At 59.5% G+C, this 57,671-nt stretch carries 53 protein-coding genes, 1 tRNA gene and 1 pseudogene (2 of these 55 running past the window's edge); 26 read left to right on the top strand and 29 right to left on the bottom strand.

Annotated features, from left to right (window positions below; genetic code table 11):
* On the bottom strand, positions 1–173 hold the start of the coding sequence (locus M2368_RS03040; protein ID WP_332486837.1) for a DUF8185 domain-containing protein. Its footprint begins 487 nt before the window's first position; only the first 173 of its 660 coding nucleotides appear in the window; its start codon is at positions 171–173; the stop codon falls past the left edge of the window.
* 173 nt (positions 174–346) lie between these two features.
* Here M2368_RS03040 and M2368_RS03035 point away from each other — a divergent pair, with 173 nt between their 5' ends.
* Positions 347–1,240 carry an acyl-CoA thioesterase gene (locus M2368_RS03035; RefSeq protein WP_498723996.1) on the top strand — a complete coding sequence of 298 codons (894 nt, stop codon included), beginning with the start codon at positions 347–349 and terminating at the stop codon, positions 1,238–1,240.
* 31 nt (positions 1,241–1,271) lie between these two features.
* On the opposite strand, the gene M2368_RS03030 is transcribed toward M2368_RS03035, so the two are convergent.
* Both M2368_RS03030 and soxR read right to left on the bottom strand, forming a co-directional pair.
* Complete coding sequence (locus tag M2368_RS03030; RefSeq protein ID WP_498723995.1) at positions 1,272–3,008, bottom strand: MOSC domain-containing protein; 1,737 nt, start codon at positions 3,006–3,008, stop codon at positions 1,272–1,274.
* A gap of 109 nt (positions 3,009–3,117) precedes the next feature.
* Positions 3,118–3,624: a redox-sensitive transcriptional activator SoxR gene (gene soxR / locus M2368_RS03025; protein WP_498724186.1), complete on the bottom strand. Its 507-nt coding sequence runs from the start codon at positions 3,622–3,624 to the stop codon at positions 3,118–3,120.
* Between the two features lie 132 nt (positions 3,625–3,756).
* Between soxR and M2368_RS03020 the strand changes: the two genes are divergently transcribed.
* On the top strand, positions 3,757–4,263 hold the full coding sequence (locus tag M2368_RS03020; protein ID WP_498723994.1) for a flavin reductase family protein: 507 nt from the start codon (positions 3,757–3,759) through the stop codon (positions 4,261–4,263).
* Positions 4,264–4,331: 68 nt separating this feature from the next.
* Here M2368_RS03020 and ettA read toward each other — a convergent pair whose 3' ends face one another.
* The 3 genes from ettA to M2368_RS03005 all read right to left on the bottom strand — a co-directional run bounded on the left by ettA (position 4,332) and on the right by M2368_RS03005 (position 7,544).
* A complete protein-coding gene (gene ettA / locus M2368_RS03015) occupies positions 4,332–6,014 on the bottom strand; it encodes an energy-dependent translational throttle protein EttA (RefSeq protein ID WP_105661447.1) in 1,683 nt (560 codons plus the stop codon).
* A gap of 113 nt (positions 6,015–6,127) precedes the next feature.
* Positions 6,128–6,577 (bottom strand): single-stranded DNA-binding protein, encoded by a 450-nt coding sequence (locus tag M2368_RS03010; protein ID WP_400342453.1) that lies wholly within the window; start codon positions 6,575–6,577, stop codon positions 6,128–6,130.
* A 91-nt stretch (positions 6,578–6,668) separates the two neighbouring features.
* Positions 6,669–7,544 (bottom strand): CPBP family intramembrane glutamic endopeptidase, encoded by an 876-nt coding sequence (locus M2368_RS03005; RefSeq protein ID WP_498723993.1) that lies wholly within the window; start codon positions 7,542–7,544, stop codon positions 6,669–6,671.
* A gap of 126 nt (positions 7,545–7,670) precedes the next feature.
* Between M2368_RS03005 and M2368_RS03000 the strand changes: the two genes are divergently transcribed.
* Positions 7,671–7,744 (top strand) — tRNA-Arg (locus M2368_RS03000).
* A gap of 80 nt (positions 7,745–7,824) precedes the next feature.
* Here the strand turns inward: M2368_RS03000 and M2368_RS02995 are convergent.
* A complete protein-coding gene (locus tag M2368_RS02995; RefSeq protein WP_286134578.1) occupies positions 7,825–9,537 on the bottom strand; it encodes an FAD-binding dehydrogenase in 1,713 nt (570 codons plus the stop codon).
* A gap of 293 nt (positions 9,538–9,830) precedes the next feature.
* Between M2368_RS02995 and M2368_RS02990 the strand changes: the two genes are divergently transcribed.
* Positions 9,831–11,048 carry an MFS transporter gene (locus M2368_RS02990; protein WP_498723992.1) on the top strand — a complete coding sequence of 406 codons (1,218 nt, stop codon included), beginning with the start codon at positions 9,831–9,833 and terminating at the stop codon, positions 11,046–11,048.
* On the opposite strand, the gene M2368_RS02985 is transcribed toward M2368_RS02990, so the two are convergent.
* Entirely contained in the window at positions 11,045–11,491 is a 447-nt protein-coding gene (locus tag M2368_RS02985) for an Lrp/AsnC family transcriptional regulator (protein WP_105659214.1), read from the bottom strand. The genes M2368_RS02990 and M2368_RS02985 overlap by 4 nt on opposite strands.
* Before the next feature lie 154 nt (positions 11,492–11,645).
* Here M2368_RS02985 and M2368_RS02980 point away from each other — a divergent pair, with 154 nt between their 5' ends.
* The 6 genes from M2368_RS02980 (at position 11,646) to M2368_RS02955 (ending at position 17,033) form a co-directional block, all read left to right on the top strand.
* Positions 11,646–12,362 carry a LysE family translocator gene (locus M2368_RS02980; RefSeq protein WP_498723991.1) on the top strand — a complete coding sequence of 239 codons (717 nt, stop codon included), beginning with the start codon at positions 11,646–11,648 and terminating at the stop codon, positions 12,360–12,362.
* A 148-nt stretch (positions 12,363–12,510) separates the two neighbouring features.
* Positions 12,511–13,200, top strand: coding sequence for an energy-coupling factor ABC transporter ATP-binding protein (locus M2368_RS02975; protein WP_498723990.1), 690 nt, complete (start codon positions 12,511–12,513; stop codon positions 13,198–13,200).
* Entirely contained in the window at positions 13,197–13,802 is a 606-nt protein-coding gene (locus M2368_RS02970; protein ID WP_332498347.1) for an energy-coupling factor transporter transmembrane component T family protein, read from the top strand. Before M2368_RS02975 ends, M2368_RS02970 begins: the two co-directional genes overlap by 4 nt.
* A 45-nt stretch (positions 13,803–13,847) precedes the next feature.
* On the top strand, positions 13,848–14,429 hold the full coding sequence (locus tag M2368_RS02965) for a biotin transporter BioY (protein WP_332728176.1): 582 nt from the start codon (positions 13,848–13,850) through the stop codon (positions 14,427–14,429).
* Between the two features lie 4 nt (positions 14,430–14,433).
* Positions 14,434–15,873, top strand: a complete 1,440-nt coding sequence (locus tag M2368_RS02960) for a class I adenylate-forming enzyme family protein (protein WP_402734792.1) — start codon at positions 14,434–14,436, stop codon at positions 15,871–15,873.
* Positions 15,870–17,033, top strand: a complete 1,164-nt coding sequence (locus M2368_RS02955) for a thiolase family protein (protein ID WP_400342458.1) — start codon at positions 15,870–15,872, stop codon at positions 17,031–17,033. The genes M2368_RS02960 and M2368_RS02955 overlap by 4 nt, the downstream gene beginning before the upstream one ends.
* Positions 17,034–17,050: 17 nt before the next feature.
* Here M2368_RS02955 and M2368_RS02950 read toward each other — a convergent pair whose 3' ends face one another.
* The 6 genes from M2368_RS02950 to M2368_RS02925 all read right to left on the bottom strand — a co-directional run bounded on the left by M2368_RS02950 (position 17,051) and on the right by M2368_RS02925 (position 22,183).
* Complete coding sequence (locus M2368_RS02950; RefSeq protein WP_105656642.1) at positions 17,051–17,335, bottom strand: metal-sulfur cluster assembly factor; 285 nt, start codon at positions 17,333–17,335, stop codon at positions 17,051–17,053.
* Between the two features lie 147 nt (positions 17,336–17,482).
* Entirely contained in the window at positions 17,483–17,827 is a 345-nt protein-coding gene (locus tag M2368_RS02945) for a metal-sulfur cluster assembly factor (protein ID WP_133834193.1), read from the bottom strand.
* Between the two features lie 10 nt (positions 17,828–17,837).
* Complete coding sequence (sufC, locus tag M2368_RS02940) at positions 17,838–18,596, bottom strand: Fe-S cluster assembly ATPase SufC (RefSeq protein ID WP_105656644.1); 759 nt, start codon at positions 18,594–18,596, stop codon at positions 17,838–17,840.
* 61 nt (positions 18,597–18,657) lie between these two features.
* Positions 18,658–19,938, bottom strand: coding sequence for a Fe-S cluster assembly protein SufD (gene sufD, locus M2368_RS02935; protein ID WP_133834194.1), 1,281 nt, complete (start codon positions 19,936–19,938; stop codon positions 18,658–18,660).
* 2 nt (positions 19,939–19,940) lie between these two features.
* Positions 19,941–21,401, bottom strand: coding sequence for a Fe-S cluster assembly protein SufB (sufB, locus tag M2368_RS02930; protein ID WP_133834195.1), 1,461 nt, complete (start codon positions 21,399–21,401; stop codon positions 19,941–19,943).
* Positions 21,398–22,183 (bottom strand): helix-turn-helix transcriptional regulator, encoded by a 786-nt coding sequence (locus tag M2368_RS02925; RefSeq protein ID WP_105656647.1) that lies wholly within the window; start codon positions 22,181–22,183, stop codon positions 21,398–21,400. The genes sufB and M2368_RS02925 overlap by 4 nt, the downstream gene beginning before the upstream one ends.
* Positions 22,184–22,373: 190 nt before the next feature.
* Between M2368_RS02925 and M2368_RS02920 the strand changes: the two genes are divergently transcribed.
* From M2368_RS02920 to M2368_RS02910, 3 genes are read left to right on the top strand one after another with little or no spacing between them, the layout of a single operon-like run.
* Entirely contained in the window at positions 22,374–23,327 is a 954-nt protein-coding gene (locus M2368_RS02920) for an ABC transporter ATP-binding protein (protein WP_133834196.1), read from the top strand.
* On the top strand, positions 23,324–24,088 hold the full coding sequence (locus M2368_RS02915) for an ABC transporter permease (protein ID WP_105656649.1): 765 nt from the start codon (positions 23,324–23,326) through the stop codon (positions 24,086–24,088). The genes M2368_RS02920 and M2368_RS02915 overlap by 4 nt, the downstream gene beginning before the upstream one ends.
* A 32-nt stretch (positions 24,089–24,120) precedes the next feature.
* Entirely contained in the window at positions 24,121–25,059 is a 939-nt protein-coding gene (locus tag M2368_RS02910; RefSeq protein ID WP_105656845.1) for a COX15/CtaA family protein, read from the top strand.
* 61 nt (positions 25,060–25,120) lie between these two features.
* On the opposite strand, the gene M2368_RS02905 is transcribed toward M2368_RS02910, so the two are convergent.
* The 3 genes from M2368_RS02905 to M2368_RS02895 all read right to left on the bottom strand — a co-directional run bounded on the left by M2368_RS02905 (position 25,121) and on the right by M2368_RS02895 (position 27,572).
* Positions 25,121–26,077: a DUF1700 domain-containing protein gene (locus M2368_RS02905; RefSeq protein WP_332727184.1), complete on the bottom strand. Its 957-nt coding sequence runs from the start codon at positions 26,075–26,077 to the stop codon at positions 25,121–25,123.
* Positions 26,061–26,411: a PadR family transcriptional regulator gene (locus tag M2368_RS02900; RefSeq protein WP_105656651.1), complete on the bottom strand. Its 351-nt coding sequence runs from the start codon at positions 26,409–26,411 to the stop codon at positions 26,061–26,063. Before M2368_RS02900 ends, M2368_RS02905 begins: the two co-directional genes overlap by 17 nt.
* Positions 26,412–26,624: 213 nt before the next feature.
* Positions 26,625–27,572 carry a heme o synthase gene (locus M2368_RS02895; RefSeq protein WP_498724185.1) on the bottom strand — a complete coding sequence of 316 codons (948 nt, stop codon included), beginning with the start codon at positions 27,570–27,572 and terminating at the stop codon, positions 26,625–26,627.
* An 808-nt stretch (positions 27,573–28,380) separates the two neighbouring features.
* Between M2368_RS02895 and tkt the strand changes: the two genes are divergently transcribed.
* The 9 genes from tkt to M2368_RS02850 all read left to right on the top strand — a co-directional run bounded on the left by tkt (position 28,381) and on the right by M2368_RS02850 (position 39,740).
* Positions 28,381–30,495, top strand: a complete 2,115-nt coding sequence (tkt, locus tag M2368_RS02890) for a transketolase (protein ID WP_332594700.1) — start codon at positions 28,381–28,383, stop codon at positions 30,493–30,495.
* Between the two features lie 18 nt (positions 30,496–30,513).
* The gene (gene tal, locus M2368_RS02885) at positions 30,514–31,617 is read left to right on the top strand and encodes a transaldolase (protein WP_105656655.1); all 1,104 of its coding nucleotides are present in this window, start codon (positions 30,514–30,516) and stop codon (positions 31,615–31,617) included.
* Positions 31,618–33,192 carry a phosphoglucose isomerase-related protein gene (locus M2368_RS02880; RefSeq protein WP_133834202.1) on the top strand — a complete coding sequence of 525 codons (1,575 nt, stop codon included), beginning with the start codon at positions 31,618–31,620 and terminating at the stop codon, positions 33,190–33,192.
* Between the two features lie 6 nt (positions 33,193–33,198).
* Entirely contained in the window at positions 33,199–34,719 is a 1,521-nt protein-coding gene (zwf, locus tag M2368_RS02875; protein WP_105656657.1) for a glucose-6-phosphate dehydrogenase, read from the top strand.
* Entirely contained in the window at positions 34,716–35,657 is a 942-nt protein-coding gene (locus M2368_RS02870; protein WP_105656658.1) for a glucose-6-phosphate dehydrogenase assembly protein OpcA, read from the top strand. Before zwf ends, M2368_RS02870 begins: the two co-directional genes overlap by 4 nt.
* Entirely contained in the window at positions 35,647–36,387 is a 741-nt protein-coding gene (gene pgl / locus M2368_RS02865) for a 6-phosphogluconolactonase (protein ID WP_133834203.1), read from the top strand. Before M2368_RS02870 ends, pgl begins: the two co-directional genes overlap by 11 nt.
* A 91-nt stretch (positions 36,388–36,478) precedes the next feature.
* Entirely contained in the window at positions 36,479–37,462 is a 984-nt protein-coding gene (locus tag M2368_RS02860; protein ID WP_498723989.1) for an FAD-dependent oxidoreductase, read from the top strand.
* 228 nt (positions 37,463–37,690) lie between these two features.
* Positions 37,691–39,052 (top strand): TrkH family potassium uptake protein, encoded by a 1,362-nt coding sequence (locus M2368_RS02855; RefSeq protein WP_498723988.1) that lies wholly within the window; start codon positions 37,691–37,693, stop codon positions 39,050–39,052.
* A complete protein-coding gene (locus M2368_RS02850; RefSeq protein ID WP_181148794.1) occupies positions 39,045–39,740 on the top strand; it encodes a potassium channel family protein in 696 nt (231 codons plus the stop codon). Before M2368_RS02855 ends, M2368_RS02850 begins: the two co-directional genes overlap by 8 nt.
* Positions 39,741–39,806: 66 nt before the next feature.
* Here M2368_RS02850 and secG read toward each other — a convergent pair whose 3' ends face one another.
* The 12 genes from secG to uvrA form a co-directional block, all read right to left on the bottom strand.
* Positions 39,807–40,058 (bottom strand): preprotein translocase subunit SecG, encoded by a 252-nt coding sequence (gene secG / locus M2368_RS02845; protein ID WP_105656662.1) that lies wholly within the window; start codon positions 40,056–40,058, stop codon positions 39,807–39,809.
* Positions 40,059–40,080: 22 nt separating this feature from the next.
* The gene (gene tpiA, locus M2368_RS02840; protein WP_105656663.1) at positions 40,081–40,896 is read right to left on the bottom strand and encodes a triose-phosphate isomerase; all 816 of its coding nucleotides are present in this window, start codon (positions 40,894–40,896) and stop codon (positions 40,081–40,083) included.
* Positions 40,897–40,898: 2 nt separating this feature from the next.
* On the bottom strand, positions 40,899–42,128 hold the full coding sequence (locus tag M2368_RS02835; RefSeq protein ID WP_105656664.1) for a phosphoglycerate kinase: 1,230 nt from the start codon (positions 42,126–42,128) through the stop codon (positions 40,899–40,901).
* Positions 42,129–42,144: 16 nt separating this feature from the next.
* Positions 42,145–43,152 (bottom strand): type I glyceraldehyde-3-phosphate dehydrogenase, encoded by a 1,008-nt coding sequence (gene gap, locus M2368_RS02830; RefSeq protein ID WP_105656665.1) that lies wholly within the window; start codon positions 43,150–43,152, stop codon positions 42,145–42,147.
* Between the two features lie 184 nt (positions 43,153–43,336).
* Positions 43,337–43,966 (bottom strand): superoxide dismutase, encoded by a 630-nt coding sequence (locus M2368_RS02825; RefSeq protein WP_105656666.1) that lies wholly within the window; start codon positions 43,964–43,966, stop codon positions 43,337–43,339.
* Between the two features lie 60 nt (positions 43,967–44,026).
* Entirely contained in the window at positions 44,027–45,007 is a 981-nt protein-coding gene (gene whiA / locus M2368_RS02820) for a DNA-binding protein WhiA (RefSeq protein ID WP_105656667.1), read from the bottom strand.
* A 27-nt stretch (positions 45,008–45,034) separates the two neighbouring features.
* Positions 45,035–46,060, bottom strand: coding sequence for a gluconeogenesis factor YvcK family protein (locus M2368_RS02815; protein ID WP_105656668.1), 1,026 nt, complete (start codon positions 46,058–46,060; stop codon positions 45,035–45,037).
* Between the two features lie 5 nt (positions 46,061–46,065).
* Complete coding sequence (rapZ, locus tag M2368_RS02810; RefSeq protein ID WP_105656669.1) at positions 46,066–46,959, bottom strand: RNase adapter RapZ; 894 nt, start codon at positions 46,957–46,959, stop codon at positions 46,066–46,068.
* A 9-nt stretch (positions 46,960–46,968) separates the two neighbouring features.
* The gene (gene uvrC / locus M2368_RS02805) at positions 46,969–48,912 is read right to left on the bottom strand and encodes an excinuclease ABC subunit UvrC (RefSeq protein ID WP_498723987.1); all 1,944 of its coding nucleotides are present in this window, start codon (positions 48,910–48,912) and stop codon (positions 46,969–46,971) included.
* A gap of 3 nt (positions 48,913–48,915) precedes the next feature.
* Complete coding sequence (locus M2368_RS02800) at positions 48,916–49,587, bottom strand: lysophospholipid acyltransferase family protein (RefSeq protein WP_105656671.1); 672 nt, start codon at positions 49,585–49,587, stop codon at positions 48,916–48,918.
* On the bottom strand, positions 49,588–50,292 hold the full coding sequence (locus M2368_RS02795) for an HAD hydrolase-like protein (RefSeq protein ID WP_332498358.1): 705 nt from the start codon (positions 50,290–50,292) through the stop codon (positions 49,588–49,590). It lies immediately after the preceding gene.
* 86 nt (positions 50,293–50,378) lie between these two features.
* Positions 50,379–53,249 carry an excinuclease ABC subunit UvrA gene (gene uvrA, locus M2368_RS02790; RefSeq protein ID WP_498723986.1) on the bottom strand — a complete coding sequence of 957 codons (2,871 nt, stop codon included), beginning with the start codon at positions 53,247–53,249 and terminating at the stop codon, positions 50,379–50,381.
* A gap of 659 nt (positions 53,250–53,908) precedes the next feature.
* Here uvrA and M2368_RS02785 point away from each other — a divergent pair.
* The 4 genes and pseudogenes from M2368_RS02785 to trpS all read left to right on the top strand — a co-directional run.
* Positions 53,909–54,211 carry a hypothetical protein gene (locus M2368_RS02785; protein WP_498723985.1) on the top strand — a complete coding sequence of 101 codons (303 nt, stop codon included), beginning with the start codon at positions 53,909–53,911 and terminating at the stop codon, positions 54,209–54,211.
* Between the two features lie 664 nt (positions 54,212–54,875).
* A complete protein-coding gene (locus M2368_RS02780) occupies positions 54,876–55,349 on the top strand; it encodes a nuclear transport factor 2 family protein (RefSeq protein WP_402696320.1) in 474 nt (157 codons plus the stop codon).
* A gap of 262 nt (positions 55,350–55,611) precedes the next feature.
* Positions 55,612–56,550 carry a ketopantoate reductase family protein gene (locus M2368_RS02775; protein ID WP_402696058.1) on the top strand — a complete coding sequence of 313 codons (939 nt, stop codon included), beginning with the start codon at positions 55,612–55,614 and terminating at the stop codon, positions 56,548–56,550.
* Between the two features lie 300 nt (positions 56,551–56,850).
* A pseudogene (trpS, locus tag M2368_RS02770) lies at positions 56,851–57,671 on the top strand (tryptophan--tRNA ligase); it runs 220 nt beyond the window's last position.

Here is a 57,671-nt window from a genome sequence, read left to right as displayed (position 1 = left end):
TAGCCGCCTTGACCGAGGTCGGAAGGGACCAAAACAGGTACATAGACAGCCAAGGCCGTATTTCGAGCGACGAATTGGGCCGCATCATCTTCAATTGTTTTCGCCCGGCTAATAAAGTTCGCTAAGTCGCTTACTGAATTACTGTCGTCGAAAATCACCGCATCACTAGCCATATATTTATCGTCTCACGGAGCGGCAACTACGCGTGGCGACTTTGCTCATGGCGTGATGCTGCTCCGTGAAACGTATAGTTTTCCTATGAGCCCGAATCTCAACTGAAAATATTACTTTCGAGTAGCATTAAATTTGGTTTTGTTCCGCTATCGCATTCCAAGGAGCCCGCACAGTGACCGAAGACCTAGGCACCACCCAGATCCTGCTGGATCTGTTGAATCTGGATGGAGAAGACCAGGCGCGCACGGATGAGGATATCTTCATCGGCCATACCCCTGGGCAGACTCGACCTCGCGTCTTTGGCGGGCAGGTTCTGGCCCAATCGATCATGGCCGCCACGCGTACAGTTGAAGCGACCCGTACGATCCATTCCCTGCACGGTTACTTCCTGCGTCCGGGAGACCCGAACCAGAACATCACTTTCGGCGTACAGCGCCTGCGCGATGGCCGCTCATTTTCCGCACGTCGAGTGCACGCCTACCAAAATGGCGAACCGATCCTGTCAATGATCACCTCGTTCCAGGAACCGGCAAACGGCCTCGAACACCATGATCCAATGCCTGCCGGAATCCCGGATCCCGAGTCGCTTCCGACTACCGCAGATCTCGTGGGGCACCTGGACCATCCAGTGGCAAAGGAATGGGCTTTCGAACGGCCTTTCGACGTCCGGCATGTTTCGGAACCGATCTACCTTCCAGGAAATTCGGCCAAGCTTGCCGATAGTGCGGTTTGGCTGCGCACCACCTCGGCAATGCCCGATGAGCCCGCCCTGCACCGAGCTGCCTTGGCTTACGCGAGCGACTACATGCTTCTTGAGCCTGCCCTGCGAGCCCATGGAGTGCCATGGGTACATCGCGGCTTGAGCATCGCCAGCCTCGATCACGCAATGTGGTGGCACCGGGATTTCCGAGTCGATGAATGGCTGCTCTACGTACTTCATTCGCCATCGGCCTCGTCGGCCCGCGGACTTGGTGCGGGAAAGTTCTACAACAAGGCAGGCGACCTCGTCGCGACCGTCGCCCAGGAAGGCATGATCCGCTTGCCTGAGTTCGCAGAGGGGCACTAGCCCTCAATCGATAGCGCACCGCCCGCGTGGTTCATGCGTCCAGTTCAATATCGCCTGCTGGTACGGCCATACAGGCGAGGATCTGGCCCGGTGCTACGCGGGCGCTCGGCTCCAACGGGTAGGAAATCCTGCCCCTGAGCAGGCTAACGGCGCATTCGCCGCAAGAACCCGAGCGGCAAAGACTAGCCGGTTCAAGCCCTTGCTCTTCCAGCGCATCAAGCAGCACTCCATTCTCCGCACTCCAGGTGAAATTCTTTTCGCTCCCACGACAAGAGACTTCTGCGGGCGGATAGTTCTCAAAAAGGCGTTCCAGATCGGTCGCCGGTGATGCGAAGGTTTCGCTGTAAATCTGCGAAGCAGAAATTCCCGCTTGCTCGCACGCCTCGAATACCATCTTGGTGAACTCTTCAGGCCCGCACACCACCACCATGCTGCAACCGCGTAGTCGTGCTGCGATCGCAGCAGCCGCTGGCCGCCCCTCGGAGGTGTCGATGCGATCCAAGCTGATTGGCGCCTTCAGCCCGGCAGCCATCTGTTCCAGCCGGCAGTACAAGGCACTGGCTCCGCCACGTTCGACATGGATGAACCTCAGATCTTGGCTGCCATTCACCGCTGCAGCATCCCCGAGCAGCCCCAAAGCAGGAGTGATGCCAATTCCAGCGCTGACGATGGCAGTGCTGGAGCCTAGTACATTAGCCGAGGTCAGCACACCGTACGGCCCTGAGACAAGAAGTTGCTCGTCCTCCTGCAGCTGTGCTATTTTCGCTGAAGCTTCACCTTGGATGCGAACGGCGATACTAATGCCCCGGTCGCTCACCGAGGTGATGGTGTAATTTCTCCACAGCGGATCTGGCAAGTGAACCCTTAGATGCATGCCCGGTTCATACTCAGACTTAATCCATCCGTAAGGATCGTGAAGCAGCAGTTCGACTACTCCTGAGCCCAAGTCCTCGTTTCGAAGTATGGTCATGAACCGTGGAGAGATCTTCACTGGAACCAGTTCTTCGGCTTCTGTTGCTTCGTTTTCTATTTCAATTGAGGCGCCAGTCTCCAAGACCCCGGATTCCAGAACGGTTCCATAAATGCCACAGTGAACGTGGCCAAAGTGCGTTGCCAGCAAACGGGGTCCGTTGGTATCGACTTCGGTAGTATCCGGATTTACCGAGGTTGCTGAGCAACGGGCGATTGATTTGGTAATGGCAATACGGGTTTCGCCTATGCGCAGCACTTTGCCAATAAGCCCATATTCCGAGTATGCGGGCAGGCCTTCCACCACAAGGTTGCCTCGATACCGCCGGGGATCCAAGTGCACCCCGGATACTCGCGACAGCTCCGCAACCGTATTGGGGTTAATAATCGAAATGCCCGACAGTCGCGAATCGAACATTCCGTGCGGTGCAGACACCAATCTTCGCGGTTTTGGCCCCTGCGCCGGCAAGTGATTCGACAGATAGGCGCTGGCGGCATCCCTGCCATGCTGGCTACTGGCATCAAAGGTCAATGGTGCCGCACCTGTAGATGCTGGCGCGGTCATGGTGATAAGTGGAAAACTGGATTCAACTTGCCACTTTTGCAGGCTCTTGTTGTTCTTGAGAATAGTGAAGCTTAGGCAGCTCTGCCACTGCCCGTCTTGGTGCTCAATTGTGCCGTTTCCGAAGGCGACACAGCGATCGCCCTCTAGCCCGCTTCCCTTTTTGGCTGCGACCGAACTGACTGCTTCGCCTGGTAGCCCTTTAACAGGAAAGCGATATATTTGAGCAATTTTCATGATTACATTCTAGTAAGTGCCGAGTTCAGTACGGGAGTTCGAGGCGGCGCCAATCGAAGGCGCCAGAGGATATCGGAATTTCAAAACAGGTAATGTTCTGCCCCTCCGGCTACATGGACTGCTCCCCGGCATCTGCGGGTGCTTCCAATCGCCGCGCGCCCACACCTTCACGCGCCAATTGGTCTTCCGGATTCAGGAGGCTGCAGGCCTGCATCGACAGGCAGCCGCATCCAATGCATCCCATAAGCCGATCTTCTAATTCCTCGATGGCACGCCGCCTCGCTTCGAGTACTTTCTTCCATTCCTCTGTCGCGCGAAGCCAGTCTCTTTCCTCGGGGATTTTTCCCATCGGCACTGGTGCCAAAGCACGCTTGATGTCGCTGAGTGGGATGCCCAACTTACTGCCGACACTGATCAACGAGATACGACGCAGCAAGTGGCGAGGATAGCGTCGCTGATTCCCCGCTGTCCGCATGGAAGCGATCAGCCCAATATCTTCGTAATAATGCAGTGCAGATCTGGCCACACCAGTGCGTTCGCTAACCTGCCCGATGCTTAGCAGCTCACGCCCGGGAAAATCTTTTTCGGAATCCCCAGATTCCGCTGTGTGAAGCATCACCACCCCTTTCCTTGACCTCAAGTTTACTTGAGGTCTTAGGGTGGAAGTATTCAAAGTTGTTGGCAAAAGCTCGGGCTTTTGCATCAGTTACTGGAGTTTTATTCCAACTCCAGGCAAAGGAGCGGCTCAGTGAGCGAATTATCAGATGGATTCCGTGCAGCCTTCCGTCACCATCCTGCTGGAGTAGCAGTGATTACTGCAGCGGTCGACGGGGCATTCTACGGTTTAACTATCTCTTCCCTCGCTTCGCTTTCCATTGATCCCGTTGCCGTTTCGTTCTCGCTGGCCAAAGAATCCGGCGCTGCCGGCGCTGTGCTAGCAGCACCGAGTTTCGTGATCCATATGCTCGGCGAAGACCAGCACGAGCTGGCAAATAATTTCGCGCGCCCGGGTGCCCCACGATTTACCAGCGATCAACATTTCCGGGTCTTGCCCACCGGCGAGCCACATTTCATCGAGGCTCCCGTTGCTTTCCGCGCCAGTATCCACTCCTCCATCAGCGTTGGAGGCTCCCGCCTGATTGCTGCTGAAGTCCATGCGGTACTCTTCGGGCATGCGCAACAGCAACACCTGCTTTACCAGGATCGCGAGTATCTGAAATTGTCCGGATTGCGTGCCGATTCGACGACGAGCTAATTGAACGATGCCTCCTGCGGCATAAAAATAGCCGCCACAAATGTGGCGGCTATTTTCATGCCCGTGGATTAGTCGCGGGTCAGGCGACGGTGGGTAACACGGTGCGGCTTAGCCGCGTCGGCACCCAATCGTTCAACCTTGTTGCTCTCGTAAGAGTCGAAGTTGCCTTCGAACCAGTACCAGTTCGATGGGTTCTCCTCAGTGCCCTCGTACGACAAGATGTGGGTCGCGACTCGGTCCAGGAACCAACGGTCGTGGGAGACCACTACAGCGCAACCCGGGAACTCAAGCAGCGCGTTTTCCAACGACGACAGGGTTTCAACGTCCAAGTCGTTAGTAGGCTCATCGAGCAGCAACAGGTTGCCACCCTGCTTGAGGGTCAGTGCCAGGTTCAGACGGTTGCGCTCACCACCGGAGAGAACACCTGCCTTCTTCTGCTGGTCTGGGCCCTTGAACCCGAACGCCGAAACGTAGGCACGCGATGGCATCTCAACTTGACCGACGTTGATGTAATCGAGGCCGTCAGAAACGACCTCCCACAACGACTTCTCTGGGTCGATATTTTCGCGATTCTGGTCGACATAGGAAATCTTGACCGTGTCGCCGACCTTCAGGGTGCCACCGTCAAGCTCTTCCATGCCAACGATGGTCTTGAACAGGGTCGACTTGCCGACGCCGTTGGGACCAATGACACCCACGATGCCGTTGCGCGGTAGCGAGAAGGACAGACCATCGATCAATACACGATCGCCGAATCCCTTCTTCAAGTTTTCGGCTTCGATTACCAGCTGGCCCAGGCGCGGGCCTGGCGGAATCTGGATTTCTTCGAAGTCCAGCTTGCGGGTGCGCTCGGCTTCCGCAGCCATTTCCTCGTAGCGCGCCAGACGAGCCTTCGACTTAGTCTGACGGCCCTTGGCGTTCGAACGAACCCACTCGAGTTCTTCTGCCAGACGCTTAGCAAGCTTCTGGTCTTTCTTGCCCTGAACTTCCATGCGCTCGCGCTTCTTCTCCAGGTAAGTGGAGTAGTTGCCCTCGTATGGGTGCAGGCGACCGCGGTCAACTTCACAGATCCATTCGGCGACATGGTCCAGGAAGTAGCGGTCGTGGGTTACGGCCAGCACGGCGCCCGGGTAAGATGCCAGGTGCTGTTCCAGCCACAGTACGGACTCTGCGTCCAAGTGGTTAGTAGGCTCATCGAGCAGCAGCAAGTCCGGCTTCTGCAGGAGAAGCTTGCACAGTGCTACACGTCGACGTTCACCACCGGAGAGGTGGGTAACTTTCTCGTCGCCTGGTGGGCAGCGCAGCGCGTCCATTGCCTGTTCGAGCTGATTGTCGATGTCCCAAGCGTCGGCAGCGTCAATCGCTTCCTGCAGCTTGCCCATTTCTTCCAGGAGCGTGTCGAAGTCGGCACCGTCCTGTGCCATCTCTTCCGAGATTTCGTTGAAGCGAGTGATCTTTTCATAGATCTCGCCAACACCTTCCTGGACGTTGCCCAGGACGGTCTTTTCTTCATTCAGTGGGGGTTCCTGCAGCAGGATGCCTACCGAGTAGCCCGGTGAAAGACGCGCTTCACCGTTGGAGGGAGTATCGATCCCCGCCATGATCTTTAGGATCGTTGACTTACCAGCACCGTTGGGTCCCACGACGCCAATTTTGGCACCGGGGAAGAACGACATGCTGACATTGTCAAGGATGACTTTGTCGCCAACGGCCTTGCGAGCCTTGGTCATCGTGTAAATGAATTCCGCCATGTTCTTAAGGCTAGTCTGTTGCGGGGGTCATTTCCGAATCCACACACCACTATTTTGGGTTGGTGGTGCCCGGATTCACACGAAACCCTCAAACACCACCAGAACACGCGTCTTCAGGCCGCTTCCCCATCCTCGCTTTGCCAGCTCGCTTCAGTGTCGGACGAACGTGACGGGTGCTGCACACGCTCCATTTCGCCGGTATCTGTCCGTACACGGTTGAAGGAACTCGTTCCAAAACGCAGATCGTGACCAATTGAATAAGCCTCGATATCTGCGCTATTCCCTCGCGAGCCATCTGCTCGTTCGAATTCTCGGATCTGCAACTTTCCGAAAATCATTACATGGTCGCCTTGCCCCAGGGATTCCATGGAATTCTCTCCCAGGGTACGGAACGCCGAAACCGCATACCAATTGGTCGGCCCGTCGACCCACTGCCCTGTTTCAAGATCGCGTTTTCGCTCATGCGTCGCTACTCGGAATTTCAAGATGGAAACGCCCTTGGGCGTAATGCTGAGTTGAGGTTCCGTTCCGACAATTCCGCGGATTGTCACAAGATCGCTCATTGGACTGCCTCCTATTGGATACAAATGGCAGAAGCCTTTTCTGCCATTGAATCCGATGATGGCGCACCGCAAGATCCGGTCGGACGCAAAGTCAACGGCCTGTGGATAAATCTTTAGCCCATTGAGGTTTGAATGCGCCTTTCAATAGCATGGCGGCTATGACGATTCCTGGCAAGATCCAGCCGGACCAACCCATGATTGATGCTTTTGTTGCGTCCAAAGGAACTCCCATCACCATAAACAGTGAAACCAATCCCACGCTGGCGTTGAAGGCTCCATGCGCCAAAGCCGCTGGCCATACGGAATCACTGTAGGTACGCAACCAGCCAAGGAAGGCGCCAAATACGGTACACATGCCGCACATAGCCATGACTCCCCACGCGCCCGCAGCCATCGGATAGTTGTAGCCCAGAAGCACCAATGGTGCATGCCAGATCCCCCAGACGACGCCGGATACAAGAATTGATACAAGTTGCCCATAAGGCTGCAGGCGAATCCAAAGCCATCCCCGCCAACCAATCTCCTCTCCTAAAGCAAACAAGGAATTCATGAGGCCAGCGACAACTATCAACCCCGCCTGTCCGAGAAGGTAGATTGTCGGGCCTTCCTGGCCGGAGACAACGCGCAGTACGGTGAAATTCTGCAGATCACCAGGGAAGACCCCTAGCCATGTTCCGATGAAGGGCGCTTGAAGTATGAGCCCGAGCGGAATCACATAGGACAGCACCAGTGCGATGGCAAACTTCCCCGGACGCTTGATTGGCCAGAGCCCAACCTCGGAGCTGAAGCTCGTTAGCCGGCGTTCGACAATGGCAATCACTAGAGCAGCGATGGTCGGGGTAAACATCATTGCCATGGCGATTCCTGGAAGCTTGGCATCATTTATGCCTTCTCCCATCCAAAGCGGCAACGCTACGGCCCAAGCTAAAACCACGCTTAGCACACAGAAGCACACGATGCTCAACACGCTACCGATTCTCAATTTCGGCAACTTAACTACTCCTAATCAGATGATGATCTACATTCGCTTCTCCAGCCTATCGGCCTCAAGTCGTATTTTTGGTGATCAATGAGCTAAACTATTTTCGGTTATGCCTCCGTAGCTCAGCTGGATAGAGCAAGAGCCTTCTAATCTCTAGGTCGCCGGTTCGAATCCGGCCGGGGGTACGAAATAAACCGCCGTTCACTTGGTAATACAAGTGAACGGCGGTTTTCGCATCTATCCAGATCTAGGAATTTGACCAGTGTTAGGCCTCATTTCTAGCTTGAGGCCCTTTCCGGCCGAGCCTGTCAGCCAGCCCTCGTCCTATTTGCCGGCCACTAAATAAGCACCCGCCCAAGAAAGTTCCTTCCAGCGCGTTGTACCCATGCATCCCGCCGCCCCCGAATCCAGAAGCTTCACCGGCCGCATAAAGCCCGTCAAGAACTGTTCCGTCGTATTTGAGGACTCGCCCAGATAGGTCTGTCTGCAGTCCGCCTAATGACTTTCGCGTCAGAATGTGCAGCTTCACAGCTATCAATGGCCCCGCCGCAGGATCGAGTATCCTGTGCGGAGCAACTGCTCGGGTCAAACGGTCTCCGATGTACTTTCGGGCATTGCGGATAGATTGAATTTGGCGATCTTTGCTAAATGGATTTTCAGTTTGCGAATCACGAACCATTAATTGCTGGTGAAGCCGCATCGGATCAATATGTGCTTCCGGCGCGATTGCATTCATTTTCGTCACGAGCTCCTCGACGGTAGTCGCTGAAACGAAATCCGCACCTTTGTTCAAGAAATCCGTGACCGGCCCCGGAGCACCCTTGCCAAAGAACCGGTCCTTGATAACTCCGGCTTTATCCCGATTAGTCAGATCTGGATTTTGCTCCGACCCTGACAGCGCAAACTCCTTCTCGATAATTCGCTGATTCAGCACGAACCATGAATAGTCGTACTTTCGCGCAGTGGGATCGGTGCGCAGGTATTTCAACGTGCCCAAAGTGTCGTGCCCCGGAAGGCAAGGAGGACGAAGGCGGTTCCCTTCGGCATCGAACCACATCGGGCTTGGACCGGGCAAAATTCTAATTCCATGAGCGGGCCAAATTGGGTTCCAATTCTGGATTCCCTCTGTGTAATGCCACATTCGATCGCGGTTAACAAGACGCGCCCCCACCTCCTGCGAGAGTTCAATGCCGCTGCCGTCAACATAATTCGGAACGCCGGTAATCATGCGCCCCGGCGCGATGCCGAGCCTGTCGGGCCAGAGTTTCCGAACCAGGTCCTGATTTCCGCCTATTCCCCCGGTTGCAATCACCACTGCTTCAGCCGAAAACTCGAACTCCGAAACCACGTTTCTTGACGACTGTTGCCCGCGTGGAGCGTCATCAGGCGACAAGACCTCACCGCGAACGCCGGTAACTGAACCGTCAGTGGTCACCAATCCAGTAACCCTGTGGCGGTTGAGCAACTCGGCATGTCCCGTTTGCAGTCCGTCGAGCACCCTATTCACAAATGGCATCGATACCCCGGTGCCAGTTCCCCAGGCGATGTGAAATCTGGGTACAGAATTCCCATGCCCTTCGGCGCGACCATCGCCGCGCTCTGCCCAGCCCACAACTGGAGTCAGATCTATGCCTTTTTGCTTGATCCAGGACCGTTTTTCAGTAGCTGCGAACTCCACGTAGGCTTTGGCCCAACGTTGCGCCCACAGGTCCTCATCGTCCAACCGGTCAAATTGTGCACTATGCTGCCAATCCGACCAGGCAAGGTCAAAAGAATCACGAACTCCCAAGCGGCGCTGTTCAGGAGTATCAACGAGAAACAGTCCCCCAAAAGACCAGTAAGCCTGGCCGCCGAGATTACCCCTGTTTTCCTGATCCAGGATTCGGACTCTCAGTCCTGCATCAAGTGCCTCGGACGCTGCAACCAGCCCGGCCAATCCAGCACCCACGATGATCACTCCGCATTGTTCGGAACTCAACTTCACGATCCCACCTCTGCACGCAAGAAATTTACGAGTTTTCATCTCGAGCGTACTTCCCGGTGGGCAATGCCACCATACCCGTATTTTCCGCAAAGAAATCTGCTGACTAGCGAGAACTTTCGTTCTTCACCACCGTTTCTTTTCCTGGTCCGGCCGTCGAATCTGTGAATGTCATGATCGTGAGCCGTGCAGCGGCGCATAATCACGCAGAATCCCGACTGAACAGTAACTTATCCCCCTAATTTGAGATAAACTCTAGGAATTGTAGAAATCGAAAGGGACAGTGCCCGATGACCCAACTGGTCGCCCACCTCGCGCGACAGAGAATCACGGAACGCACCAGCATCAATCTAATATTCCTTCTTGCAGGATTATCTTTTGCGACTTGGGCAGGCCGCCTCTCCATTATCGACGCTGTTTTCGATTTCTCTGGCTTGAACCTCGGGTCGTTCTTGATTTGCAGCACCATCGGAACTTTGCTCGGAATCTCCCTTATTCCGTCGGTGAGCAAATTCGTTCCAACACGCCGCCTGTTGTGCTGTTTGCCCATCGGATTAGCAGCATGCTTGGTCGTACTGGGCATAGCTATTTCCATAACCGAGGAAGCCACTCTTGCCTACGTAGCCCTGTTCTTTTACGGGCTTACTTTTGGCTGTTTGGACATCATGATGAACGTCAGCGGCGCACAGGTTGAACGTCGCGTGGGCCGCAGCATCATGCCTTCCCTTCACGGGTTCTTCAGCCTGGGAACCCTAATTGGCGCCGGGGTGGCAACAGCAACCATTTCCTTGAATATCTCGAGCCTTTGGCACTTCTCGTTTGTCGCGGTCATCATTCTTCTTCTCGCTTACGTTGCCCATCGAGGTATTACCTGCTGGGAAAACGAAAATTTGGTTCCAATCAACAAGGATGTCCGCCAGAACCGAACTCAATCAACGCACAAAATGGGACTCTTGCTGCTGCTTGGCATAATGGTCGCCGGTTTAAGTTTCAGCGAGGGTGCGGCCAATGATTGGATTGCCGTTACTTCGGTTGACGGGCACGGTTTCAAGCATCAAATTGGCGCGCTCATGTTCACCTTGTTCGTCGCAGCAATGACGCTGGGACGCTTTGTCGGCGGTCGCCTTGTGGACCGCTTCGGCACGAAAAATACACTCCTGATCATGGGAATTATCGGCCTTCTCGGCGTCGGCTTGTTCATCACCGGCACAAGTCCCTCCCTAGTAGGCTTCGGTGCAGCATTGTGGGGCCTCGGTAGCTCGCTCGGCTTCCCCTTGGGCATGAGCATCGCTGCTTCCCGCGGAGAACGCCTGGGTCCAAAAGCGGTGAGCATCGTCAGTGCGTTTGGATATGGAGCAATGCTTGGCGGTCCGCCATTTATTGGTTTCGTCGTCGATACCTTGAAGTTGCCTCAGGCCTTATGGATTTGCGCGGTAGTTCTGATTATTTCGTTGTCCTTGACGCCGGCGGTAACCCGCAACCGGAAGCCGTCCGACAAGACGTCCTAGACGGGCAGAACCGCACGCTCCTTGATGTTTCGCATGACTATGGTGCTCGTCAATTTTTCCACGCCCGGTAGATCAACTAGGACCTCGTCGTATACACGCTGGTAATGCGGCAGATCCTTGGCAAAGACTCGCAATAGGAAGTCTGGCTCGCCGAAAAGGCGCTGCGCATCAACTATTAGCTCTTCCCTCTCTACTGCTAATTCAAAATGCTTAAGCTGCGCTCTGTCTTTCAACGTGACGAAAACCAGGGCCTCGAATCCCAGTCCAACCTTCTCCGGGTCAATCACCGCTTGGTAGCCGCTGATGACTCCCCTGCGCTCAAGATCTTTGATCCGGCGATGGCAGGGAGCCACCGATAGCCCAACTTTTGCAGCTACCGCGGTAGCGCTCATCCGTCCGTCATTCTGCAACTCGGCCAAGATCGCACGGTCTAGTTCATCCATGAAATCAGACTACAGCACAAATAATTTGCGCCATTTAACGCCAGAGCAATTTTTTCTTGCCGAAGGGCCGGGTATCCCCAAAGAATCGGCAAGCACATTTCACGATTTTTTCCTTACTGTTATCAGAGCACAGGTTTCTAGATTTGGAGAAGCAATGGATCACTCGCAGTTCACCGGGTTCCTCTTGGTATCGGTGACGTTGGCGTGCACGCCCGGCGCCGACTGGGCGTACATCATTTCCTCTGCACTGGGCAAAACCAGCTATCGCCCAGCCGTATGGGGATTGCTCTCGGGATACCTGGTTCATACTGCATTGCTGGTGTGCGGAATTGCGGCCCTGGTCGCGAGTTCCCCGTCACTTCCCCTCTGGCTCACGGCAGCCGGATCGGTCTATCTGCTGTGGCTAGGCATTGCGACCCTGCGTTCCTGCAGGAACGCCAGGTTCTTTGATGCCGATGCTCCATCTACCTCCGAAATTGAAGCACTCGATGGCGATTACCCTCGGAGCAATCCCGAACCTACCGATAGCACCGTCGCGCTGTTGGACAAGGTCCGGCATCGATCGCTACGCGGCCAATTCCTCAAGGGCCTGCTCACCAGCGGCACTAACCCCAAGGCACTACTGCTGTATGTGGCCCTCATCCCGCAGTACCTGGATTCATCCCTGGATCTTCCGCTCTCCCTGCAAACCGGCGCTCTTGGGCTTACTCATTTCGCGGTATCGATCCTCGTGTACTTCTCCGTTGCATTGGCTGCCAGGGTGCTGCTTCGCTCCCGGCCCATGGCGGCACGCATCGTAACCATGTGCTCCGGAACCATAATGATCCTCTTGGCCCTGGGCTTGGTCTACGAACAATTCTTCGTTGCATAAGAATTTATTGAACACTGATCAAGACAATTGAACGGTGATCAAGTATGCTCTTAATCGATGGCTCTTCGGTCATCTGTAACGCAAGCATGAATGGCTGTCCGATCATGGAGCCCGCCGTTCAAGCTACGAACCTTGCGCTGGAGCACTCGTGGAACTACCCCCAATTCGATTTGAGAATGTCACTGTCCGCTTTGAAGAGCGCGATGTCCTCAAAGATGTGCGCTTGACTCTCAACGAACAGCGCATCGGCATTATCGGGGCAAACGGTGCTGGGAAGAGTACGCTCTCCCGGCTCATCAATGGCCTCGTTTTGCCTACTGAAGGATCCGTGCACGTTGGCGACCTGAACACTCGGAATCATGCAAAGCAGATCCGCCGCGATGTGGGTTTTGTCTTCCAGAATCCAGCAAATCAAATCATCATGCCGCTGGTCTATGAAGACATTGCGTTCGGACTGAAGAATTTGCAAATTCCCAAAGCAGAGCGCCAATTGCGCGTGCAAGAGACACTGGCAGAGCTCAACATCTCGCATCTGGCAGATCGCGAAAGCCACACTCTTTCCGGCGGCGAGCAGCAAATGGTCGCACTCGCTTCCGTCCTTGCCATGCGGCCACGAACCATTGTTTTCGATGAACCCACTACGATGCTGGATCTGCGCAATCGACTTGCTTTCCAACGCGAAATTGCCAAGCTGGCACAACGTGCAATTGTGGTGACGCACGATTTAGAAATACTTGAAGATTTCGACCGCGTTCTCGTGGTCACCGACGGAGCTATCGAATTCGATGGCCGACCGGAAGAAGCAATCGCCCATTACCGCCAATGGAGCCACGCATGATCGCGTCCAAGAATACTTCGTATCTAGCGCGTGTTAAGCCGGGATGGAAATTCGGGACATTGCTGGTTCTGAGCATCGGGCTTTACTTGATTAGCTCGTGGCAGGTCTTGCTGCCCCTGTTCATTCTCAGTGCGATACTGCTGCTTTCGGCTAGGGTCGACCTCAAGCAGCTGCGCATGCCACTGTTCTCATTGGCCATGATTCTCGGCATCGTCTTCATTCTTCTCGGCCTGCAAACCGATTGGGCCAACGCCGTGGTCTCGGTCCTGCGGCTGCTGACCATGTGCCTGATGGCCTACGCCGTCAGCCTCACCACAAGCTTTGACGCGATGCTCGAGCTCTTCCAACAGGTTGCCTCTCCATTACGATTCCTTGGAGCTAATCCAGCGCAAATCGCATTGGGATTGTCCATGACAATACGGTTCATTCCGGAGTTGAAAAAGGTATACCTCGAAGTCCGCGAAGCCCAGCATGCTCGGGGTCTGGGCAACAATCCGTTGGCCGTGAGTGTCCCATTAGTTATCAGATCACTAAAAATCGCTGACGAGACAGCCGAAGCGTTAGACGCCCGCGGCTACGATTCAGCACCTTACCGACGCTAAGCGCATCAGCTACTTCCATCTCGCTCGCACTTCCAAGGAAACACAATGCCAACTCGCACCGACTCAACTTCGCAAACTCGCAATACGGTATACGTCGCAGTCTTTGCCGCCATGATCGCGGCCATGGGGCTCCTTCCCCCTATTACATTGGGGATCATCCCGGTACCCATTACCCTGCAAACCCTGGGTGTCATGCTGGCCGGCGCCTTATTGGGACCTTGGCGAGGTTCGTTGGCCTCACTGGTTGTCGTAGTCCTGTCTTTGGCAGGGCTGCCCTTGTTGGCTGGTGGGCGTGGTGGGCTTGGAGTCCTGTTCGGGCCGACCGGCGGATATCTCATTGGATGGATTTTCGGCTCACTCGTTATTGGAGCCCTCTTCAAATACTGGGTTCTGCGCAACGAAAACAAGGTCGCCCGATTCATGTCCGGACTGGCCTCGGCTCTCGTTGGCGGAATCGTCGTCATCTATCTGTTTGGCGTTCCGTGGACCGCTGCTGTTACCGGGCTTGATCTGGGCACATCCTTGCTGGGGTCTCTCGGATTCCTGCCCGGGGACGTCCTCAAAGCCGTAGTCGCCACCCTGGTGGCCCTGACCGTGCACCGTAGCTACCGCGGGTTGATGAAGTAGCTCGATGGAACTGTGGCAGGCACTGGCAAGGTGGGCCAATCAACGACCGGATCATCTTGCCCTGCTCACGGTTGAAAGCCGGCTGACTTATGCGCAGTTGGCCAGCAGAAGCGGTGCTCTGGCCAAGCGGCTAGAATCCGTTCCAGGCAATCGGATCGCTGTGCACACCAGCGATCCGATTGAGATGGCCATCGCTTTTTATGCGATCGCGCGCAGTGGCAAGACATTGGTGGTGATTGACCCTGCTTGGCCCGGAAATCTGGCCACTTCCATGGCAACCGCTCTTCAATGCGATTTCGTGCTTGAATCGACGGTTCCGCGGCCTTTGCCCGGCGTCCCAAGATTCGCCTTGCCGCCCGAGCCACCCGAGCCCGGTGAATACATTGCGCCCGCGACCAAGACTCATTGCGCTGAAGACCTGCTGATCATTTGTACTTCTGGAAGCTCATCGCGTCCCAAGGCTGTGCTCCGGAGTGCTGCATCGTGGGAAGCGTCCCTGAGTGCCGGTGCCACGATCTTGGGCGCTTCGCCAGATGATTCCACTCTTTGCCCGAGTCCCATTTCCCACGGTCTGGGCCTCTACGCGATGGTCGAGTCCCTGCATACTGGCGGCACCTTCGTGGCTTCCGGAAAATGGGATCAAAAGGGCGTTGCATCATTGCTGGCGCGCGTCAGCTGCACCCGTATCGTCAGCGTACCGACAATTCTAGGCAAGGTGCTGGCCCTGGATGACCCGGCACGGTTCTCCAGCCTGCGATTGGTCATCAGCGGAGGGGAATCCCTGGACCAGGAGACCATGCAAACTCTTCACCAGATGGCTCCCTCGGCGCGCTGCGTTGAATATTTCGGGAGCAGCGAGCACAGCCTCATCGCGTATCGCGAGCGACTGGCCAACCATCCGCGAACTCCCTATTTCGACGGTCAGCTGTTTCCCGGGGTGCAGGCTCACACCCATGAGGCAACGCCGGGTTCAGGCTTTGGCTCGCTCTATATCGATAGCCCGTTCAACGCCAAGGGGTACGACCTTAGCTCGGACTCTGTCATCGCTCGGTGCGGCACAGCAATCGGCATTGGTGATCAGGCGAAGCTCCTGGGTTCAAATCGCATCGTCCTGTCCCGTCGCAACGACGGGATGATGAATCTCAACGGAAACAATATCCACCCGGGCGAAGTGGGCGCAGCGCTTAATGCCGAGGGGCTGGCCAATGCCGTAGTGCGGATCGATGCATCGAGCGCACCAGCCAGGTTGCTGGCCTACACGGTTTCGCCACCCCGCAATCCGTCCGCTCTTCTCACCGGCCTGCAGAAGCATTTGCCCCAGTACAAGATCCCGCACCAAATCATCTACTTGCGATCGTGGCCCGAGACCTTCAGCGGAAAATTGAATGCCTCGGCTTTGGACTTCCAGGATCTGGACATTGAACGGAGCGACTGGCTCAGATGAATGACGCCTTCATTATCAATGCAGCACGCACGCCCATCGTTAGAGCAGGCAAGGAGTATTCCCGCATTACCGCAGACCAACTGCTGGCTCGGGTGATCAACGCGCTAATAGATCGAAGCGGCATCTCCCCTGCGGATGTAGACCACGTATTTGCCGGCAATGCGGCGGGACCGGGCGGAAATATAGCGCGAGTGTCTGCTTTGGCGTCGGTGCTGCCCAAGACCGTCAGCGCGACCAGCATCGATGCCCAATGCGCCAGTGGACTGGACGCAATTGCCGCCGCTGCGCGGATGATACGTTGCGGTGAAGCGCATGTCGTGGTGGCCGGTGGCGTGGAGTCGGTGAGTACCGCGCCATGGCGGGTTGAAAAGCAAACCTCCGTAATCCAGCCTCCGCGCCTCTACTCGCGTGCCCGATTCACTCCAGAGCGAGACCCGGACCCCGAAATGGGCGAAGCTGCGGAGAATATTGCCCAGTCCTACGGCATTGCACAAGAGCGGCAAGATTCTTTCGCATTGCAGAGCCACCAACGTGCGCTGCGCGCTCAAGCGGCTGGACTCTTTGATCGCGAGCTTGTCACCGTGGATACAAGCAACGGGCAAGTAGCGGCCGACACCTGCCCCAGGCCCGGACTGACACTTCGCAAGCTCGCTGCGCTCAAGCCGGCATTCCTACCCGGTGGCACCGTGACTGCGGGAAACTCCTGCCCGATTAACGATGGTGCAGCCGCGGTAATCTTGGTGAGCGAACAAATGCGCCAGAGACTGAACCCAACCTTCGCAATGCGCTACCTTGCTTCTGCTTCAGGTGCTTGCGATCCCGGCATTCTCGGCATGGCGGCGGTACCGGCGTACCGCAAGCTCATCGGCCTGCTGCCATCCGCTGCTGCTTCCAGCACTCCACTGATCGAGTTCAACGAAGCCTTTGCGGTCCAGGCCCTGGCATGCCTCGATGAGCTAGGGATCACCGAGGTGACGGTGAACCAGGGTGGCGGGGCCTTGGCGTTGGGACACCCCTACGGTGCTAGCGGCGCGATTCTTGCGACTCGGCTGTTCTGGCAGGCCAACCAGGCACGGATACCTGGGCAAAGGGCGATCGCGCTCATGGCCGCCGCGGGTGGCACCGGAAGCGCGGTTGCTTTCGAGTCAGTACCGCATTGAGCCCTTGGGGCATTGGCCTAGATGTTGAACCCCAAGGCCTGCATCTGATTCCGGCCGTCGACAAGGTTCTTCAGCACTTCATCAATCTGCGCTTCGAGTAGATCGGTCAGCGGGCAGGCAGGCGTCGTCAACGTCAGGTCGATTTCCAGGACTGAATCGCCGTCGAAACACCGTCCGTAAAGCAGGCCCAGGCCAACAATGTTGACTCCCAGCTCGAGGTCATTCACGTCCTTGGGTGCTTCGTCGATTTCTGCGATCGGCCACGTTGCGCTCTCATGTGCACCATTTGCGGCTTCGGACATGCGCTGCTCCCCGATTCTGCCCCGGGTACCCCTTTCGCTTTCGGCTCTTCCACGAGATACCTGAAGGAATGCAGGCCCCTCGGGCGTTAACGAACAGAACCGCTCACCCCCGTAGGGAGCAAGCGGTTCTGCTTGAAACAGCCTAAATTAGATGTTGAAGCCCAGGGCTCGCATCTGATCGCGACCGTCATCGGTGATTCGTTCTGGGCCCCAAGGCGGCATCCAGACCCAGTTCAAACGGTGGTCGTCCACAACGCTCTCCAGCGCCTGGCCGACCTGCTCTTCGATAATATCGGTGAGCGGGCAAGCGGCGGTTGTCAGCGTGAGGTCCAGCAAGAGTACGCCGTCATCCGCGTACTTCAGGCCGTACAGCAAACCCAGGTCGACAATATTGACACCCAGTTCAGGGTCAATGACGTCCTTGAGCGCTTCCTCAACGTCTTCCAGAGGAGTCGTAGCGGCTCCCGTGCTCTGTTCGGTCGATTCGCTCATGATTGTAACCTTAGGCCTTGACGTTCAGGTAACGGTCGTAGCCTTCTTCTTCCAGACGGTCAGCCAGTTCCGGGCCGCCCTGTTCTGCAACTCGGCCATCCACGAACACGTGCACGAATTCTGGCTTGATGTAGCGCAGGATGCGGGTGTAGTGGGTGATGAGCAGGGTGCCCATTTCGTTCTCGTCCTGTGCGCGGTTAACGCCCTCGGAGACAACCTTCAGAGCGTCGACGTCCAGGCCGGAGTCGGTCTCGTCCAGAACTGCGAACTTGGGCTTGAACAGTTCCAGCTGCAGGATCTCGACGCGCTTCTTCTCGCCACCGGAGAAGCCTTCGTTGACGTTACGGCCAGCGAAGTCGGCATCGATCTTCAGCTTGCTCATAGCTTCCTTGACGTCCTTGGTCCAAGTACGAAGCTTTGGAGCTTCGCCGTCGATGGCGGTCTTGGCGGTACGCAGGAAGTTGGTCATGGTTACGCCTGGTACCTCTACCGGGTACTGCATAGCCAGGAACAGGCCAGCCTTGGCGCGCTCGTCGACGCTCATCTCCAGGACATCTTCACCATCGAGGGTGATGGAGCCGGAGGTGACGTTGTAGCGCGGGTGGCCAGCGATGGTCGAAGCCAAGGTCGACTTGCCCGAGCCGTTAGGGCCCATGATTGCGTGGGTTTCGCCGGTCTTGATGGTCAGGGTTACACCCTTGAGAATTTCCTTCTCGCCCTGCTCGGTGTCAATCGAGACGTGCAGGTCCTTGATTTCCAGAGTAGACATACGTCGTTCCGTTTCTTTCTAAAAAGCGCTAAGGCTAAAAAGCTGGTGAAGCGAGCACTACCTAGTTCTCGGTAGCAGCCAATTCTTCTTCGATGGTGTCGGTCAGTCGCTCCTGCAGAGCCTCATCGCCGATCTGCTGAACGATTTCGTTCAGGAATCCGCGAACTACCAAGCGGCGTGCGGTCTTTTCATCGATGCCGCGAGCCATCAGGTAGAAGAGGTGCTCATCGTCGAAGCGGCCGGTGGTCGATGCGTGGCCAGCACCATCGATCAGACCGGTTTCGATTTCAAGGTTCGGAACCGAATCAGCGCGGGCGCCATCGGTCAGAACCAGGTTGCGGTTGGCTTCGTAGGAGTCGGTACCAACAGCAGCCTTCTGGATCAGCACATCGCCAACCCACACGGTGTGTGCGTCCTTGCCCTGCAGCGCACCCTTGTACAGCACGTTCGACTTGCAGTTGGCCACAGCGTGGTCAACGAACAAGCGGTGCTCCAGGTGCTGGCCGGCATCTGCGAAGTACAAGCCGTAGAGCTCGATCTCAGCGCGTTCGCCGGTGAAGCGAGCCGACGGGTTCACGCGAACCAGGTCGCCACCGAAGGAAACAACAATGTGCTTGAACGAAGCGCCAGCAGCTACCAGCGCCTGCTGCGAGGAAGCGTGAACGGCGTCATCTTCCCAAGCCTGCAGGGAGATCACGGTCAAGCGGGCGTTGGCCTGGACGTCGAACTCGACGTTCTGTGCCAGCACTGCCGAACCGACGTGGTCCAGCACAACAGTAGCCTCGGAATTTTCCTCGGCAACAACGATGAGGTGCTGAGCCGCCGCTGCCAGCGACTCGCCGGTGATGCGCAGGGTTGCGTTGGCACCTTCGGCGTTCTTCGGGATCGTCACAACGTGGGTCTCGGAAGCGAACTTCCAAGCGTTGGCCGACACGCGGTCATCCGGGGTATGCGCAACACCGTTCAGCGCGTCGCCAGCCGGAACAACCGACAGCTTGGCGATTCCGTTGCCGGCGAGCTCTATCTTGGGAGCCGCGCCGGTGAGGTCATCGCTGTGCAGGCCCTTCAGGCGCTTGAGCGGGGTGAAGCGCCAGTCCTCTTCACGACCGGTCAGCTTGGCGAAGTCATCTACATTGGTGCTGGTCAGTCGACCGGCACGCGATGAATCGGGAACTCCAACTCCGCCGCCGTGGCTGTGCGCCTTGGTGGAGGCACCGGCCAGCGGCGAGCTGTCGTTGTCGTTGATCGGCGAAAGGTCTTCGCCCTCTTCGGTGAAACCAGGAATCGATGGTGCGCCGATGCGCGCCTTCTCTGCTGGGATATGGGTGGTGGTCTCCGACATTCTTAGCCGACCGATCCTTCCATCTGAAGTTCAATAAGGCGGTTCAGTTCCAGCGCGTACTCCATAGGCAGCTCGCGTGCGATTGGCTCAACGAAGCCGCGCACGATCATTGCCATGGCCTCGTCCTCGGCCATGCCGCGGGACATCAGGTAGAACAGCTGCTCTTCGGAAACGCGCGAGACGGTCGCCTCGTGGCCCATGGTTACGTCGTCCTCGCGGACGTCGATGTACGGGTAGGTATCCGAACGCGAGATCTGGTCGACCAGCAACGCGTCGCAGACCACCGAGTTCTTGGTGCCCTTGGCGCCTTCCTGGACCTGGACCAGGCCGCGGTAAGCCGAGCGGCCACCGTTACGAGCCACCGACTTGGCCACAATGGCCGAAGAGGTGTTCGGAGCGATGTGGACCATCTTGGATCCGGTGTCCTGGTGCTGGCCCTCGCCGGCGAAGGCGATGGACAGGGTCTCACCCTTGGCGCGTTCGCCAACGAGGTAAACGGCTGGGTACTTCATGGTGACCTTCGAGCCGATGTTGCCATCGACCCATTCCATGGTGGCGCCTTCTTCGCAGACGGCACGCTTGGTCACCAGGTTGTAGACGTTGTTCGACCAGTTCTGGATCGTGGTGTAGCGAACGCGGGCGTCCTTCTTCACGATGATTTCCACAACGGCAGAGTGCAGCGAATCCGACTGGTAGATCGGTGCGGTGCAACCCTCGATGTAGTGAACGTAGGAGCCCTCATCAGCGATGATCAGGGTGCGTTCGAACTGGCCCATGTTTTCCGTGTTGATGCGGAAGTAAGCCTGCAGCGGGATCTCCACATGTACGCCCTTCGGGACGTACACGAACGAGCCGCCGGACCACACGGCAGTGTTCAGCGAAGCGAACTTGTTGTCGCCCGCTGGAATGACCGAGCCGAAGTACTCCTGGAAGATCTCCGGGTGCTCCTTCAGTCCAGTGTCGGTGTCAAGGAAGATGACGCCCTGGGCTTCAAGGTCTTCACGCAGCTGGTGGTAGACAACCTCGGACTCGTACTGGGCGGCAACGCCGGACACCAGACGCTGCTTTTCAGCCTCTGGAATACCCAACTTGTCGTAGGTGTTCTTGATGTCTTCTGGAAGTTCTTCCCAGGAGGTCGCCTGCTTCTCGGTGGAACGCACGAAGTACTTGATGTTGTCGAAATCAATACCCGAGAGGTCTGGACCCCAGGTAGGCATTGGCTTGCGATCGAAGTACTTCAGCGCCTTCTGGCGACGCTCCAGCATCCATTCTGGCTCGGACTTCAGGGCGGAAATATTCGCCACTACGTCCTTGTCGACGCCACGGCGCGCATTTGCACCCGCGTCGTTCTTGTCTGACCAGCCGTATTCGTAATTGCCGATTCCGTGGAGTTCGGGGTTCTTCTCCAGAATTTCGGAAATTACACCCGGGTCGGCAGACTCCTGTGCAATCTGATCCGTCATCGCGGCCTCTCCTGCTTCGTGAACTGAATTCGAGTTCTTTTCTCAGCGCGCATTGGCGCCTTTTCACGCCCCACAGGGATGTGGGTCGTGCACACGTGTCCTCCACCGGCCAAGGTCGACAGTCGTCGGACGTCGACGCCTAGCAAGCGGGCGAACATTTCCGTTTCCATGTCGCAAAACACTGGAAACTCTCGTGCCAAGTCTTGTATCGGGCAGTGTCCCTGGCATAGCTGCACGCTATGCATCAGGGCAGTTGCCACTTTGGTATCCACTTTTCGGGTGTATCCCACGAATCCATCTGCACTGAGCAAATTGCCCAGCACCTCGGCTCGTGCTTCCAGCCCTTCAACGCCGACCAGCGCCTTGGCGTATCGATCTTCCATTGATGCGAAGCGGTTACGCGCAAACTTGCGAATCGCGTCCTCTCCGGCCGCATCGCCGAGCATCTTCAATGCGTCGGAAGCAATCTCCAGGTAATCGTTGCCCAACTTCGTCTGCCCGCGGTGCGAAAGCACGTAGCGACGCGACGGACGTCCAGCACCGGTTTTCTGGTTGGCTACCAGTTTCACCTCTACGAGTCCCGATTTTGAGAGCGCGTCGAGGTGACGGCGGACCGCAGCAGGCGTGAAGCCCAGCTTGCTTCCAAGCTCGGCAGCACTGACCGGCCCGTCCTCGAGTACTGCGTACAGGACGCGGTCGCGCGTACGCTCCTCGGTATCCCCAACTGCGCCAACTGTCGCGGCAGTGGAGCCACTAGCTGATTCTGAATTTGATGAATACACAACACAATCATGCGTAAATTTTTGCTCTAGGTCTAGTAAGGAAGGACTTACTAAGGACATGCTTGCCCGACTAGTGCGTTACTTGAATCGAACCTCTGACACTCCCATTGTCCCGCCCACCTCAACGGAACTCGAGGGTTGGTGACAAAACACTCAGCTCAGCCAGTTCGACATGTCGTAGAATGTTTCAGTGTCTTCTGTAACTCCCAGCCTTGTCATCAACGAGCTGGCTAAAGATTTAGGTCCAGTCCCCGCCTTGGACAATCGCATGTTGCGAGTCCTGGAGTCGGTGTCCCTAAAAGCTTATCCGGGTCAGGTCACCACGCTTTTAGGAGCTAACGGAGCCGGCAAATCCACGACCCTCGCTTGTGCCCAGGGGCTGCTTCAGCCCGAAGGCGGAACCGTCGAACTCCTGGGCCAGAACCCCTTCGGCGACAATCCCGAATTGCGTTCCCGCGTCGGAGTCATGCTCCAAGACGGAGGGTTGCCACCCTCAATGCGACCGGTTCCGCTCTTGAGGCACGTCGCTTCCCTCTATCAGAAGCCCATTGATATTGATGCGTTGATCACACGGTTGGATCTCGAATCATTTGGCACCCGCACGATCCGCCGTCTCTCTGGTGGCCAGAAGCAGCGCGTCGCCTTGGCCCTGGCGCTGGCCGGAGATCCGGAAGTGCTCTTCCTCGATGAACCAAGTGCTGGGCTGGATCCGCAGTCCCGCCAGGTAGTCTTCGACCTCATTGCCGAACTTCGCGATGCAGGAAAGGCCATCATCCTCACCACCCACCTCATGGATGACGCGCAACGCCTCAGCGACTACGTCTACATCATCGACAAGGGCTGCACCGTGGCGCAAGGCACCGTGGCCGAGCTGACGGCCCGCGCTGCCGAAGACCAGGACACCCGCCCGGTGTCCTTCTCCGCCCCAGCAGGGCTGCGCCTACCTGAACCACCGGCAGGATTGCACCTGGAGGAGACCGGAGCCGGCCAATACCGGCTCGACGGGGTCAACTCCCCCGAACACTTGAACTGGCTAACCCATTGGTGGCTCCAGGAGGGCATTTTGCCAACCGAGCTCAACTTGCAGTCACGAAGCCTCGAAGACGTTTTCCTTGAAATCGCACAGAAGGAGGGAAGGGCATGAGCCAAACACAGGCACGCTCCAATGCTGTCTCGCCACTGCGCCGAATCCTGAACCAGGGTAAATACGAATCCATCCAGATGCTCAGCAATGGCGAACAGCTCATTCTCGCTGTTGTCATGCCGCTCATTGCGCTCTTCGTGCTCACCCTGACCGATCTGGTCAAGGATGTCGCAGACCGCAGCATTGATGCCGCCGTTCCTGGCGTCTTGGCCTTGTGCGTCATTTCGACGGCTTTCACCGGGCAGGGAATTGGCACCGGATTTGACCGCCGCTATGGCGTGCTGACCATGTTCTCCACTACGCCGCTGGGGAAAACCGGACTGATTTTCGGCAAGGTCATTGCCGTGCTGTCGGTCCTGCTGATCCAGGTCGTCTTAATCTGCTCTGTCTCCTTGTTGTTCCTGGACTGGCATCCGAACCCTTGGGGCATTGCTCCGGCTATACTCTTCCTGCTCTTGGGCGCAGCCGCGTTTACCGCGCTAGGCCTGCTGATTGCCGGCACCGTCCGCCCTGAAGCGACGTTGGCGATCACCAACCTTGCCTGGATCCTGCTGGCCGGTGCCGGCGGTGTCCTCTACCCCTTGAGCATGGCCCCTGATTGGGCCCAGCCAACCCTGAATGCGCTGCCATCGGCAGCGCTGGGCGATGCCATGCGCGATGCCCTGATCCACGGCCAGTTCAGCATTGCTGGCCTTATCTTCTTGATCCTTTGGTCAGCAGTTGGCTCCTTTGCAGCCATCAAGCTGTTCAAATGGAGCTGACCACCACCCAAATTCCGAAAAGGGAGATTTCAATGTCTTCAGCCCAAGCCACCCAGAGCTGGGCCGATAAACTGCCCACGAAGGTCACTCGCCTCGTGCATGGTCTCGCGATCGCATCCCTGATCTCGCAGATTGGCATTATCGTCACCGGTGGAGCCGTACGCTTGACGAATTCGGGCCTCGGCTGCTCCCACTGGCCCAATTGCGTTCCCGGTTCGATGACCCCTGTCCCGGAAATGGGCATCCATGGAATCATCGAGTTCGGCAACCGCCTGCTGACCTTTGTCCTGCTGGTCATCGCTGTCGCGTTCCTGATCTCCATCTGGAAGATGCGCCCTACCCACCGCACCCTGTTCAAGTTGTCCATCGGCTTGCTCGCCGGCATCGCGTTGCAGGCACTCATCGGAGCCATCACCGTGTGGACCGGACTGAACGCTTGGGTCGTTTCGGTGCACTTCCTGATTTCCGGCGCACTGGTCATCATGGCAACATTCCAGGTGAACCGCACCGCCAAGGAACTGAAGAACCGCAAGTTCGATCAGAGCAGCAAGTCGATCCGCCAGCTCTCCTTCGCCGCATGGATCTTCTCCCTGCTCGCAGTGGCATTCGGAACTATCGTGACCGGCACCGGACCGCATGCAGGCGATGCCGATGCCCCGCGCCACTTGTTCGATCCACTGCTGGTAACCCGCATGCATACTGCTCCGGTGTACTTGCTCGTTGCCGCAACCATCGTGGTGCTGATTCTGGCCTACAAGCAGGGCGGAAACATCCAGCTTCGCATCGCCATCTGGTGGCTTGTCGCGGCAATTGCGGTCCAGGCAGCAATTGGCTACATCCAGCATTTCAATGGGCTGCCAGTCGCCCTGGTACTCTCCCACATGCTCGGCGCGAGCTTGCTGCTTGCCGCCTCCGCAAACGTCTGGGATCGGGCTGCCATCCTTCCGGAATACCAGCGCAACGATTCCTAGAATCCTGAGTAAATGACTGGGGGTTGCCCTGCACTCGATGTGCAAGGCAACCCCCAGTTGCTTAACGCTGTCCCCCGGCCGTTCCACGGCGCGTGAACCACATCAAACCATAAAGTCCAAAGAAGAAATAGACTGTTCCGGCTAGCCAGAATGCCGCAAGCAGCAGGCCTTGATCCACGGTGGAAACCGCAAGAAGGGCGGCGCCGTTAGCGCAGGTAGCCCATAGAGCAATCCGGGAATTGGACAAGAACCCGATGCCGCAGGCCAAGCCCAGGGCAAGGTATGCGTATACGGCGACGTTCGGCTCGATACTCGTGAACGATGCGGCTCCCAGGAGCACGACTGGCAATAGCAGAGCAGTGCCACCAATGATGCGGATCAACTTTGAACGCGGTTCTCGATTCACCGATTTGGACGAACGCCCATTGATTCCGACTAGCATCCATGCTGCGACCATTGACGGGATATAGAAGATTCCACTGCTGGTAATTAATCCGGCAACGAGCGCTGTCATGCACAAGGCCGCCGCGTAGCCGTAGATTCGTGCCGTTTTTCCCTTCATGACCGCGGTGGCCGCTACGCCAAGTCCGAATATTGCGAAGATCAGCAATTGCAATGCGCCTTGCTCATATATCGAGTCGTAGCTACTGCCCTCACCTTCTGGCACAGAAGCGCCAAAAATCAGGTCACCCAGGGTATCTGCCAGAGTCGTATCGATGATGGAGACAAGGACACCGAGGACCAGTGCCACCGCACCGAGCACCAAGCTATTCCTGCGTAGGATGGCCCGCTCCTGCGGAGCCGCGTACTCGGCCATCAGAGGGGCTGCAACAGTTTCAGGACTGCCTAGCGCGGCGAGGATTTGGTCATCATCCCTGCCTAGGGCTCGGCCATCCTCGATATGCTGCGCCACATCCTCCAGAAGCTCTAAGCCCATATCCCTTGGAGCACCGCGCAGGAGCTTCCCCAATTCCCGCAAATACGCTTCCGCACTGTACTGCTCAGCTGTCGATGCCATGTTGCTCTCCAAGTAGATCGGTGACTTGCATTGAAATTGCTTCCCATACCCCGCGGAACTCGCCAACCATCAGATGCCCGTGCTCGGTAATGGTGTAGTACTTCCGTTTGCGTCCCGACGCGCCTTCTTCCCAGTAGGTTTCTACCAGCCCAGTGGCTTTCATGCGCGCCAGCAACGGATACAGGCTCCCCTCGCCGGCGGTAAGCTTCCGCGCGGTGAGCTCTTCTGCCAGCTCCAACCCGTATTTATCTCCGCTGGCTAACGAAGCCAGCACACAGTACTCAAGGACGCCCTTGCGTATATTCGTGGCGATTTTCTCGCGTTGATCGGACATGCGATAACCATACCTTGCGTAGCAAGACTTGCATAGCAAGATCTAGTCTTATTTCCCTCGATGAGAGTAATTTCTGCCTAAACGCATAGTGCGCATGCATTGGCCGATGCGAAGGGCAACTACGCTCGAACGCAGAAAAGCGCCCTTCCTGGAATCCATTTTCATTTGGATTCCAGGAAGGGCGCTAACCGACGCTCAGCTGCGGCGTTGAACCTAGCCGAACAGCGGGCTACCCACGAACGGGTCAATGGCCAAGGCCAGGAATACGATCGACAAGTAGGTAATGGAGATATGGAAGACCTTCATGGCCTTGCGGTTGATCTCAGCCGGCTTATGGTCGCTCTGCGCTTCGCGGTAGAGCACGTGCGATTCGCAGACGAACCAGATGCCCGCGCCACCAGCGATTGCGGTGTAAACGATTCCTGCGCTACCCAGTGGGACCAGCAGCATCGAGCAAACGACAGTGGCCCAAGCGTAGAGCACAACCTGTACCGAAACGCGGCGAGCGTTGGCGATCGCGCCCAGCATAGGCACTGAAGCCGCGTTGTAGTCATCCGCATACTTCATGGACAGCGGCCAGTAATGCGGCGGGGTCCAGAGGAAGATCACCAGGAACAGGATGATCGCTGGCCATTCAATTGTGTTGGTCACTGCGGCCCAAGCGATCAGCACAGGCATGCAGCCGGCGATGCCACCCCAGACAATGTTCTGAGCGGTACGGCGCTTGAGGATCAAAGTGTAGAACACGACGTAGAGGAGGATTGCAGCCAGGCCCAAGGCGGTCGTCAGCGGATTGGTGCCAACCCAGAGAACCACCAGGGAGGCTATGGCCAATACCCAAGAGAAGACCAGTGCTTCCCTCGGGGTGAGGTCCCCAGTGACTAAAGGGCGCCCCTTGGTACGCTTCATCAACTTATCCATATCGCGATCGATATAGCAGTTGAATGCACCAGAAGCACCTGCGGCCATAGCTCCACCAACAAGGGTGGAGATCATGAGCCAGACGGAGGGGAAACCCCGTTCGGCAAAGATCATGGTCGGAAGGGTGCTCACTAGCAGCAACTCGATTACGCGAGGCTTCGTCAACGCCACGTAGGCATTGGCCTTGCGCTTCAGAAAATCGCCGGCATTTTCATCAGGCTGACGCGATGCGCGGGGCACTGATGCTGCGGCGACACTTTGAGTCTTCAATTAAACGCACTCAGTTCTTCACGGGTACAAGACAGACACTGTCATTCTACGCTGGATAGAAATTGATTGAAACTCCCCAGGAGAGGATCACAGTTGAAAAATGGTGATTTGGCTCAATTCAAGACGCTACAATCGCCTGCCCGGCGGCTAGCCATGCACCTTTGCGGCTTCACGCTCCCATCGGATTCTGCTCCTCGAACCGATCTTCCGCAGGCAGCCCCCGCCCCAACCAGCGTTTCCCGCGTACCGTTGCAGCACGCCAAAGTCGACAAGCCGGGAGCCTTCGATGGAATAACCCCGCGCGGCGGGAGAACTCATCCAGTTCCAAATGCCCAACAGCATTTCGGCAGATTGCGCGCGGTCCCCCGGACCCTGCTCCCAAATGAACAAAGATGGCAACTGATGGCCGCTAGTGGAACAAATCTTGTTCTTTGTAGCGTTGGCTGGTTGCCGTGCACCGGCTGGCAGAAGTGCCCGGCCACCCATATCCCCCGGCTGCCACCTGCGCACGAATGCGCAGAATGCCTGAGCAATTCGCTCACGCCATGGCATGAATAGCCGTATCAAGTCCACCTTCTGCGCAAACCGAATAATTCTGTGTCATCTTGCTAAATCCAACGCCCCAATACGCCTTTTCGCGATAGAGTTGACTCAGATTGCGCCGTCGCGACCTGCATCCCTCTGAATAAAGCACAGCCGGAGGAAGCAGGAGGCGACGGCGTATTGCGTGTCAGCGGGAGATATCTCCCGTCCAAGCCTGAATGGAAGGAACGCCGCTGTGGCGACTGAATCCTTAGTTGAAGAATTCTCACTGACCGAGTTGGACCGTAAGGCCATCGACACCACCCGTGTCCTGGCAGCCGACGCCGTCGAAAAGGTTGGCAATGGCCACCCCGGTACCGCAATGAGCTTGGCTCCGGCCGCCTACTTGATTTTCCAGAAGCACCTGCGCCACGATCCGAAGGATCCGAACTGGATCGGCCGCGACCGTTTCGTGCTTTCCCCGGGCCACACCTCGCTGACCCTGTACCTGCAGCTGTTCCTCTCGGGCTACGGTCTGGAGATGGAAGACATCGAAGCGCTGCGCACCTGGGGCGCCAAGACCCCGGGCCACCCGGAGTTCGGCCACACCGCCGGCGTTGAGATCACCACCGGTCCGCTGGGCCAGGGCCTGGCTTCCGCCGTTGGTTTCGCCTACTCCCAGCGCCGCATGCGCGGCCTGCTGGATCCAGCTGCCGAGGCAGGGACCAGCCCGTTCGACCACACTGTCTACGTCATCGCTTCCGATGGCGACCTGCAGGAAGGCGTCACCTCCGAGGCCTCCTCGCTGGCCGGCCACCAGGAACTGGGCAACCTCGTTGTGATCTACGATGACAACAAGATCTCCATCGAGAACGACACCGACATCGCCTTCACCGAAGACGTGCTGGGCCGCTACGAGTCCTACGGCTGGCACACCCAGCGCGTGGACTGGACCGTCACCGGAGAATACGTCGAGGACATGGCCGCACTCGATGCTGCTGTGCGCGCCGCGAAGGCCGAGACCTCCCGCCCATCGATCATCAGCCTGCGCACCATCATCGGATGGCCATCGCCGACCAAGCAGAACACCGGCGGCATCCACGGCTCGAAGCTGGGTACCGAGGAAGTTTCCGGCCTGAAGACGATCCTGGGCTTCGACCCCGAGAAGAACTTCCAGATCGAGGACGATGTACTGGCTCACGCCCGCGAGGTCGTAACCCGCGGTGCGCAGCTGCACGCCTCGTGGAACGAGACCTTCGAGGCCTGGAAGTCAGCCAATCCGGAAGAAGCCGCCCTGCTTGAGCGCCTGCAGGCTGGCGAATTGCCAGAGGGCTGGACCGAGAAGATCCCGGCCTTCGAGCCAGGCTCCACCATGGCTACCCGCGCCGCGTCGGGCAAGGTCATCAACGCGATCGCCGATGAATTGCCAGAACTCTGGGGCGGCTCTGCCGACCTCGCCGGTTCGAACAACACCACCATCGAGACCGCGAAGTCCTTCGCTCCCGAGCGCCGCTCCACCGATTCCTGGTCCGCCAGCCCGTACGGCCGCGTGCTGCACTTCGGCATCCGCGAGCACGCCGCCGCCTCGATCGTGAACGGCATCGTGCTCTCCAGCCCGACCCGTGCATTCTCCGGAACCTTCCTGATCTTCTCGGACTACCAGCGTCCGGCGATCCGCTTGGCCGCGCTGATGGGTGTCCCCTCGATCTTCGTGTGGACCCACGACTCCATCGGCCTGGGCGAAGACGGCCCGACCCACCAGCCAGTGGAGCAGCTCGCTTCGCTGCGCATCATCCCCAACTTCGACGTCGTCCGCCCAGCGGATGCCAACGAAGTCGCCTACGCATGGCGCGGCATCCTCGAGCTGACCGACACCCCGTCGGGCATCGTCCTCTCCCGCCAGAACCTGCCAATCTACGACCGCGCGGCCACCGGCTTCCGCGGCGCCGAAGGCACGCTGAAGGGCGGCTACATCCTCGCCGAGGCTGTGCGCGATGGCGCGGAGACCACTCCGGATGTCATCTTGCTGGCCACCGGCTCCGAGGTCGAGCTGGCTATCGAAGCCCGCGAAGCCCTGGCTGCCAAGAACGTCGCGGCCCGCGTCGTTTCGCTGCCGTCGCTGGAATGGTTCGCCAAGCAGGACGCGGCCTACCGCGAAGAGGTCCTGCCGGCAGCCATCACCGCCCGCGTTTCGGTTGAAGCCGGCGTGGCCCAGGGCTGGCGCGAGCTGGTCGGCGCGCACGGCGAAATCATTTCGCTGGATCACTTCGGCGCTTCCGCCGATTACAAGAAGCTGTACTCCGAGTTCGGCATCACCACCGAGGCTGTTGTAGCCGCTGCCGAAACCTCCATGCAGAACGCTGCCAAGTAAGGAACCGAAGTAAAGATTATGAGCAACCCGAATACCCAGGCCCTGTCCGATGCCGGCGTCTCCATCTGGCTGGACGACCTTTCGCGTGAACGGCTGACCAGCGGCTCGCTGGCCAAGCTAATCGAAGAGAAGAACGTGGTCGGCGTGACAACCAACCCGGCAATCTTCGCGGCATCGCTGTCCAAGGCAGAGGTGTACGGCGAGGCCATCGCCGAGCAGAAGCACCGCTCGGTGGAAGACGCGATCACCGAAATCACCAGCGACGACGTGGCAGCTGCCTGCGACCTGTTCAAGGGCGTCTACGAGTCCTCCCAGGGCTTCGACGGCCGCGTGTCCATCGAGGTCGATCCCCGCCTGGCTCACGAGACCGCACCAACCATCGCCCAGGCCAAGGCCCTGTACGAACGCGTGAACCGCGAGAACGTGCTGATCAAGATCCCGGCAACCGTCGAGGGCCTGGAAGCCATCACCGAAACCATTGCCGCCGGCATTTCGGTGAACGTCACCCTGATCTTCTCGCTGGAACGCTACCGCGAGGTCATCAACGCCTACCTGCTGGGCCTGGAGAAGGCCCACGCTGCCGGCGTGGACCTGTCCAAGATCCACTCGGTCGCTTCCTTCTTCGTTTCCCGCGTGGATTCGGAAATCGACAAGCGCCTGGACGCCATCGGCACCGATGCCGCGGCCGCCGTGCGCGGCCAGGCCGGCGTGGCCAATGCCCGCCTGGCTTACCAGGTCTTCGAAGAGTCCTTCGCTTCGGCACGCTACGAGGTGCTGGCAGCTGCCGGCGCCAACGTCCAGCGTCCGCTGTGGGCTTCGACCGGCGTGAAGGATCCTGCCTACCCATCGACCCTGTACGTGACCGAACTGGTCGCGCCGCAGACCGTGAACACCATGCCGGAGAAGACCCTGGACGCCACCGCGGCTGAAGCCGAGGTGCGCGGCAACGCGATCGCCGGCGGCTACGATGCGGCCAACCGCGTGCTGGACAAGCTCGCTGCACTGGGCATCGACTACAACGAGGTCGTGGACCTGCTCGAGGTCGAAGGCGTTCAGAAGTTCGACGTCGCATGGAACGAGCTGCTTGAGGACATGGCTGTGGCATTGAAGGGAGCCAAGTAGATGGAGCTTGGTCTGGTAACCTCCGGCGAGGCCCTGGCCTCCGTCGATGCGTTGCTCCCGAAGCTGATCGAAGCGAAGATCGGCAGCCGCATCGCCGCCCAGGACCCGACCATTTGGGGTCCTGAGGCAGAAGCTGAATCGGCCATCCGCCTCGGTTGGGTCAACCCCTTCGAGGCAGCTGGCAAACTGATCCCGCAGATCCTGGATCTGCGCGATGAGCTGCAAGAAGAGGGCCTGACCCGCATCGTGCTGTGCGGCATGGGCGGCTCCTCGCTGGCTCCTGAGGTCATCACCGCCCATGACGAGGTGGAACTGGTCATCTGCGACACCACCGATCCGTCGATGGTCAAGCAGATCGTGGAAACCGACCTGCAGCGCACCGTCGTGGTGGTTGCTTCCAAGTCGGGTTCCACCGTGGAAACCGATTCGCAGCGCCGTGCGTTCACCGCAGCTTTCCAGGCTGCCGGCATCGATCCGGCGACCCGCTTGGTGCTGGTCACCGATCCGGGCTCGCCCATGGATAATCCTGATGGCGTGCGCGCGGTATTCACTGCGGATCCGAATGTCGGCGGGCGCTACTCGGCGCTGACCGCTTTCGGCCTGGTCCCTTCGGGCCTGGCCGGCGCGGACATCGAAGCCCTGGTTGAAGAATCCGGGCTGATCAACGATGTGCTGGCCCTGGACGACGAGGACAACCTCGCGCTGCACCTGGGTGCCGCCATGGCTACCGCGGGCCGCGACAAGCTGCTGATTGCCTGTGTGGGCGATGCCCTGCCGGGCTTCGGCGACTGGGCCGAGCAGCTGATCGCCGAGTCCACCGGCAAGGAAGGCAAGGGCGTGCTGCCTGTTGCCGCGCATGTGGATGCACCGGAGCTGGCGAACCCGGCTCAGGACGTGCTGCCGCTGTTCGTCTACGACGCGCTGCCTGAGGATTTCGACGAGGACGCCACCGCCGTGCACTTCAGTGCACCGCTGGGCACCGCCTTCATGATCTTCGAGTACGCCACCGCCGTGGCCGGCTACCTGCTGGGCATCAGCCCCTTCGACCAGCCTGATGTCGAGGCCGCGAAGATCGCCGCCCGTTCCATGCTCGATGCTCCGGCGCAGAGCGCACCGGATGCAGTGGACGGACCAGTTGAGCTCTACGGCACCGGGGCCAAGACCTTGGAGGCGGCTGTGGAGCAGCTCGCCGCGCAGCTTCCGGCAGACGGCTACCTTGCCATCCAGGCATACCTGAACCGCAATGCGGACCAGGAGCTTGCCGCGCTGCGCGATCTGCTCGCCAAGAAGACCGGCCGTCCAGTCACCTTCGGCTGGGGTCCGCGCTTCTTGCACTCCACCGGCCAGTACCACAAGGGCGGCCCGGCACAGGGCGTGTTCTTGCAGGTCACCGCGGATCACAAGGAAGACCTTGGGATCCCGGAGCGTCCGTACACCTTCGGCGGCCTGATCACCGCCCAGGCGATCGGCGATGGCGCAGTACTGGCTGACGCCGAACATAACCGCCCAGTGCTGCGCGTGAACCTCACGGACCGCGCCGCCGGAATCGCTGCCCTGCTAGAGGCAGCGAAGTAAGGCACTATGAGCAACCCACTACGCGACGCCCGCGACCGGCGGCTTAACCGCATTGCCGGTCCGGGCGCGCTGGTGTTCTTCGGAATCACCGGCGACCTTGCCCGCAAGAAACTCATGCCAGCGGTCTACGACCTGGCTAACCGCGGACTGCTTCCCCCGAATTTTGCGATTGTCGGCTTCGGCCGCCGCGACTGGACGGCGCAGGACTTCGCCGACCAGGCCCGCGAATGGATCCTCGCCAGCGCCCGCACCCCCTTCAACGAAACCGTGTTCGCCCAGCTGGCCGCCGGCATGCGCTTCATCTCCGGCGCCTTCGACGATGATGGCGCCTACGAGAAGCTGGCCGCGACCCTGGACGAACTGGCCGAATCCCGGTCCACCGGGCGCAACCACGCCTTCTACCTCTCGATCCCGCCGAGCTGGTTCGAGGTTGTCTGCCAGAAGCTCTCCGAGCACAAGCTGGCCAAGGACAAGAACCCGGGCTGGGAACGCGTGGTCATCGAGAAGCCCTTCGGCCACGACCTGCAAAGCGCCCGCGAACTGAACGAGATCGTGGAGTCCGTGTTCCCGCCGGACGCGGTGTTCCGCATCGACCACTATCTGGGCAAGGAAACCGTGCAGAACCTGCTGGCTTTGCGTTTCGGCAACCAGATGTTCGAGCCGCTGTGGAACAACAAGTACGTGGACCACGTGCAGATCACCATGGCCGAGGACATCGGCATTGGCGGCCGCGCCAGCTACTACGACGGTGTGGGCGCGGCCCGCGATGTCATCCAGAACCACCTGCTCCAGCTGCTGGCGCTGACCGCCATGGAGGAACCCATTTCCTTCGACGCGGACCACCTGCGCAGCGAAAAGGAGAAGGTGCTCACCGCCGTCCAGCTGCCCGAGGACCTGGGCGCGGCCAGTGCCCGAGGCCAGTACACCTCTGGCTGGCAGGGCGCCGAGGAGGTCGTCGGCTTCCTCGACGAGGAGGGCTTCAACCCGAAGTCCAAAACCGAGACCTACGCGGCGGTGCGCCTGAACATCAATACCCGCCGCTGGTCCGGGGTGCCGTTCTACCTGCGTGCCGGCAAGCGCCTGGGCCGCCGCGTCACCGAAATCGCGGTGGTCTTCAAGAAGGCGCCGAACCTGCTGTTCACCGACCACAAGGACGACGAATTCGGCCAGAACGCGTTCGTGATCCGCGTGCAGCCCGATGAAGGCGCGACCATCCGCTTCTCCTCCAAGGTGCCCGGCACCCAGATGGAGATCCGCGATGTGACCATGGACTTCGGCTACGGCAACGCCTTCACCGAATCCTCGCCCGAGGCCTACGAGCGGCTGATCCTCGATGTGCTGCTCGGTGAGCCGCCGCTGTTCCCGCGCCATGAGGAAGTCGAGCAGTCCTGGCGCATCCTGGATCCTTTCGAGGAGTTCTGGGCCTCGCAGCCCACCCAGCCCGATCCCTACGCTCCGGGCTCCTGGGGACCCGAAAGCAGCGATGAGCTGATGGCCAAGGATGGAAGGACCTGGAGACGACCATGATGATCGATCTTCCCAACACCACCACCTCCAAGGTGGCCAAGAAGCTGATCTCCTCGCGCCGCACCCACGGCGTGGTAGCGCTCTCCCGCGTGATGACCCTGGTGGTCATCACCCGCGAGGGGTTCGCCGAGAACGCGATCGAGGCGGCCAACTTGGCCAGCCGCGAGCACCCCTGCCGGATCATCGTGGTGGTCCGCGGCAACAAGTCCGAGGCCAACCGACTGGACGTGCAAATCCGCGTGGGCGGGGACGCCGGCGCCTCCGAGGTGATCGTGATGCGCACCTACGGCCCGGATGTCGTGGCCGACGAGGCGCTGATCTCCGCACTGCTGCTGCCCGATGCGCCGATCGTGGCCTGGTGGCCGCATGGCGTGCCGCAGGATCCGGCCGGCACCGCGCTGGGCAAGCTGGCGCACCGCCGCATCACCGATTCGGCGGAAACCGAAGACCCCACCGCCGCGCTGTTCAGCCGCATCGAGACCTACCAGGCCGGCGACACCGACCTCGCCTGGACGCGGCTGACCCTGTGGCGTGCCCAGCTGGCGAGCATCATCGACCTGATCGGCACCGAGGGGCTCTCGGGCATCACCGTGAAGGGCTCGGATAATTCCCCGTCCACCACCTTGCTGGCCGCCTGGCTGACCCTGTGCCTGGACGTCCCGGTGACCATCGCCGCGGACAAGTCCAATGGCGGGCTCTCCAGCGTCCGGCTGGCACGCGAAGCCGGCGACGTGGAGCTTTCGCGCCCTTCCGGCGCGGTAGCCCACCTTTACCTGCCCGGATCGGCCCCGCAACGCATCTCCCTGCCACGGCGTTCGGTGGCCGAATGCCTGGCCGAAGAGATGCGCCGCCTGGACGCCGATGACGTCTTCGGCGAGGTCATCACCAAGGGCCTGAACCTGACCAACCTGAGGAGCATCAGATCCAGTGATCGCTAGGCAAATACTGATCCATGAGAACCCGGAAGCTACCGCCCACGCCATTGCGGCCCGGCTGATCACCTCGATCGCCGATGCACTGGCCGCCCGCGGAGTTGCCCACGTGGTGGTGACCGGCGGTTCGCTGGGCATCGCCGCCCTGGAAGCCGTCGCGGCCAACCCCGCCAAGGCCTCGGTCAACTGGTCGCAGGTGCACTTCTGGTGGGGCGACGAGCGCTTTGTCGCCACCGATTCAGCAGATCGCAACGTGCTGCAGGCCGCAGCCCTGTTCGACGCGCTGGATGAATTGGGCCTGGACCGCGCCACCGTGCACGCCATGGGCGCCAGCGACAAGTACGAGTCCGCCGAGCAGGCCGCCGCGGCCTACGCCGAGGAACTGGCCGGGGAAGCCGAAGACAGCGCCTTGAACCCCGCGTTCGATGTGCTGATGCTGGGCATGGGCCCGGACTCGCATGTCGCCTCGCTCTTCCCGAACCACACCCGGTCCGATGAGCCAGGAGTCATCGCGGTCCACGACTCCCCCAAGCCGCCTGCGCACCGCGTCACGCTCACCATGGGCACCATCAACACCGCCAAGGAGGTCTGGCTGATCGTGGCCGGTGCCGACAAGGCGCCGGCGCTGGCCAAGGCCCAGCACGAGGTCAACGAGACTGCTGTCCCGGCCTCTGCCGTGCACGGCACCCAAGCGACCCGCTGGATCATCGACCGCGCCGCGGCCACCTTGCTCTAGCCTGCACCGCATCGCCGGTGCCGCGATCCTGCACTCCAGGATCACGGCACCGGCCTTTGCTTTCCCCTCGCCACCTGCCCGAAAGGTTCCCATGCATTCCGCCCCGCTGCCCGATGCCGCGCAGCCATCCCGCAAGGTCACGGTGATCGGCGCCGGCGTCATCGGGCTCTCCACCGCCCATGAGCTGGCTGCCGCCGGCCACCAGGTCACCGTCATCGCCGACCAGCTGCCGCTGCAGACCGTCTCCGCGGTGGCCGCAGCCATCTGGTTCCCGTACCACTCGGAGAACTCCGCAGCCGCCGATCTGCTGCTCGCCCGTTCGCTGGCACGCTTCGAGGAGCTCTCCGGCATCAAGGAAACCGGCATCGACCTGCGCCGCGGCCTGAATCTGGAAGCGTCCCCGGAGGAAGACCGCTCTTGGGCACAGATCGTCGCCAACGCCGCCGAAGCCCCAGCAGAAGACATCCCGCGCATTGCCGCCGCCGGCATGCGTGCCACCGTCCCGGTGATCACTATGCCTCTCTACCTCTCCTGGCTGCATGAACAAGCCTTGGCCAAGGGCGTCAAGTTCATCCAGCGCACCATCGGATCCATCGACGAGGTGCAGGAAGAGGCCGACGCCGTCGTATTGGCCACGGGCCTGCGTGGCGGCGAACTCACCGGGGATGACGGCACTGTCTACCCCATCCGAGGCCAGGTGATCCGCCTGGCAAACACCGCAGGGTTGGTCCACTGGCTCTGCTATGACGAGCATCCCCAGGGCGTTACCTACATCATTCCGCGCCGCGATGACATCATTGTTGGCGGTACCGACGTGGCCAACGACTTCAACGCCGAGGTCGACCCGCAGACCGCCACCGACATGCTGCGCCGTGCCATCGTCCTGGTCCCCCAGCTGGCCGGCTGCGAGATCCTGGAGCACAAGGTGGGGCTGCGCCCGGCACGCGAGACGATCCGCCTGGAGCGCGTCGACGGGCACGCTGTGCCTGTCATTGCGGCCTACGGCCACGGCGGGGCTGGGGTCACCCTTTCCTGGGGTACCGCACAGCGGGTCGTGGAATTGCTCGAAACCTAGCAGCACCAGCGTCCAACCGGCAGCCACGCTTTTCCGCGAGGCTGCCGGTCTGCTTTAACCGGCGGCGGGACTGTGGCAGAACGGACCAGGCGCTCCCGCAGGTCCGCTATCAACTACGGGCCAGGTGACGGGAATCACCATTGACACCGGCTTTTCCGAGCGTATTATTTCATTCGTACTACTCGTCCCACGGTTTCGCGAGACGTTATTTCGACCATTGCGATCTCCATGAATCTTCCCAATGCGCGGTCCGCCGCGCAGCACAGCGTGCTGGCCAAACCCGCACGCGCAGTAGCCGTCGCCTTTGCCGGCGCAATCCTCATTGGCGGATTGCTCCTGTCTTCACCGGCGGCCAACATGCAAGGCACCTTCACATCCTTGGTGGACGGGATCTTCACCGCGACGTCAGCGGTGTGCGTCACTGGCCTGACTGTCTTGGATACGGCAACCCACTACACCCTCTTCGGCAAGATCGTCATCCTGGTCCTGATCCAGGTCGGCGGCCTGGGCCTGATGCTCGTCGCATCGTTGCTGAGCATGCTGGTCATGGGCCGCATCGGCTACCTCACCCGGCTCTCCACGCAGCGCGAAAGCTCCGCCGTTTCGGGCGCCGACGTGCGCACCTCGGCATTGATGATCATCAAGCTGTCACTGGCCATCGAATCCGCAGTGGCCCTCGTCTTGGCCCTCCGCTTCTGGCTGGCCTACGACTACGAACCCGCCAGGGCGATCTGGCATGGCCTGTTCCATGCGGTCTCTTCCTTCAATAACGCGGGATTCGCCCTCTACTCGAATAACCTGATGGATTTCGTCGCGGACCCGTGGCTATGCATCCCCATCAGCATCGCCATCATCCTCGGCGGCTTGGGCTTCCCGGTTCTGGTCCAGCTCAGGCATCACTGGCGGAATTCGCTGAAGTGGACGATGAACACTCGCCTGGTCCTGCTCATGACCGCATTGCTGCTGCTTGGCGGCACCATCTTCATCACCGCCATGGAATGGTCCAATCCGAAGACGCTGGGCGAGCTTGAACCTGCCCAGCGGATCCTGGCTGGATTCTTCCAATCGGTGCAGACACGTACCGCTGGCTTCAATTCCATCGATATCGGCGCGATGCATCCAGCCTCCTGGCTGGGCATGGATGTGCTGATGTTCATCGGCGGAGGGCCTGCCGGCACCGCCGGCGGCATTAAGATCACCACGGCTGCGATCCTGCTGTTCATCATCATGACCGAACTTCGCGGCGAGACCGCCGTCAATGTCCTAGGCAAGCGCCTGTCCCGCTCGGTGCACCGGCAGGCCATCACGGTGGCGCTGATGGGCGTAGCGGCGGTATTCGTCGGCACCATGGGCCTGCTGCTGCTGACCGGCTATTCCCTGGACCGCTGCCTCTTTGAAGCCACCTCCGCATTCGGCACCGTCGGGCTGTCCACCGGCATTACCCCGGATTTGCCGGACCCTGCCAAGGGCATCCTCATTGCATTGATGTACCTGGGCCGCGTCGGGGTCCTCTCGCTGGGCTCCGCGCTGGCCCTGCGCGATCGAAAAGCGCTCTACGAACTCCCCAAGGAAAGGCCTTCAATTGGCTAAGCTACTGAATTTTCGAAATGACGCCAAGGGCCTGTCTAAGGCGGACTCCGTTGCAGTGATCGGGCTCGGGCGATTTGGCGAATCCCTGGCCCTGGAACTGATGAAGTCCGGTACCCATGTCCTGGGCATTGACGTGCACGAGAACATCGTCCAGTCCCTGAATGGGGAATTGACTCAGGTGGTTCGCGCCGACGCCTCAAGCCGGGAAATCCTTGAACAGCTCTCGATCCACGAGTTCGACCGCGTGGTGGTTGCCGTAGGCAGCCACCTGCAGTCATCCATCCTGTGCTGCTCGCTCTTGGTCAGCATGGGGATCCCGCAGATCTGGGCCAAGGCGCAGGACGATCGGCACGGTCTGATCCTGGAGCAGCTCGGAATCCACCACATCGTCTACCCGGAGAAGGATATGGGCAAGCGAGTCGCCCACCTGGTGCGCGGATCCATGATGGACTACCTGGAAGTCGATCCAGGCTATGCCATGGTGAAAATGAGCGCACCAGCCACATTGCACGGTGTGAAACTCAGTGATGCCGGGGTACGCAATAAATACCGGGTGACCATCGCTGCCACGACCAATGCGGCCGGCGAATGGAAGAACACGGACGGAAACACCGTCCTGCAGACCGGAGACAAGATCCTCGTGCTGGGATCGATTGCCGATACCGAGAAGTTCGGGCAACTGGCCTGAGACGCGCAATAGGCGCCTTCCACATGATGTGGAAGGCGCCTATTGACTGCTACGGAAGGGTACTGCCTAGGCTTCGATGCTGAATCGCAGGACCAGAGCGAGGCCGATAATCACGGCACCCCAGATCAGACCAAGAATAATGGTGATGCGGTTCAGGTTGCGCTCGGCTACACCCGAAGATCCCATTGAGCTGGTCATGCCGCCGCCGAACATGTCGGACATACCGCCACCACGGCCCTTGTGCAAAAGGATCAGCAGGGTCAGCAGGACGCTCGTAATGCCCAGCAATACCTGCAAAATGATCTTGATAATATCCAAGTCGACGGTTCCTTAGTTAGATTCAGTCGGTGACGAGATGATGCTCGAACCTGACAATATTAGCAAATTCCTCGGCATCCAGGCTGGCACCGCCAACCAACACGCCATCAACATCGCGTTCGCGCATGATCGATGCGGCATTTGCTGCCTTAACACTACCGCCATAGAGCAGTTGAGTCTTCTCGGCAATCTCTGCACCGAAGCGTTCAGCCAGCGCACCGCGAATTGCGGCGCACATTTCCTGCGCGTCAGCTGGTCCGGCAACTTCGCCCGTACCGATGGCCCAGACTGGTTCGTAGGCGATGACCAGGCTTGCGGCCTGCTCAGCGGTTACGCCTTCCAGCGACTGAGCCAACTGGTCCAGGGTGAATGCCACATGCTCGCCGGCCTTGCGTACTTCCAGGCCTTCGCCGACGCAGAGCATCGGGGTCAGGTCGTGGCGGTAGGCAGCAGCCAGCTTGGCGGCAATCACCTGGTTGGTTTCATTGTGGTACTCGCGACGCTCGGAGTGGCCTACCAAAACGTAGGTGCAGCCGAGCTTCTTGAGGAACTGGCCCGAAATTTCACCAGTGTACGCACCTGAGTCCTGTGCGGACAGATCCTGGGCACCGTAAACGATATCCAGTTTGTCACCTAGGGTCAGTGTCTGCACGCCGCGGATGTCGGTGAAGGGAGGGAACACTGCGACCTCGGCACGATCGTAATCGTGCTCATGGTCCTTCAGGGTCCACGCCAGCTTCTGCACCAGGGTGATGCCCTGGACGTGGTCCATGTTCATCTTCCAGTTGCCGGCAATCAGCGGCTGGCGCACAAAGGCGCCGTTCTGCGAAATGGTCATTATTAGCCTTCCAATGCGGCAACACCCGGCAGGGTCTTGCCTTCGAGGTACTCCAGCGAAGCGCCGCCACCGGTGGAGATATGGCCGAAGTCATCCTCCGAGAAGCCCAGTGCGCGCACGGCTGCAGCGGAATCGCCGCCGCCTACGACGCTGAACGCTTCCGAGTCCGCCAGAGCCTGCGCGACGGTACGGGTACCTTCGGCGAAAGCAGGGATCTCGAAGACGCCCATCGGGCCATTCCAGAACACGGTATTTGCGCTGGTGATGTAGCTTGCGAACAGTTCAGCGGACTTTGGTCCGATGTCCAGGCCAAGGCCGTTGGAGCCGAAGCTGGCTTCTTCGATCTTGTCTGCGGCCAGCACCTCGTGCTCTGCGTCGGCACCGAACTTGCTTGCCACTACGACGTCGCTAGGCACGATGATGTCGCAGCCGAGCTTCTCGGCCCGCTGCAGGTATTCCTGGCAGGTCGCGATCTGGTCTTCTTCAAGCAGCGAGCTGCCAATGGCGAAGCCCTGCGCCTTGAGGAAAGTGAAGGCCATGCCGCCACCGATGAGCAGCTGATCGGCCTTGCCCAGTAGGTTGTCGATGACAGCGAGCTTGTCCGATACCTTGGACCCTCCGAGCACCACAACGTATGGGCGCTTCGGGGCCTCGGTCAGGGTCTTGAGGACCTTGACCTCGGTAGCAACCAGGTCGCCCTGGTAGCTAGGGAGCAGACTGGCGATGTCGTAGACCGAAGCGTGCTTCCGGTGCACAGCACCGAAAGCGTCGTTCACGTAAGCGCCGTTCTGACCGGTCAGCGCAGCCAATTCCTTGGCGAACTCTTCGCGCTGCGCATCATCCTTGGAGGTTTCGCGAGCATCGAAGCGGACGTTCTCCAGAACCAGCACGGAGCCCTCTTCGAGGTTTGCCGCCAACTGGCGAGCGGAGTCGCCCACAACGTCTTCGGCAACAGCTACGTCGAAGTCAGCCAGTTCGTCCAGGCGGTTAGCCGCAGGAGCGATGGAGTACTTGGCATCGACCTGGCCCTTGGGGCGTCCCAAGTGGGCCATTACGATGACCTTTGCGCCAGCTTCAGCCAGCTTGCCGATGACTGGCAGCGACGCGCGGACGCGGCCATCATCGGTCACAGTTGCACCGTCGAGCGGTACGTTCAGGTCACTGCGGACCAGAACGTACCGTCCGCGGACGCCGTTGTCAGCGATCAATTCGTCAATGGTGTGAGAAGACATGTCTCTAGGTTATCGACTAGAGGCTGGATCCCACGAATTCAACGAGGTCAACAAGTCGCGAGGAGTAGCCCCACTCGTTGTCGTACCACGCGACGACCTTCACGCTGTTGCCCATCACGGTGGTCAGACCGGAGTCGAAAACTGCCGAGTGGGGGTTGGTCACGATGTCCGAAGAAACCAGTGGATCGGTGGAGTACTCAAGGTATCCGCTCAATGCACCCTCGGCAGCTGCCTTCTCGAATGCTGCGTTGATTTCTTCCACGGTTGCGGTGCGGGCCAGGTTCACGGTCAGGTCGGTGGCCGAACCGGTTGGAACGGGTACGCGCATAGCGTAACCGTGCAGCTTGCCCTTCAGCTCTGGGAGCACCACGCCGATGGCCTTGGCGGCACCGGTGGAGGTCGGGATGACGTTCAGTGCTGCGGCACGGGCACGGCGTGGGTCGCTGTGCGGCGCGTCCTGCAGGCGCTGGTCTGCGGTGTAAGCGTGGATGGTGGTCATCAGGCCATCAACAATGCCGAATTCTTCGTTCAGCACCTTGGCTACTGGAGCCAGGCAGTTAGTGGTGCACGATGCGTTCGAAATGATGGCGTGGTTGGCAGGATCGTACTTGTCCTGGTTGACGCCCATCACGATGGTGATGTCTTCATTCTTGGCAGGAGCCGAGATGATGACCTTCTTTGCGCCAGCAGCTACGTGCTTCTTGGCGTCTTCTGCGTTGGTGAAGAATCCGGTCGATTCGATAACGACATCGACGTTCAATTCGCCCCATGGAAGGTTGGCTGGCTCGCGCTCAGACAGAACCTTGATACGGCGTTCTCCGACGACGATGGTATCGCCGTCCACGGATACCGGCTCGCCCACTGGGCCGAGCACGGAATCGAACTTCACCAGGTGAGCAAGCGAATCGATTGAACCAAGGTCATTGACGGCGACGATTTCAATGTCTGCCTTATGGGCCAGAACTGCACGCAGGAAGTTGCGTCCGATACGACCGAAACCATTGATTCCAACACGGGTTGTCACGTGACTATCTCCTCTAAATGGGATGATGATGCCACGACCGCACGCGAGCGGAGGTGGCCTTCTTTAAGAGGACACTCCGTTGTGCCGTGCTTGCGGATCCCAACGAATTGCCGGGATCCGCAACACACTTGAAACATACTACGCTACATTAGCGCAGAATGTGAGCTAACTTACCAGATAAGTCTTACTTACCTGGAAGGATCAGCGCTGCTGCGCCGTTGCGGGCAGCTTCGAAACGAGCCTGGACATCTGCCCAGTTCACGATGTTCCAGAATGCCTTGACGTAGTCAGCCTTGACGTTGACGTAGTCCAGGTAGAAGGCGTGCTCCCACATGTCCAGCATCAGCAGCGGGGTGGTTGCCACTGGGATGTTGCCCTGCTGGTCGTACAGCTGCTCGATGACCAGCTGGCCGCCCAGTGCGTCGTAAGCCAGCACTGCCCAGCCCGAGCCCTGCAGGCTCATGGCCGAAGCGGTGAAGTGGCCACGGAAAGCGTCGAACGAACCGAAGAAGTCGTCGATGGCCGCTGCCAGCTCGCCCTCAGGCTTGTCGCCACCCTCTGGGGACAGGTTGTTCCAGAAGATCGAGTGGTTGGTGTGGCCACCCAGGTGGAACGCCAGGTCCTTGGACAGCTTAGGGATATTGCCGAATTCGCCCTTTTCGCGAGCTTCAGCCAACTGCTCCAGTGCCGAGTTTGCGCCAGCAACGTAAGTTGCATGGTGCTTGGAGTGGTGCAGTTCCATGATGCGAGCCGAGATGTTCGGCTCCAGTGCGGCGTAGTCGTACTGCAGTTCTGGCAGTGAATAAACAGCCATGATTCTCCTCAATCTTCTCAATTGGTTGAATCTCCGCGGGAGGGCTCCCGCGGGGACATTTTAATGTTCCAGTTCATCTCCTGGAACGCTGGACTCCGTACCTGGTATTCCCAGATCGCTCGCCTTTTTATCCGCCATAGCCAAAAGGCGGCGGATTCGGCCAGCGATGGCGTCCTTGGTCATTGGCGGTTCGGCCATGCGGCCGAGCTCATCCAAGGAGGCTTGCTTGTGCTCAAGGCGCAGCAGTCCCGCATAGCGCAAGTGCTCGGGAACCTCGTCGCCCAAGATGCCCAGTGCACGCTCAACGCGGGCACCGGCAGCTACCGCTGCCTGGGCACTGCGCCGCAGGTTGGCGTCGTCGAAGTTCGCCAAGCGGTTCGCCGTCGCGCGAACTTCCTTGCGCATGCGCCGTTCTTCCCAGACCATGAGCGCATCGTGAGCGCCCATGCGGGTCAGCAGTTGGGCGATGGCATCGCCATCACGGATCACAACGCGGTCCACACCGCGCACTTCACGCGCCTTGACAGTCAGCCCCAGACGGCGAGCTGCACCGACCAGCGCCAAAGCGGCTTCTGGCCCAGGGCAGGTGATTTCCAAAGCGGAGCTGCGTCCGGGTTCGGTCAACGATCCGTGGGACAGGAATGCGCCGCGCCATACAGCTTCAGCGTCGGCGGTGGAACCGTTGACGATCACCGAGGGCAGGCCGCGTACCGGCCGGCCGCGCTGGTCAAGCAGGCCAGTTTGGCGTGCAAGCACTTCGCCGTCCTTGGAAACACGCACAATGTAGCGGCTCCCCTTGCGGATGCCCGATCCGGAAACCATGACGATTTCGGCATCGTGGCCGTACAGCTCGCCGATAGCAATCTTCAACCGCCGGGCCGTCGCCGCGAGGTCCACTTCTGCCTCGATGACAATTCGTCCGGAGACGATGTGCAGCCCGCCGCTGAAGCGGAGCATGGTCGAAACCTCGGCCTTGCGGACCGATGGCTTGCGAATCTCTACCCGCGACAGCTCGTCTTTGACGGAAGCCGTCAATGCCATGAATCAAACTCCCTTACTTGGATCTTCCTAAGACCCGATCGCGGTAAACACCTCGTGATAGGCCGCCGCTAGTCGCAACGGGTCGTGCACAGCACGACCGTCAGATACTCCTACTGTACTAAAAAAGACACGCGCACCGAGTTTTTGCGCTGCCAGCTCAAATCGATCCCTGTTAAGAATCTTTGATTCGTCGGCAATAATTGCATCGAATTTGACCTCGGGTGCGTAACGTCCCAGCACCTCCAAGTGCGCCGCGGCGTCCATCCCGGAAGTCTCTGCCGTATCAAAGGCCAGGTTCATGGTCAGCAGCTTCTTGGCCGTGGTCGATGCCAGGGCCTGGCGCATATCCGGCAGCAGCAGATGCGGGAGCACCGAGGTGTACCAGGAACCGGGACCGAGAATCACCCAGTCCGCCAGATCGATGGATTCCAGCGCTTCGGAGCAGGCCGGCGCATCGGACGGTTCCAGGTACACGTGGGTAACCAGGCCGCCGGAACCGGCGCGAGCCAGCTTGGCCTGCCCATCGATTCGGCGACGCACCAAGGTGTCGTTCACCGGGTCGGATTCAAGAACCTCGCCATGGATGGACAGCGGAACCGTGCTCATTGGCAGGACCTGCCCGCGCGCGCCAAGCAGGGCACCTGCCCAACGCAGGCCAGCTACCGGGTTATCGAGCAACTCCCACAGCGCCAGGATCAGCAAATTGCCAACGGCATGGCCGTTCAATGGCTCGTCGGCGTTTTCGGTCGATTCAAAGCGGTACTGCATGACATCGCGCCAGGTACGGCCCCAGTCATTGTCGTCGCACAGCGCAGCCAGCGCCATGCGCAAGTCTCCCGGGGGCAGCACATCGAAGGATCCCCGAAGCCGCCCGGAACTGCCGCCGTCATCGGCCACCGTTACTACGGCGGTGAGGTCGGTAGTCAGACGGCGCAGGGCAGAGAGCGACGAGGACAGCCCGTGTCCCCCGCCCAAGGCCACCACCGATGGGTTGCGGTAATCATCACTTCGAGTCAGTCCCTGGATCGGGATCGGACCTGTAGCAAAGGCCATGGCGGCTACTCACGCCCCAGATCACGGTGGCTGATATTCACCCTGACGTTCGGGAACTGCGCCAGGCGCCGGCCCAGCTCAATGGTGGTTGCTACCGAGCGGTGCTTGCCGCCGGTGCAGCCCACGGCAATAGTCGCGTAGTGCTTATTCTCGCGGCGGTAACCTTCAAAGACCGGTTCCAATGCCTTGAGGTAGTTCTCGATGAACTCGCTCGTGCCTTCCTGGCTCAGCACATAGTCCGACACTTCCTTGTCCTTGCCTGTCTGCGGGCGCAGTTCAGGTACCCAATGGGGGTTGGGGATGAAACGGACATCTGCCACGTAGTTGGCATCAGCGGGCAGGCCGTACTTGAACCCGAAGCTCATCACGTTGATGCGCAGGATGATCGGCCCGGATTCGCTGAACAGTTCGTTGACTGCACGTGCCAGGTCGTGCACCGACATGGTCGTGGAATCCAAGATGATTTCGGCAGCTTCACGCAATTGATCGGTGATCCCGCGTTCGCGCTTGATGCCGTCGACAATGCGGCCGTCATCCTGCAGCGGATGCGGCCGGCGACCCTGCTCGAAGCGGCGGATCAGCACCTCGTCGCTGGCGTCGAGGTAGACCAGGCGGAACTTCACCCCGCTGGCTGTCAGGTTCGCCAAGGCATCGCGGATTTCCGGGAACATTTCCTTGGAGCGCACGTCCATCACGACGGCCATCTTCGGGATGGAGCCCTGCGAACGGCTCATCATCTCCGTCAAGGGTCCAAGCATGGCCGGTGGAAGGTTCTCCACTACGTACCAGCCCTGGTCTTCCAGAGCATGCGCGACTGTGGTGCGACCGGCACCTGACATGCCGGTTACGATCACGAGTTCGGACTCAGGGGGTTTTACTGCTTCATACTCAGCGGTCATATCACAAGGCTAGTCGACAATTTCGCCTGTAGTCATATTCACACCGGTTAATGAAGCGTCTTCTAGGGACTCTTTGATGGAAGCCGCAAGTTTTTCACCGACTCCTGGCACGTCCATCAGCTCCTCGATGCTCGCCGCACGGATCTTCTTCATCGACCCGAAGTGCTTGCGCAGGGCAGCCTGCTTGGACTTGCCCAGCCCCGGGATCGCGTCCAAATCCGAGGCGATCATGGATTTAGCACGCTTGGCGCGGTGGAAGTTGATCGCAAAACGGTGCGCCTCGTCGCGAAGCCGCTGCACCAAATACAGGGCAGCTGAGGCACGCGGCAGGATCACCGGGAACGGATCGTCGGGCAGCCACAGTTCTTCCAAGCGCTTAGCCAGGCCGACCACTGGAATGTCATCGATTCCCAGGTCGTCCATGGCCTTCTGCGCCGCGGCCACCTGGGGCGGTCCGCCGTCAACGATCACCAGAGATGGCGGGTAGGAGAATCGCTTCTTTTCCTGCTCACCGGTTTCTTCATCCATTTCCCCGGTTGCAAAGCTCTTGGGGTCGATCTTCTCCTTCAGATAGCGGCTGAAGCGACGGTAGATCACGTCGTACATGCTGGCGGTATCATCGCGTGCTGCATCACCGGTGATGGAGAACTTTCGATATTCGCTCTTCTTGGGCAATCCATCTTCAAAGACCACCATGGAAGCAACCACGTTGGTGCCTTGGGTATGCGACGCGTCATAGCATTCGATGCGAAGCAGTGCTTGTTCGGCTCCCAGTGCATCCTGCAGTTCCTGCATCGCCAGCGAACGCGTGGTGATATCACCTGCTCGCTTCGATTTGTGCAGGCGCAGCGCTTGTTCGGCGTTCTCCACGACGGTGGATGCCAGTGCCGCCTTGTCGCCGCGTTGGGCGACGCGCAAGGAGACTTTGGAACCGCGCAGCTCAGTGAGCCAGGTCGTGACATCCTCAATGTCTTCGGGCAGAGTCGGAACCAGGATTTCCTTGGGAATCCGGTCCGCGTGATCTGCGTAGACCTGGGTGAGAAGCTGCTCGACGAATTCAGCGCCGGTGGTATCCGCAACCTTTTCGACGACCCAGCCTCGTTGCGAACGGATACGGCCGTCGCGGACATGGAATACCTGCACGGCGGCTTCCAATTCATCGCCATGAATGCCGAAGATATCAGCTTCGGTACGGTCATCAAGGACCACGGCGTTGCGTTCAAAAACTCTGTTCAGTGCCGCAATGTCATCGCGGTAGCGGGCGGCCTTCTCGTATTCGAGTTCTGCCACCGCCTCTTGCATCTTGGCTGTCAGGGCCTTGGTGAACTTAGTAGCCTCACCGCTCATGAAGGTGCATAGGTCATCAGCCAGTTGACGGTGGTTTTCTTCGCTGATGCGCCCCACGCAAGGCGCCGAGCATTTGTCTATGTACCCCAAGAGGCAAGGGCGACCCGATGCTTCGGCACGCTTGAACACGCCCGGCGCACAGCTGCGCACAGGAAAGACCCGCAACAGCGTATCGAGGGTTTCCCGGATGGCCTTGGCCGGATAGAACGGCCCGAAATACTTCACGCCCTTGCGCTTGTCCCCGCGCATGACCAGGGCGCGCGGGTACTTTTCGTTCAAGGTGACAGCAAGGTACGGGTAGGTCTTGTCATCACGGAAAACAATATTGAACCGGGGATTGTATTCCTTGATCCAGGAGTACTCCAGCTGCAGCGCTTCCAATTCGGAACCCACCACGGTCCACTCCACGCTGCCGGCGGTGAATACCATGGCCCGGGTTTTGGGCGTGAGCCGGTCAGGATTGGCGAAGTAGGAGGTCAAGCGGTTGCGCAGGACCTTGGCCTTGCCAACGTAGATGACACGGCCGTGTTCATCGCGGAAACGGTACACGCCCGGTTTCGTGGGAATGTCCGAAGTTCTCGGACGGTAACTTGCCGGATCAGCCATGGTCTATTTCGCGTCCGGTGGCAGTTGGTTGTAGGAATCGACGCGTTCCTGGCCGGAAAGCTCGGCAATCGCATCAACGATCCGGTCCGTGGCCTGGCGGCGCTGCGGCAACGGGTGCTTGCGTCCCAACTGGTCGAAGTACAGCGGCTCGCCATAGTGGATATGGAATTTGGCAGGACGGAAACCCTTTGAACCAGCAGGCTGCAGCTTCTCCGTGCCGATCAAGCCCACCGGTACCACTGGTACACCGGTGGTCAGCGCCAGCCAGCCCACGCCGGTGCGTCCGCGGTACAACTTGCCATCGCGCGAGCGAGTGCCCTCGGGGTAGATGCCGATGCCCTTGCCGCCTTCGACGATTTCCACCAGGGAATCGAGGGCGGCAACCGAAGCTGCCTGTTCGCCACGCTGCACCGGAATGGATCCCACGGATTCGAAGAAGGTCTTCATCACCTTGCCCTTCAGTCCCGGGGTGGTGAAGTATTCCGCCTTGGCGAAGAACGCCACGTCGCGCGGGGTCAGCGCCTGAATGATCAAGGAGTCGAAGAATGACAGGTGGTTGGAGGCGACAATGAAGCCGCCTTCCTTGGGAACGTTCTCAAGCCCGGTCACTTCCGCACGGCATACACCGTGGATGACGCCCCGAATCGACGAACGGGTCATGGTGTAGATGCTCATCTACTTTGCACCTTCCTGCATGAGGTCATCGTCGAGGTTCAGCGTGTTTGCCAGCTGTGCTCCGAGCAGGAGCTCAGCAAGGTCCCGGGTTGTCGCCACAGTTGCGCCTGCCTGCTGCAGTTCATCGTCCTGGGCAAAGCCCCACGCGACGCCGACCGAAGCCACCGAATTCTCGCGGGCGGCATCCCAATCGTAGTAGCGGTCCCCCACAACTACGCTGCTCGCCGGGTCCAGCTGCCCGTGCTCCAAAGCCTCAGCGACAATGTGCGTCTTGCTCGAACCCATGCTCCCGTGCTCATCCGCGTTGCCGTGAATCGCATCGAGATGCTCATCCAGCCCCTTGCGTGCAATGAGCTGGCGCGCAATGTTGATGGGCTTGGCCGTGGTCACTGCGACGTAGATCCCGGCCGCGCGCAACGCGTCCAGGAGCGCCACAATGCCCGGGTAGATCACGGATTCTGCCATGCCCACCTCGGCATAGCGGGCGCGGTAGGCCGCGATGATGGAGTCGATGTTCTCGTCGGTGACGCCGTCAAGCGTACGCAGCCCGATTTGGAGGGGCGGGCCTACCAGCGCTTCAACTCGTGCTTCGCCCGGATCGGCCAAACCATGGGAGGTGACCGCGTGGCGGATACCCGAAGTTATGGCACCGGCAGGGTCCACGAGGGTCCCATCCAGATCGAAGAGCACACTTGTTACCGACATATTCACCTAGCCATCTTCCCATGAAGCGGACGCGGGTTAGCAATCCATAACTGAAATCGCATATGTCGAACATTCTCCGCCAGGCATTACAGGATCTCGGAGAGGAACTTCCCGGTGTGCGATTCGCTCACCTTGGCCACCTTTTCCGGGGTGCCAGCAGCCAGGATCGTGCCGCCGCCTGAGCCGCCTTCCGGGCCGAGGTCGATGACCCAGTCAGCCGACTTGATGACATCCAGGTTGTGCTCGATGGTCAACACGGTGTTGCCCTTGTCGACCAATCCCTGCAGCACCTTGAGCAGCTTGCGGATATCTTCGAAGTGCAGACCGGTGGTCGGCTCGTCCAGGACGTAGATGGAGCGGCCATTGGAACGCTTCTGCAGTTCCGCAGCCAGCTTCACGCGCTGGGCCTCGCCACCGGAGAGGGTGGTTGCCGGCTGACCCAGGCGCACGTAGCCCAAACCCACGTCCACCAGCGTGCGCAGGTGGCGGGCGATCGGGGTGAAGGCACTGAAGAACTCGGCGCCTTCGGCAATCGGCATATCCAGCACATCGGCAATGTTCTTGCCCTTGTACAGCACCTGCAGGGTTTCGCGGTTGTAGCGGGCGCCCTGGCAGACCTCGCAGGGCACGTAGACGTCCGGCAGGAAGTTCATCTCGATCTTCAGCGTGCCGTCACCCGAGCAGGATTCGCAGCGTCCGCCCTTGACGTTGAAGGAGAAACGGCCCGGCTGGTAGCCGCGCAGCTTCGCCTCATTGGTCTCCGCAAACAGCTTGCGGATGTGGTCGAACACGCCGGTGTAGGTCGCAGGGTTCGAACGCGGGGTCCGGCCGATGGGCGACTGGTCAACGTGGACCACCTTGTCCAGGTGCTCCAGGCCCTGCACGCGGGTGTGGCGGCCGGGCACCTGCTTGGCGCCGTTGAGCTTGTTGGCCAGCACCTTGTACAGGATGTCATTGACCAGGGTGGACTTGCCCGAGCCGGACACGCCGGTCACCGCGGTCAGCACGCCCAGCGGGAACTCCACCGACACGTTCTGCAGGTTGTTCTCGTTGGCACCGACCACCTTGAGCTTGCGCTCCTTGTCGATCTTGCGGCGCTTGGACGGGATGTCGATCTGCTTGCGGCCCGAAAGGTAGTCTCCGGTCAGCGACTTGGTGTTCTGCTTCAGGCCCTCCAGGGATCCGGAGTGCACCACTTCGCCGCCGTGCTCGCCGGCGCCCGGGCCGATGTCCACGATCCAGTCAGCTTCGGCAATGGTGTCTTCGTCGTGCTCCACCACGATCAGGGTGTTGCCCAGCGATCGCAGGTGCAGCAGGGTGTCGATCAGGCGGCGGTTATCGCGCTGGTGCAGGCCGATGGACGGCTCGTCCAGAACGTAGAGCACGCCGACCAGGCCCGAACCAATCTGCGTAGCCAGGCGAATGCGCTGCGCCTCGCCGCCGGACAGGGTGCCGGCAGCGCGTTCCAGGGTCAGGTACTCCAGCCCGACGTCCAGCAGGAACTTCATGCGCGCGTCGATTTCCTTGAGCACCTGCGCGGCGATCTGCGCCTCGCGTGCGGTGAGCACGATCGTGGAGAGGAATTCCGCGGCGCTGCGCAGGTCCATGGCGGCAATTTCAGCGATGGAACGCCCGCCCACCAAGACCGAGAGCGACGCCGGATTCAGGCGCGCGCCGCCGCAGGTAGGGCACGGGATCTGGCGCATGTACTGCTCGTAGCGGTCGCGGGCGTGATCCGATTCGGTTTCCTGGTGCTTGCGGTGCACGTAGGAAATGACGCCCTCGAAGCCGGTGGAGTACTTGCGCTCGCGGCCGAAGCGGTTCTTGTACTGCACGACCACCTTGTGGTCCTTGCCATTCAGGATCGCTTCGCGGGCGGCAGCCGGCAGCTCCTGCCACTGGGTGTCCATGGTGAAGCCCAGCTCATGGCCCAGGCCTTCGATCAAGCGGTTCCAGTATTCGGTGGTGGCCTTGCCTAGCGACCATGGGGCGATCGCGCCCTCGGCCAAGGTGACCTCGCCGTCCGGAACGATCAGGTGCTCATCGACTTCCAGCTTGGTGCCGATGCCGGAACAGGCCGAACAAGCACCGAACGGGTTGTTGAAGGAGAAAGTGCGCGGCTCGATCTCATCGATGGCCAGCGGATGCTCATTGGGGCAGGCCAGGTTCTCGGAGAACGCGCGCACGCGCTGGGGATCATCCTCGTCCAGGTCCACGAAGTCGGCCAGCACGCGTCCTTCGGCGATGCCCAGGGCCGTTTCGATGGAGTCAGTCAAGCGCTGGCGGGCATCTTCCTTGATGGCCAGGCGGTCGACGACCACCTCAATGGTGTGCTTGACCTGCTTGGCCAGCTTCGGCGGATCGTTCAGCTGGATGGTGGTGCCGTCAACGCGGGCACGGGCGAAGCCCTTGGAAGCGAGCTCCGCGAACAGGTCGACGAATTCACCCTTGCGCGAGCGCACTACCGGGGCGAGGATCTGGAAGCGGGTTTTCTCCGGTAGCTCCATCAGCTGGTCGACGATCTGCTGCGGAGTCTGCTTGGAGATCGGTTCGTGGCAGATCGGGCAATGCGGACGGCCCACGCGTGCCCACAACAGACGCATGTAGTCGTACACTTCGGTAATCGTGCCCACGGTGGAACGCGGGTTGCGGCTGGTCGACTTCTGGTCGATGGACACCGCTGGCGACAGTCCCTCGATGAAATCCACATCGGGCTTGTCCACCTGGCCGAGGAACATGCGGGCGTAGGCAGAGAGCGATTCGACGTAGCGGCGCTGGCCTTCGGCAAAGATGGTGTCGAAGGCCAAGGAGGACTTGCCCGAGCCGGACAGGCCGGTAAAGACAATCATTGCGTCACGCGGGAGATCAATGTCCACGTTTTTCAGGTTATGCTCGCGTGCACCCTTGACGACCAGGCGAGTCAGATCAGTTCTTTTACTCTGCGATGAAATAGCCACGAGGCCATACTAATCGAAAACTACTTCGAATACGTGTACGAATGGACGCAACTCACAGTTAATTCTCCAAAGCCCCGATCCGGCGCACGGCGAGCGCTATGCGTGCTCGTTCATTCGTCCGAAAAGGCGACCGGTGAACGGGCCACGCTGAGAACAAGGGCGGGACCTCGTCCTCCCATTCGAGGTTGCGGTTGCCCTTGGAACTCCGCGCTCACGGGATGGACTTGGCCGGCTTCCGCGTTCCCCGCTGGTGTGCTGCCTCAACGCCGGCTTATGCCGAACCTCCGGGAAGCCTGCTGTTCCGGACTGGAACCGATGGGCTTTATGGTCGAATACGCTGGCTGCCGGATCACCTAACCGGTCGAGATCCACCGACCTCTGCCAGCCTGCCGCACTTAACGTTGGAGTTCGCCCAACCGGCAGCCTCCATCTGCTAAATCCGCATTAGCAACATCATGACGTAGCGCCAGATCGTTCCGTTTCACGCCCCCTCACCGGTCAATACACCGGACGGGGCATACGGAACGTCCGGCTTTCCTGTGAATCCATGAAACTTCTGCAATTCAAGCCAGCACGTGGTGTGTTCCTGTACGCGACCAGCTTACGAGACAGGTCGGGAATTCCTACCTGCTTATCCTCGAACGGGATAGGTTGTGAGCATGAGTGCAGAAAAAATCAAGGCGACTCTCGTTGATCCTCGATACGTCAGTCAGGAAAATCCAGATCCCATGTATCGGGTAGATTTCTGGGACGAAGACCGTGCCTGCTCCGAGTACCGCATAGAAAACGCAGAGAGCATCGTCGATGTCCTCTCATGGGCAGAAGCAAACCGCCACGGCCGCTATGCCGTGATCTGGGTTGAATACATCTTTGAAGGCGGAATAGGCATTGCTCGGCTTCACGGGTGGGAACCAACCGAGGCGGGCTCGCCTTCTGCCAGTGACCCTTATTTCCGTCAGTAATCAGGCACGGACTGCCGAGTACGGAGAACAAAACGCGCTACATGCCATTAGGATGGCCGCTAAGCATTCCTCTGCTGGGAGCGCGCGTAACGTTATTTAGCGCTGCGATCCGAACGCCAATTGTTAATGACCCTCGCAGGTTTAGCCGGAATTGGGATTGTTTCCGAGTAAACGTACAAGAGATGCTTTTCGCGGAGCACCGAGCTGTTTCTCGGGCTTGGAACCTATTTCTGCGAACAGTCCGAAGGGCCGCCCATTCGCGTGCTCCTCCACCCAACGGAGTGCCTCTGATCTGTCCTGCACTTCAACCAGTACAAAAGCATCTAAGTTCCAGCCATACTCAGGAGGAGGTTGTTCCCAAAAATTGACTCGATAGCAGGGCGAATCATCCGAGTCGCGTGGTTCTGCGTGAACTGTTTCAATGGCTCGCATGGGACCAATGTACAAGCATGCACCAGGACGCTACTGGCAAATCCTGTCGCTCAAGTTACTTTCGACTATCAGTGTCGGAAACAGCGCACCAGCTGAGGTTCCCCTTACGGGCGCTCCGCTAGAGGACCTGTTTACGGCGAAACGTGAGTAAATCAGCACGGGGCTAAGCTAGAAGAACCTACGCTGTAAATCCGCTCGGCCGAAAGTATCATTGCAAACGACTGCCTGTCTTATGGGAACTGGGCTGCTCATCCTCTCGAACAAACCAGCGGCCACCACTCATCTAAGTCACGAGGAAACTAACATGCAAACTATCGAAGCTTCACAACGCTGGGCGAGGACATGGGCCAAGGCATGGCCGCTTAAGGACGCAGACGCAATTGTCGAACTGCAGGCTGAGGACGGTTACCACTGGGCCTCGATGTTTAGGCCATTGCACGGGCCTAGCGCCCTGCGCGCTTATCTGGAGGAATGCTTCGCGGAGGAAACCAAACCGGCAGAGACATGGTTCAGTGAACCACTTGTGGATGGAAGTTCAGCCTCCGTCGAGTACTGGGTCGTCATGTTTATCCAGGACAAACCAATGACGGTTTCGGGGTGCACAGTACTTTCATTCGACGATTCCGGCTTAGTAACAACAGCACGAGACTACTCACACGTCAAAGACGGGTACCACCTGCGACCAGGCTCTCCACTCAGCATCTGAGACCCCGTTCGACGACCTGCCATCGAGGGTGACCCGTTCGGCCCACCCTGCCCCGGTAGCCGTTCCCTATATGCATTAAAAGACGGGTGCTGACCGGATATTACCATTTCCCAGCCATTGGTGGACGACTCGTCAAATAGGGGAATGAAGATGCTACCGTCCGCATTGGGGTGCAACATCTGGTGCCGGCCGGCCAGGCCATGCGCCACCAGGACCAAGACACCGGACAGCATCCCCAACCCGACCAATTAGGAGCAATACTGTGAAAATCGGAGTCATCGGCGCCGGCGGCGTCGGCGCATACTTCGCCGCCGCACTGGCCAAAAGCGGATCCGAAGTACACCTGCTAGCCACCGAACGACACATCGCACCCATCACCGACCACGGGATCACCGTCACCACAGGGGACGGGAGTCCCGGCTTCACTACCCCACTGGCCAGTGTCAGCACCACGGCAGAATCCATCGGCCCGTGCGACGCGGTCATCCTGGCCTGCAAAGCCGGACAAGTCTCCGCAGCCATGAGCGGGGCACACGCCTTGATCGGGCCGAACACCGCTGTCCTGCCGCTGCAAAACGGCGTCACGGCCACCGAACGCATCACCGAAGCGGTCGGCCCGGGCCACGCACTAGGCGGGGTCGCCATGATCATCTCCTACCTCCAGCAACCCGGCACCGTCCATCACGTTGGCGGGCAACCGGCCATCACCCTGGGCGAACTCGACGGAACAACCACGCCCCGTACCACGCAACTAGCCAAGGCCCTGGACGCAGCAGGAGTCGCAACAAAAGTCTCGGCCGACATCATCACCGACATGTGGCGAAAATTCATGCTCATCACCTCCTACGGCGGGGTCGGCGCACTATGCCGCGAACCGGTTGGCCGTACCCGCACCAACCCGCAAACCCGCGCCCTGGTCGAAGACGCCATGCGAGAGGTTGCAACGCTCGCCGGCCATGCCGGGGCGAAGCTGGGCGAAACGGACGTGGCCCGGATGATGGCACAATTCGATGCCTTCGGCCCGGACAGCACCGCCTCCATGCAACGCGATTTGGCCGCAGGACGTTCCTCGGAACTCGAGGAGCAAAACGGCACCGTCGTCCGGCTGGCGCAGCATCACGGAGTCCCGGTCCCCATCCACCACACCATCTACCGTGCCATGATTCTGCTCGACGGAACCGCCTTACACCCCACAGCCTAACGGCCCTCGCCTACTGGGGGCGGCACTGTGGTTTCGCCAGCATTGCCCCGGTCAGGGTTCCCGTTGCGGATGTGAAAGCCCTGTCTTTGCCTTGGTGGAAAATAACCTGATGTCATTGGTTCATTTCCTGAGACCACGGGGCTTAGTATTGGGAACATGAACCTTAACTGCATGTCTTGGTGGTGGCTGTCCTAACAGCCGGTTCAATCATGTCCGCGGGCTGTACAACAGCCCGCGAAGACTTTCTCTCCGCTATCCGCAGTGTTGTGCAGCCTCCCACGCTCAGATAGAGGAATCACCATGAATTCATTTGCAACAACACGACTGCGCTCCACCGAATTAACTCAATCCATCGCCGATGCACCCCAGAACTACCGGGTCCTCACGGGGGAACGACCAACCGGACCACTACATTTAGGGCACTTCTTCGGCAGTATTGTGGAGCGTTTGAGACTCTAACGGTCCGGGGTCGAATCCTTCGTGATCCTGGCCGACTACCAGGTGATCACGGACCGCGATCTAATGCCCCGCGTGCGTGAGTTCGTGCACGGGGCCGTCTTGGACTACCTCGCTGCGGGCATGGACCCGGAGCAGACCACGATTTTCACCCACTCGTCGGTGCCAGCTCTTAACCAATTGATGCTGCCGTTTCTCAGCCTCGTCACCGAGGCTGAACTGCATCGCAACCCCACGGTGAAGGCGGAACTGGCAGCCTCGGGACGCGCCCTCAGTGGGCTGTTGCTCACCTACCCGGTGCATTAGGCAGCGGACATCCTTTTCTGCAAGGGGAACCTAGTCCCCGTGGGAAAGGACAACCTGCCGCATATCGAGATGACCCGGCTGATTGCCCGTCGTTTCAACGAACGTTACGACACGGTTTTCCCGGAACCTGAGGCGCTGATTACCTCAACCCCAGAGGTGTTGGGCCTTGACGGGCGCAAGATGTCCAAGAGCTACGGGAACGCCATTGCGTTGGGCATGTCACCGGATGAGACGGCCCAGGTCATCCGGCGCACCACCACCGATGCGGAACGCAGGATCACCTTCGACCCCCAGTCGCGCCCCGGGGTCTCTGCGCTCCTTTCCACTGCTGCACTGTGCCTGGGCGAGGCCCCAGAGGA

This window comes from Arthrobacter sp. JUb119 (assembly GCF_024807995.1).
Classification (GTDB): Bacteria; Actinomycetota; Actinomycetes; order Actinomycetales; family Micrococcaceae; genus Glutamicibacter.
This window is presented reverse-complemented; position numbering and strand designations above follow the sequence as displayed.

What these genes read in the sequence shown, in the direction of transcription:
- M2368_RS02825 (WP_105656666.1), bottom strand. Translation starts at nt 43,966, where the DNA reads ATGGCTGTTTATTCACTGCCAGAACTGCAGTACGACTACGCCGCACTG.
- M2368_RS02785 (WP_498723985.1), top strand. Translation starts at nt 53,909, where the DNA reads ATGAGTGCAGAAAAAATCAAGGCGACTCTCGTTGATCCTCGATACGTC.
- zwf (WP_105656657.1), top strand. Translation starts at nt 33,199, where the DNA reads ATGAGCAACCCACTACGCGACGCCCGCGACCGGCGGCTTAACCGCATT.
- M2368_RS02905 (WP_332727184.1), bottom strand. Translation starts at nt 26,077, where the DNA reads ATGGCATCGACAGCTGAGCAGTACAGTGCGGAAGCGTATTTGCGGGAA.
- M2368_RS02985 (WP_105659214.1), bottom strand. Translation starts at nt 11,491, where the DNA reads ATGGATGAACTAGACCGTGCGATCTTGGCCGAGTTGCAGAATGACGGA.
- soxR (WP_498724186.1), bottom strand. Translation starts at nt 3,624, where the DNA reads ATGCTTCACACAGCGGAATCTGGGGATTCCGAAAAAGATTTTCCCGGG.
- M2368_RS02945 (WP_133834193.1), bottom strand. Translation starts at nt 17,827, where the DNA reads ATGAGCGAATCGACCGAACAGAGCACGGGAGCCGCTACGACTCCTCTG.
- M2368_RS02910 (WP_105656845.1), top strand. Translation starts at nt 24,121, where the DNA reads ATGTCTTCAGCCCAAGCCACCCAGAGCTGGGCCGATAAACTGCCCACG.
- M2368_RS02980 (WP_498723991.1), top strand. Translation starts at nt 11,646, where the DNA reads ATGGATCACTCGCAGTTCACCGGGTTCCTCTTGGTATCGGTGACGTTG.
- sufB (WP_133834195.1), bottom strand. Translation starts at nt 21,401, where the DNA reads ATGACGGATCAGATTGCACAGGAGTCTGCCGACCCGGGTGTAATTTCC.
- M2368_RS02780 (WP_402696320.1), top strand. Translation starts at nt 54,876, where the DNA reads ATGGGAACTGGGCTGCTCATCCTCTCGAACAAACCAGCGGCCACCACT.
- M2368_RS02860 (WP_498723989.1), top strand. Translation starts at nt 36,479, where the DNA reads ATGCATTCCGCCCCGCTGCCCGATGCCGCGCAGCCATCCCGCAAGGTC.
- M2368_RS02950 (WP_105656642.1), bottom strand. Translation starts at nt 17,335, where the DNA reads ATGTCCGAAGCCGCAAATGGTGCACATGAGAGCGCAACGTGGCCGATC.
- M2368_RS02970 (WP_332498347.1), top strand. Translation starts at nt 13,197, where the DNA reads ATGATCGCGTCCAAGAATACTTCGTATCTAGCGCGTGTTAAGCCGGGA.
- M2368_RS02990 (WP_498723992.1), top strand. Translation starts at nt 9,831, where the DNA reads ATGACCCAACTGGTCGCCCACCTCGCGCGACAGAGAATCACGGAACGC.
- sufC (WP_105656644.1), bottom strand. Translation starts at nt 18,596, where the DNA reads ATGTCTACTCTGGAAATCAAGGACCTGCACGTCTCGATTGACACCGAG.
- M2368_RS02800 (WP_105656671.1), bottom strand. Translation starts at nt 49,587, where the DNA reads ATGAGCATCTACACCATGACCCGTTCGTCGATTCGGGGCGTCATCCAC.
- tal (WP_105656655.1), top strand. Translation starts at nt 30,514, where the DNA reads ATGAGCAACCCGAATACCCAGGCCCTGTCCGATGCCGGCGTCTCCATC.
- M2368_RS02815 (WP_105656668.1), bottom strand. Translation starts at nt 46,060, where the DNA reads ATGGCCTTTGCTACAGGTCCGATCCCGATCCAGGGACTGACTCGAAGT.
- M2368_RS02900 (WP_105656651.1), bottom strand. Translation starts at nt 26,411, where the DNA reads ATGTCCGATCAACGCGAGAAAATCGCCACGAATATACGCAAGGGCGTC.
- M2368_RS02835 (WP_105656664.1), bottom strand. Translation starts at nt 42,128, where the DNA reads ATGTCTTCTCACACCATTGACGAATTGATCGCTGACAACGGCGTCCGC.
- M2368_RS02795 (WP_332498358.1), bottom strand. Translation starts at nt 50,292, where the DNA reads ATGTCGGTAACAAGTGTGCTCTTCGATCTGGATGGGACCCTCGTGGAC.
- M2368_RS03030 (WP_498723995.1), bottom strand. Translation starts at nt 3,008, where the DNA reads ATGAAAATTGCTCAAATATATCGCTTTCCTGTTAAAGGGCTACCAGGC.
- M2368_RS03010 (WP_400342453.1), bottom strand. Translation starts at nt 6,577, where the DNA reads ATGAGCGATCTTGTGACAATCCGCGGAATTGTCGGAACGGAACCTCAA.
- sufD (WP_133834194.1), bottom strand. Translation starts at nt 19,938, where the DNA reads ATGTCGGAGACCACCACCCATATCCCAGCAGAGAAGGCGCGCATCGGC.
- M2368_RS02855 (WP_498723988.1), top strand. Translation starts at nt 37,691, where the DNA reads ATGAATCTTCCCAATGCGCGGTCCGCCGCGCAGCACAGCGTGCTGGCC.
- M2368_RS02965 (WP_332728176.1), top strand. Translation starts at nt 13,848, where the DNA reads ATGCCAACTCGCACCGACTCAACTTCGCAAACTCGCAATACGGTATAC.
- M2368_RS02955 (WP_400342458.1), top strand. Translation starts at nt 15,870, where the DNA reads ATGAATGACGCCTTCATTATCAATGCAGCACGCACGCCCATCGTTAGA.
- tpiA (WP_105656663.1), bottom strand. Translation starts at nt 40,896, where the DNA reads ATGACCATTTCGCAGAACGGCGCCTTTGTGCGCCAGCCGCTGATTGCC.
- M2368_RS02870 (WP_105656658.1), top strand. Translation starts at nt 34,716, where the DNA reads ATGATGATCGATCTTCCCAACACCACCACCTCCAAGGTGGCCAAGAAG.
- M2368_RS02915 (WP_105656649.1), top strand. Translation starts at nt 23,324, where the DNA reads ATGAGCCAAACACAGGCACGCTCCAATGCTGTCTCGCCACTGCGCCGA.
- M2368_RS02960 (WP_402734792.1), top strand. Translation starts at nt 14,434, where the DNA reads ATGGAACTGTGGCAGGCACTGGCAAGGTGGGCCAATCAACGACCGGAT.
- M2368_RS02880 (WP_133834202.1), top strand. Translation starts at nt 31,618, where the DNA reads ATGGAGCTTGGTCTGGTAACCTCCGGCGAGGCCCTGGCCTCCGTCGAT.
- uvrC (WP_498723987.1), bottom strand. Translation starts at nt 48,912, where the DNA reads ATGGCTGATCCGGCAAGTTACCGTCCGAGAACTTCGGACATTCCCACG.
- rapZ (WP_105656669.1), bottom strand. Translation starts at nt 46,959, where the DNA reads ATGACCGCTGAGTATGAAGCAGTAAAACCCCCTGAGTCCGAACTCGTG.
- ettA (WP_105661447.1), bottom strand. Translation starts at nt 6,014, where the DNA reads ATGGCGGAATTCATTTACACGATGACCAAGGCTCGCAAGGCCGTTGGC.
- whiA (WP_105656667.1), bottom strand. Translation starts at nt 45,007, where the DNA reads ATGGCATTGACGGCTTCCGTCAAAGACGAGCTGTCGCGGGTAGAGATT.